Source organism: Streptomyces sp. NPDC055955 (genome assembly GCF_042270245.1).
Lineage (GTDB): Bacteria > Actinomycetota > Actinomycetes > Streptomycetales > Streptomycetaceae > Streptomyces.
Genome location: NZ_JBHJYS010000040.1, coordinates 1 through 57,671 on the forward strand (window position 1 = coordinate 1; position 57,671 = coordinate 57,671).

42 protein-coding genes, 3 tRNA genes and 1 pseudogene (1 of these 46 running past the window's edge) are annotated in these 57,671 nt (G+C 70.9%); 24 read left to right on the top strand and 22 right to left on the bottom strand.

From position 1 onward, the window contains the following. Nucleotides 1-146: 146 nt before the first annotated feature. The 3 genes from ACFC96_RS44245 to ACFC96_RS44255 all read right to left on the bottom strand — a co-directional run bounded on the left by ACFC96_RS44245 (nucleotide 147) and on the right by ACFC96_RS44255 (nucleotide 3,595). Entirely contained in the window at nucleotides 147-737 is a 591-nt protein-coding gene (locus ACFC96_RS44245; RefSeq protein WP_376265890.1) for a TetR family transcriptional regulator, read from the bottom strand. Nucleotides 738-761: 24 nt separating this feature from the next. Next, nucleotides 762-1,787, bottom strand: a complete 1,026-nt coding sequence (locus tag ACFC96_RS44250) for an aldo/keto reductase (protein WP_376265891.1) — start codon at nucleotides 1,785-1,787, stop codon at nucleotides 762-764. A gap of 365 nt (nucleotides 1,788-2,152) precedes the next feature. Further along, nucleotides 2,153-3,595 carry an MFS transporter gene (locus ACFC96_RS44255; protein ID WP_376618297.1) on the bottom strand — a complete coding sequence of 481 codons (1,443 nt, stop codon included), beginning with the start codon at nucleotides 3,593-3,595 and terminating at the stop codon, nucleotides 2,153-2,155. A 188-nt stretch (nucleotides 3,596-3,783) separates the two neighbouring features. On the opposite strand from ACFC96_RS44255, the gene ACFC96_RS44260 reads away from it, so the two are divergent. Next, nucleotides 3,784-4,698 (top strand): helix-turn-helix transcriptional regulator, encoded by a 915-nt coding sequence (locus ACFC96_RS44260; protein WP_376618342.1) that lies wholly within the window; start codon nucleotides 3,784-3,786, stop codon nucleotides 4,696-4,698. Between the two features lie 107 nt (nucleotides 4,699-4,805). On the opposite strand, the gene ACFC96_RS44265 is transcribed toward ACFC96_RS44260, so the two are convergent. Further along, nucleotides 4,806-6,287, bottom strand: coding sequence for an MFS transporter (locus ACFC96_RS44265; protein ID WP_376618299.1), 1,482 nt, complete (start codon nucleotides 6,285-6,287; stop codon nucleotides 4,806-4,808). A gap of 101 nt (nucleotides 6,288-6,388) precedes the next feature. Here ACFC96_RS44265 and dusB point away from each other — a divergent pair, with 101 nt between their 5' ends. Beyond that, a complete protein-coding gene (gene dusB / locus ACFC96_RS44270) occupies nucleotides 6,389-7,519 on the top strand; it encodes a tRNA dihydrouridine synthase DusB (RefSeq protein WP_326713104.1) in 1,131 nt (376 codons plus the stop codon). 163 nt (nucleotides 7,520-7,682) lie between these two features. Here the strand turns inward: dusB and ACFC96_RS44275 are convergent, their stop codons facing one another. Both ACFC96_RS44275 and ACFC96_RS44280 read right to left on the bottom strand, forming a co-directional pair. Next, on the bottom strand, nucleotides 7,683-9,647 hold the full coding sequence (locus ACFC96_RS44275; protein ID WP_376618301.1) for a glycogen debranching N-terminal domain-containing protein: 1,965 nt from the start codon (nucleotides 9,645-9,647) through the stop codon (nucleotides 7,683-7,685). Continuing rightward, nucleotides 9,644-11,110 carry a hypothetical protein gene (locus ACFC96_RS44280; RefSeq protein WP_376618303.1) on the bottom strand — a complete coding sequence of 489 codons (1,467 nt, stop codon included), beginning with the start codon at nucleotides 11,108-11,110 and terminating at the stop codon, nucleotides 9,644-9,646. The genes ACFC96_RS44275 and ACFC96_RS44280 overlap by 4 nt, the downstream gene beginning before the upstream one ends. A 108-nt stretch (nucleotides 11,111-11,218) precedes the next feature. Here ACFC96_RS44280 and ACFC96_RS44285 point away from each other — a divergent pair, with 108 nt between their 5' ends. The 4 genes from ACFC96_RS44285 (at nucleotide 11,219) to ACFC96_RS44300 (ending at nucleotide 19,179) form a co-directional block, all read left to right on the top strand. After that, nucleotides 11,219-12,463 (top strand): ROK family protein, encoded by a 1,245-nt coding sequence (locus ACFC96_RS44285; RefSeq protein WP_376265906.1) that lies wholly within the window; start codon nucleotides 11,219-11,221, stop codon nucleotides 12,461-12,463. A gap of 394 nt (nucleotides 12,464-12,857) precedes the next feature. Next, nucleotides 12,858-15,575 carry a pyruvate, phosphate dikinase gene (gene ppdK, locus ACFC96_RS44290; protein ID WP_376265909.1) on the top strand — a complete coding sequence of 906 codons (2,718 nt, stop codon included), beginning with the start codon at nucleotides 12,858-12,860 and terminating at the stop codon, nucleotides 15,573-15,575. Nucleotides 15,576-15,774: 199 nt separating this feature from the next. After that, nucleotides 15,775-18,159 (top strand): discoidin domain-containing protein, encoded by a 2,385-nt coding sequence (locus ACFC96_RS44295; protein ID WP_376618305.1) that lies wholly within the window; start codon nucleotides 15,775-15,777, stop codon nucleotides 18,157-18,159. Between the two features lie 105 nt (nucleotides 18,160-18,264). Continuing rightward, complete coding sequence (locus tag ACFC96_RS44300; protein ID WP_376618307.1) at nucleotides 18,265-19,179, top strand: oxidoreductase; 915 nt, start codon at nucleotides 18,265-18,267, stop codon at nucleotides 19,177-19,179. Nucleotides 19,180-19,233: 54 nt separating this feature from the next. Here ACFC96_RS44300 and ACFC96_RS44305 read toward each other — a convergent pair whose 3' ends face one another. Further along, complete coding sequence (locus ACFC96_RS44305) at nucleotides 19,234-19,791, bottom strand: hypothetical protein (protein WP_376265917.1); 558 nt, start codon at nucleotides 19,789-19,791, stop codon at nucleotides 19,234-19,236. Between the two features lie 212 nt (nucleotides 19,792-20,003). Between ACFC96_RS44305 and ACFC96_RS44310 the strand changes: the two genes are divergently transcribed. From ACFC96_RS44310 to ACFC96_RS44320, 3 genes are all read left to right on the top strand, one after another. Beyond that, nucleotides 20,004-21,251 (top strand): ABC transporter substrate-binding protein, encoded by a 1,248-nt coding sequence (locus tag ACFC96_RS44310; RefSeq protein ID WP_376618308.1) that lies wholly within the window; start codon nucleotides 20,004-20,006, stop codon nucleotides 21,249-21,251. 107 nt (nucleotides 21,252-21,358) lie between these two features. Continuing rightward, the gene (locus tag ACFC96_RS44315) at nucleotides 21,359-22,228 is read left to right on the top strand and encodes a carbohydrate ABC transporter permease (protein ID WP_376618344.1); all 870 of its coding nucleotides are present in this window, start codon (nucleotides 21,359-21,361) and stop codon (nucleotides 22,226-22,228) included. Further along, nucleotides 22,225-23,064, top strand: coding sequence for a carbohydrate ABC transporter permease (locus tag ACFC96_RS44320; protein ID WP_376265923.1), 840 nt, complete (start codon nucleotides 22,225-22,227; stop codon nucleotides 23,062-23,064). The genes ACFC96_RS44315 and ACFC96_RS44320 overlap by 4 nt, the downstream gene beginning before the upstream one ends. 159 nt (nucleotides 23,065-23,223) lie before the next feature. Here ACFC96_RS44320 and nirD read toward each other — a convergent pair whose 3' ends face one another. The 5 genes from nirD to ACFC96_RS44345 all read right to left on the bottom strand — a co-directional run bounded on the left by nirD (nucleotide 23,224) and on the right by ACFC96_RS44345 (nucleotide 28,745). Then, a complete protein-coding gene (gene nirD / locus ACFC96_RS44325) occupies nucleotides 23,224-23,586 on the bottom strand; it encodes a nitrite reductase small subunit NirD (RefSeq protein ID WP_376618310.1) in 363 nt (120 codons plus the stop codon). Further along, on the bottom strand, nucleotides 23,583-26,129 hold the full coding sequence (nirB, locus tag ACFC96_RS44330; protein WP_376618312.1) for a nitrite reductase large subunit NirB: 2,547 nt from the start codon (nucleotides 26,127-26,129) through the stop codon (nucleotides 23,583-23,585). Before nirB ends, nirD begins: the two co-directional genes overlap by 4 nt. Nucleotide 26,130: 1 nt before the next feature. Next, entirely contained in the window at nucleotides 26,131-27,354 is a 1,224-nt protein-coding gene (locus ACFC96_RS44335; RefSeq protein ID WP_376618314.1) for an NAD(P)/FAD-dependent oxidoreductase, read from the bottom strand. A 98-nt stretch (nucleotides 27,355-27,452) separates the two neighbouring features. Then, nucleotides 27,453-28,097: a class F sortase gene (locus ACFC96_RS44340; RefSeq protein ID WP_376618316.1), complete on the bottom strand. Its 645-nt coding sequence runs from the start codon at nucleotides 28,095-28,097 to the stop codon at nucleotides 27,453-27,455. 135 nt (nucleotides 28,098-28,232) lie between these two features. Further along, on the bottom strand, nucleotides 28,233-28,745 hold the full coding sequence (locus tag ACFC96_RS44345; protein ID WP_376265938.1) for a hypothetical protein: 513 nt from the start codon (nucleotides 28,743-28,745) through the stop codon (nucleotides 28,233-28,235). Between the two features lie 291 nt (nucleotides 28,746-29,036). On the opposite strand from ACFC96_RS44345, the gene ACFC96_RS44350 reads away from it, so the two are divergent. Next, entirely contained in the window at nucleotides 29,037-29,675 is a 639-nt protein-coding gene (locus tag ACFC96_RS44350) for an NADPH-dependent FMN reductase (protein WP_376618318.1), read from the top strand. Between the two features lie 65 nt (nucleotides 29,676-29,740). Here the strand turns inward: ACFC96_RS44350 and ACFC96_RS44355 are convergent, their stop codons facing one another. After that, nucleotides 29,741-31,381 carry a M4 family metallopeptidase gene (locus ACFC96_RS44355; RefSeq protein ID WP_376265944.1) on the bottom strand — a complete coding sequence of 547 codons (1,641 nt, stop codon included), beginning with the start codon at nucleotides 31,379-31,381 and terminating at the stop codon, nucleotides 29,741-29,743. 165 nt (nucleotides 31,382-31,546) lie between these two features. On the opposite strand from ACFC96_RS44355, the gene cutA reads away from it, so the two are divergent. Further along, nucleotides 31,547-31,873: a divalent-cation tolerance protein CutA gene (gene cutA, locus ACFC96_RS44360; RefSeq protein ID WP_376265947.1), complete on the top strand. Its 327-nt coding sequence runs from the start codon at nucleotides 31,547-31,549 to the stop codon at nucleotides 31,871-31,873. 126 nt (nucleotides 31,874-31,999) lie between these two features. Here the strand turns inward: cutA and ACFC96_RS44365 are convergent, their stop codons facing one another. The 3 genes from ACFC96_RS44365 to ACFC96_RS44375 form a co-directional block, all read right to left on the bottom strand. Then, on the bottom strand, nucleotides 32,000-32,551 hold the full coding sequence (locus tag ACFC96_RS44365; protein ID WP_376618320.1) for a DoxX family protein: 552 nt from the start codon (nucleotides 32,549-32,551) through the stop codon (nucleotides 32,000-32,002). 80 nt (nucleotides 32,552-32,631) lie between these two features. Beyond that, nucleotides 32,632-34,737, bottom strand: a complete 2,106-nt coding sequence (locus tag ACFC96_RS44370; RefSeq protein ID WP_376618322.1) for a molybdopterin oxidoreductase family protein — start codon at nucleotides 34,735-34,737, stop codon at nucleotides 32,632-32,634. Between the two features lie 637 nt (nucleotides 34,738-35,374). Beyond that, entirely contained in the window at nucleotides 35,375-35,989 is a 615-nt protein-coding gene (locus tag ACFC96_RS44375; protein WP_376618324.1) for a vancomycin high temperature exclusion protein, read from the bottom strand. A 239-nt stretch (nucleotides 35,990-36,228) separates the two neighbouring features. On the opposite strand from ACFC96_RS44375, the gene ACFC96_RS44380 reads away from it, so the two are divergent. Together ACFC96_RS44380 and ACFC96_RS44385 are read left to right on the top strand one after the other, a co-directional pair. Beyond that, entirely contained in the window at nucleotides 36,229-37,140 is a 912-nt protein-coding gene (locus ACFC96_RS44380; protein ID WP_376618326.1) for a sirohydrochlorin chelatase, read from the top strand. A 33-nt stretch (nucleotides 37,141-37,173) separates the two neighbouring features. Further along, on the top strand, nucleotides 37,174-38,562 hold the full coding sequence (locus ACFC96_RS44385; RefSeq protein WP_376618328.1) for a deoxyguanosinetriphosphate triphosphohydrolase: 1,389 nt from the start codon (nucleotides 37,174-37,176) through the stop codon (nucleotides 38,560-38,562). Here the strand turns inward: ACFC96_RS44385 and ACFC96_RS44390 are convergent. Next, entirely contained in the window at nucleotides 38,543-38,866 is a 324-nt protein-coding gene (locus ACFC96_RS44390; RefSeq protein ID WP_376618330.1) for a hypothetical protein, read from the bottom strand. The two genes, ACFC96_RS44385 and ACFC96_RS44390, sit on opposite strands and share 20 nt — an antisense overlap. A 109-nt stretch (nucleotides 38,867-38,975) precedes the next feature. Between ACFC96_RS44390 and ACFC96_RS44395 the strand changes: the two genes are divergently transcribed. From ACFC96_RS44395 to ACFC96_RS44405, 3 genes are all read left to right on the top strand, one after another. Continuing rightward, complete coding sequence (locus ACFC96_RS44395; RefSeq protein ID WP_376618332.1) at nucleotides 38,976-40,250, top strand: NAD(P)/FAD-dependent oxidoreductase; 1,275 nt, start codon at nucleotides 38,976-38,978, stop codon at nucleotides 40,248-40,250. 34 nt (nucleotides 40,251-40,284) lie between these two features. Continuing rightward, entirely contained in the window at nucleotides 40,285-42,183 is a 1,899-nt protein-coding gene (dnaG, locus tag ACFC96_RS44400; protein ID WP_376265969.1) for a DNA primase, read from the top strand. Nucleotides 42,184-42,346: 163 nt separating this feature from the next. Continuing rightward, the gene (locus ACFC96_RS44405; protein ID WP_376265972.1) at nucleotides 42,347-43,732 is read left to right on the top strand and encodes an RNA polymerase sigma factor; all 1,386 of its coding nucleotides are present in this window, start codon (nucleotides 42,347-42,349) and stop codon (nucleotides 43,730-43,732) included. Nucleotides 43,733-43,918: 186 nt separating this feature from the next. Here ACFC96_RS44405 and ACFC96_RS44410 read toward each other — a convergent pair whose 3' ends face one another. The 4 genes from ACFC96_RS44410 to ACFC96_RS44425 form a co-directional block, all read right to left on the bottom strand. Beyond that, a complete protein-coding gene (locus ACFC96_RS44410) occupies nucleotides 43,919-45,844 on the bottom strand; it encodes an ABC transporter ATP-binding protein (protein ID WP_376618334.1) in 1,926 nt (641 codons plus the stop codon). After that, entirely contained in the window at nucleotides 45,844-47,577 is a 1,734-nt protein-coding gene (locus ACFC96_RS44415) for an ABC transporter ATP-binding protein (protein WP_376618336.1), read from the bottom strand. The genes ACFC96_RS44410 and ACFC96_RS44415 overlap by 1 nt, the downstream gene beginning before the upstream one ends. Nucleotides 47,578-47,713: 136 nt before the next feature. Beyond that, entirely contained in the window at nucleotides 47,714-49,153 is a 1,440-nt protein-coding gene (locus ACFC96_RS44420; RefSeq protein WP_376618338.1) for an FGGY family carbohydrate kinase, read from the bottom strand. A gap of 84 nt (nucleotides 49,154-49,237) precedes the next feature. Then, complete coding sequence (locus ACFC96_RS44425) at nucleotides 49,238-49,546, bottom strand: YtxH domain-containing protein (protein ID WP_376265983.1); 309 nt, start codon at nucleotides 49,544-49,546, stop codon at nucleotides 49,238-49,240. 136 nt (nucleotides 49,547-49,682) lie between these two features. Here ACFC96_RS44425 and ACFC96_RS44430 point away from each other — a divergent pair. The 5 genes from ACFC96_RS44430 to ACFC96_RS44450 all read left to right on the top strand — a co-directional run bounded on the left by ACFC96_RS44430 (nucleotide 49,683) and on the right by ACFC96_RS44450 (nucleotide 51,779). Next, nucleotides 49,683-49,755, top strand: a tRNA-Asn gene (locus ACFC96_RS44430). Nucleotides 49,756-49,760: 5 nt separating this feature from the next. After that, nucleotides 49,761-49,833 (top strand) — tRNA-Asn (locus tag ACFC96_RS44435). A gap of 185 nt (nucleotides 49,834-50,018) precedes the next feature. Then, nucleotides 50,019-50,092: transfer RNA gene (locus tag ACFC96_RS44440), tRNA-Ile, on the top strand. A 471-nt stretch (nucleotides 50,093-50,563) separates the two neighbouring features. Next, nucleotides 50,564-50,899: a hypothetical protein gene (locus ACFC96_RS44445; protein WP_376618340.1), complete on the top strand. Its 336-nt coding sequence runs from the start codon at nucleotides 50,564-50,566 to the stop codon at nucleotides 50,897-50,899. A gap of 346 nt (nucleotides 50,900-51,245) precedes the next feature. After that, nucleotides 51,246-51,779, top strand: coding sequence for a hypothetical protein (locus tag ACFC96_RS44450; protein ID WP_376226363.1), 534 nt, complete (start codon nucleotides 51,246-51,248; stop codon nucleotides 51,777-51,779). Nucleotides 51,780-52,641: 862 nt separating this feature from the next. On the opposite strand, the pseudogene ACFC96_RS44455 reads toward ACFC96_RS44450, so the two are convergent. Next, nucleotides 52,642-53,483, bottom strand: a pseudogene (locus tag ACFC96_RS44455) (IS5 family transposase). 1,311 nt (nucleotides 53,484-54,794) lie between these two features. Here ACFC96_RS44455 and ACFC96_RS44460 point away from each other — a divergent pair. From ACFC96_RS44460 to ACFC96_RS44470, 3 genes are all read left to right on the top strand, one after another. Further along, nucleotides 54,795-55,367, top strand: coding sequence for a hypothetical protein (locus tag ACFC96_RS44460; RefSeq protein WP_340460481.1), 573 nt, complete (start codon nucleotides 54,795-54,797; stop codon nucleotides 55,365-55,367). Between the two features lie 606 nt (nucleotides 55,368-55,973). Then, on the top strand, nucleotides 55,974-56,897 hold the full coding sequence (locus ACFC96_RS44465) for a hypothetical protein (RefSeq protein ID WP_376265986.1): 924 nt from the start codon (nucleotides 55,974-55,976) through the stop codon (nucleotides 56,895-56,897). 725 nt (nucleotides 56,898-57,622) lie between these two features. Continuing rightward, nucleotides 57,623-57,671, top strand: the beginning of a protein-coding gene (locus tag ACFC96_RS44470) for a hypothetical protein (protein ID WP_376227317.1). It continues 164 nt past the right edge of the window; only the first 49 of its 213 coding nucleotides appear in the window; its start codon is at nucleotides 57,623-57,625; its stop codon lies beyond the right edge, outside the window.

Genomic DNA, 57,671 nt, shown 5'->3' on the forward strand with positions numbered 1-57,671 from the left:
GAAAACCCCCGTGACGGGATGAGAATCCTGTCACGGGGGTTTTCTGCGTTTAGGGGGCCGGTACCGGGCCGGCCCGTCCCGTTCGGGGTTCCGTTTTCCGGCCGGACCCCTTTCAGAGCCCGGCCGAATATTGCGCGGGAGTACGGTCAGGAGTTCAGGCCGCGGAGGACCAGATCCGTGAGCGCTCTGAACTCCTCGTCAATGCCGGCCTTCTCCCACTCACCCGCGTACGCCGGATCGTGGAAACGGTTCGTCGCGTCGAATACCGCGCGGGCCGTCAGGGCGGGGTCGGGGTGAGGAAGGCTGAACTGCCCCTTGGTGATGCCGTCTTGAATGATGTGGTCGAGCTGCATGATCAGCTCACCGACATGGAGTTCGACCACCCGGCTGTTCTCACTGATCAGTACCTGGTACGTGGCGAAGAGCTGCGGATCGTCGCCCGCCTTGCGGCGCTTGGCGGCGAACAGCGTCGCGAGCCATTGGCGCAACATGGCGGGTGCCGTCAGCGAGCCGTCTGTCATGAGCAGTTGGAGCTCGTTCGTGGTGCGGTCGAGCCAGCGCTTCGTGACCGCCTCGCGCAACTGTGCCTTCGTGCCGAAGTGCCGGTAGACGCTGCCGTGACTGACGCCGAGCGCGCGGGCCACGTCGACGACGTTCGCCTTGGCGGGGCCGTGCCGGCGCAGTACCTCCTCGGTCGCCTCGAGGATGCGCTCGGTGGTCAGGGTCTCGGTTGCCATGATGCCGACCGTACCGGGCGGTGATCAGCGCTCGCTGTCGAGGTGTGCCATCTGTGCCTCGGGATAGCGGTCACCCGCGGCGGCACCGGCCGGGATGGCCTCCTCGATCGCGGCCAGGTCCGCCGCGTCCAGGTTGATGTCGAGAGCGCCGAGTGCTTCCGTCAGCCGGTCCCTGCGACGGGCGCCGACCAGGGGCACGATGTCGTCGCCGCGGCTGAGCACCCAGGCGATGGCGACCTGCGCGACGCTGGCGCCCTTCTGTTCGGCGATCTTGCGCAGCGACTCGACGAGGTCGAGGTTGTGCTGGAGGTTCTCGCCCTGAAAGCGCGGGCTCATCCCGCGGAAGTCGTTGGCGGCGAGCTTGCGGTCCCGGCCGAAGTGTCCGGAGATCAGGCCGCGCGACAGGACCCCGTACGCCGTGATGCCGATGCCGAGCTCGCGGGTGACCGGCAGGATCGCGTCCTCGATGCCGCGGGAGATCAGGGAGTACTCGATCTGCAGATCGGAGATGGGGGCGGTGGCGGCGGCCCGCCGGATCGTGTCGGCGCCGACCTCGCTCAGACCGATGTGCCTGACGTGTCCCTTCTCGACGAGCTCGGCGATGGCGCCGATGGTCTCCTCGATCGGTACGCCGGGGTCGACACGGGCGATCCGGTATACGTCGATGTGGTCGACGCCGAGGCGCTGGAGCGAGTACGCGGCGAAGTTCTTCACTGCGGCAGGCCGGCCGTCGTAGCCGGACCAGCCGCCGTCCGGGTCTCGCAGAGCGCCGAACTTCACGCTGGTCAGCGCCTTCTCGCGGTGTGTGGTGGGTGCGGTGCGCAGGGCCTCCCCGATGAGCATCTCGTTGTGCCCCATCGCGTAGAAGTCCCCGGTGTCGAGCAGGGTGATGCCGGCGTCGAGGGCTGCGTGGATGGTGGCGATGGACTCGCCTCGGTCGGCCTCGCCGTAGAGCGCGGACATTCCCATGCAGCCGAGCCCGATGGCGGAGACCTCGGGACCGGTGGAGCCTAGAGGGCGGGGGTGGAGGGTGGGGGAGGTGGGGGACATCAGGCGCTCCTTAGGGCGGTGCCGCCAGTTGATGGTTCTGGGTCTCCCTGTCCACGATGACATGACAGCTGACAGATTTCAATATCTGTCAGCTGTCATCCGTCATCTGTTATCCGTCACCTGTCACCTGTCACCTGTCACTTGTTATCCGTCACCTGTCATGCGCGGGGTGGGAGCGAGTGTGCCGGTCCGTTTCGTTTGTTTCGTTTCCGGCCGGCCCATGGCTGGCTTCGTTCAGCCCCGGTCGCCCCGGTCGCCCCGGTCGCCCCGGTCGCCCCGGTCGCCCCGGTCGCCCCGGTCGCCCCGGTCGCCCCGGTCGCCCCGGTCGCCCCGGTCGTCGCGGGTGGTCCAGGTCGGTGCCGGGTTCAGCTCACCGTCCGTGGCAGTCTCAGGCTCAGTGCTGTTGTCAGGGCTATGCCCGCCAGTTGCACCAGCAGGGTGATCACCAGTGCGTCTCGCATGCCCAGGCTCGTGGACAGGGTGAGGAAGAGGGAGCCGAGTGTGGCTACGCCGAGGGCCAGGGCCGACTGCTGAGTGGTGATCATGACGCCGCTGCCCACTCCCGCCCGCGTCGCCGGTACCTCGGAGAGGATGAGCCGGAAGAGTATGGGGAGTTGGAGCGCCTGGCCCGCGCCCGCGAGTGCGGCGCCCGGCATCAGTTCGAGGACGCCCAGGTCGGGCCAGGTCCGCCAGGCGGTGAGGGCGATGAGGGCGACGCCGAGCCCCTGGATCATGCCTCCCGCGGTGACGATCCGGGTTCCGTACCGGGCGATGAGGCGCGGGCCCGCGAGGGATACGGCGAAGAAGACCGCGGCCATCGGTGCGAGAGCCAGGCCTGCCGGGACGGGGCCGAGGTGTTCGCCCCGTTGGAGCGCCACCGCGATCACGAACATGAAGCCGCTGAACCCGATGGAGAACGGCACGACCATGATCAGGCCGCGGCGCAGTGAGACGAGGGCGAAGAGGCTGGGTGGGACCAGCGGGGTGCGGCCGTGCCGGTCTGCCCGGCGTTCCACCTGGTAGAAGGCGTACGCGATGAAGGGGAAGGCCGCGAGCGAGAGCCATGTCCACAGGGGCCAGCCGGCGGCCCTCCCCTCGGTCAGCGGTGCGAGGAGCGTGAGCAGGGACGCGGCGAGGAGTACCGTGCCGGGGCCGTCGACCGGTTCGGGGCGCGGGGAGCGGGTCTCGGGGACGGCGCGGGCTGCCAGGAAGAGGCCGACGATGACGACGGGTACGTTCACCAGGAACACCGAGCGCCAGCCGGTCCCGAAGACGTCCGCTGCGACCAGGACGCCGCCCAGGATCTGGCCGACGACCATGGACAGGCCCGCCGTGGCCCCGTACAGGCCCATGGCCTTCGCGCGGCGCCGGCCCGTCGTCGTCGACTGGATGGTGGCGAGGACCTGCGGGAGCATCGCGGCCGATGCGGCGCCCTGCGCGACGCGCGCGGCCACGAGGGTCCAGGCGTCGGGGGCGAGGCCGCAGGCCAGCGAGGTCAGGCCGAAGGCGATCATGCCGCCGAGGAACAGCCTGCGCCGGCCGAAGAGGTCGCCGAGCCGTCCGCCGAGTACGAGCAGGACGGCGTACGCGAGTCCGTAGCCCGCGACGACGAGTTCGAGGAGTGCCTCGCCCGCGGCCAGGTCGTGGCCGATGGTGGGCAGGGCGACGTTGACGATGAAGAAGTCGATGAGGGGGAGCGCCGCGCCGACGAGCACGGTGAAGAGCCCGAGTCCGCCGAGTGCCGGTGGGGCCGTGGCGGTGCGGGCTGTGGTGGAGACAGAGAGGGAACGGGTCCCGGTTCCGGTCATGGGTACCAGCGTCGTCCGGTGCTCAGACTGGTACCAGAGTGTTCTTATCCTGGTAGAAGGACTACCTGGAAACAGGCTCAGTGGCGCGGCACGCTGGAGGCATGACCACGATGGCGCGGACGACGAAGACGACGAAGACGACTGCGGCACAGGCAAGGGCAAAGTCACAGGCACCGGCGGAGACCCTGATGCAGGGGCAGGGGCAGGGGCAGGGGCAGGGGCAGGGGCAGGCCGGTGGGGTTCCGCGTGAGTCGCCCAAGCGGGAGTCCGAGATCCGGCGGCATGAGCTCGCCGACTTCCTGCGCAGCCGCCGCGCCCGCATCACCCCCGAGCAGGTCGGGCTGCCGCGTGGCCGGCGCCGCCGTACCCCCGGGCTGCGGCGTGAGGAGATCGCGCAGCTGTCCGCGGTCGGGGTCACCTGGTACACGTGGCTCGAGCAGGCGCGGGACATTCAGGTGTCGGTGCAGGTCCTGGACGCGCTGGCCCGCACGCTGCTCCTCGACGCGAGTGAGCGCGCGCATCTCTTCCAGCTCGCGGGGGCCGTCGATCCGTCGCCCGCGGCGAGCTGCCAGACGGTCACGCCGGCGCTGCGGCTGATGCTGGAGAAGCTGGAGCCGCTGCCCGCGTGCATCCAGAACAGCCGGTACGACATCCTCGCGTACAACCGCACGTACGGGCGGCTGCTGTGCGACCTGGACACGGTGGCGCCCGAGGACCGTAACTGCATGGTGCTGATCTGCACGAACGAGCAGTGGCGGAAGTCGTTCGTGTTCCTGGAGGACACCATCCGTCTGATGGCGGCCAAGTTCCGCGGGTCGATGGCCGGTCATCTGGGCGAGCCCGCCTGGGAGTTGCTGCTCAAGCGGCTCGAGGACGAGTCGCCGGAGTTCCGTGAGGCGTGGCGGCTGCACGAGGTGGTGGGGACGCGCAGCAAGACGAAGTACTTCCGCAACGCGCACGTCGGGCCGCTGTCCCTGGTCCACACCGATCTGTGGCTCGGTCCGGACCAGGGTGCCCGTCTGGTGACGTACACGCCCGCCGACGAGGAGTCCCGGGAGCGACTCGACCGGCTCCAGGAGCTGGCGCTTGCCGTGGCCTCCTGAACGTTCCGGCTGTTCGGGGCAGCGGGCGGGCGCCAGGCCGGCCAGGAGTGCGGCGACGCCGCAGCCCACGAGGATCCTTCAGACCGCGTGGGCCGGCGGCGGCCGCTTCAGGAGCTGGCGCCCGCCGTGGCCTCCTGAATTTCCGGCTGTTCCAGGCAGAGGGCGGTGCGCTGGGCGGTGGCGCGTGCCCAGCGGCCGCTGGTGAGGAGGCCGACCAGGAGTACGGCGACGCCGCAGCCCACGATGATCCACCAGCCGCCGCGGCTCGCGTCGACGAACGTGGTCGCGTACGAGGACGTGCCGACGCCCGCTGCGACGCCCGACGCGATGCCCGAGGCGAGGACCGCGCCGATGACGGCGACGCCGAGGGTCTGGCCGATCTGCCGGCTGGTGGAGGCGACCGCGGCGGCGACGCCGGCCTGCGCGCGGGGCATGCCCGAGACGGCGGTGTTGGTGATGGGGGCGTTGACGAAGCCGAAGCCGAGGCCGAACAGGACGTAGCCGATGAAGCGGGTCACGTTCGACGTCTCCGCCTCGAACGCGGCGAACAGGACGCCGCTCGCCGTCATCGCGATGCCCGCGACGAGCAGTGGGACCCTGGGGCCGCGGCTGCCGACGATGCGGCCGGAGACCGGGGCGCACACCAGGGTCATGGCTGCCATCGGCAGCATCCACAGGCCGGCGTCGAGGGCGTCGAGGCCGCGTACGTTCTGCAGGTAGAGCGTCGACAGGAACAGGAAGCCGCCGAGCGAGGCGAACGCGCTGATCGCGATCACCGTGGCGCCGCTGAAGGGTGCCGAGCGGAAGAAGCGCAGGTCGATGAGGGGTTCGGTGCGGCGGGGCTCGTAGGCGATCAGACCGGCGAGTGCCGCGAGGGCGAGCAGCGTGAACGTACCGATGACCGGGGACGTCCAGCCCGCGGCGGGGGCCTCGATGATCGCGTAGGTGAGGGAGCCGAGGAGCGTCATGACGAGGAGCTGGCCGACCGGATCGGGGCGGCGCGGCTTGGGGGCGCGGGACTCGGGGACGTAGCGCATGGTCAGCAGGAGGGCGGCGAGGCCCACCGGCAGGTTGATCCAGAAGATGGAACGCCAGCCGACCGAGTCGACGAGGACGCCGCCCACGATGGGGCCGGCGGCCATGGAGATGCCGACGACGCCGCCCCAGACGCCGATGGCCCGGGCGCGTTCGCGGGGTTCGGTGAACGTGTTGGTGATGATCGACATGGCGACGGGGTTGAGCATCGAGCCGCCTACCGCCTGGACCATGCGGAACGCGATGAGGGACTCCAGGTTGGGCGCCACGGAACACAGCACCGAGCCCACGGTGAAGATCACCAGGCCGGCTTTGAATATCCGGCGGCGTCCGATCCGGTCGGCCGTCGAGCCCGCCAGCATCAGGAGCGAGGCGAGGACCAGCGTGTACGCGTCGATGGTCCACTGCATGCCGGAGACGCTCGCGCCGAACTCCTTCTGCATGCTCGGCAGCGCGACGTTCAGGACGGTGTTGTCGAGGCTGACGATCAACAGGCTCATGCAGCAGATCGCGAGGACGAGCATCCGCCGGCGGTGGGTCAGTGGAGGGGGCATGCAATCGACGGTAGCCCGACCGCGGGCGGGGCCGCCCGCCAGGTGGGGGACAATGGAGAACCGTCCCTGCCCGCCGCCCACGTTTTCGGAGAGCCCGCCCGATGTCCCAGCAGCTCACCATCGGTCCGCACCTCGTGCAGCCGCCCGTGGTCCTCGCGCCCATGGCCGGGATCACGAACGCGCCCTTCCGCACCCTGTGCCGGGAGTATTCCGGCGGCAAGGGTCTCTTCGTGAGCGAGATGATCACGACGCGGGCGCTGGTCGAGCGCAACGAGAAGACCATGCAGCTCATCCGTTTCGACGCGAGTGAGCAGCCCCGTTCGATCCAGCTGTACGGCGTCGATCCGGCGACGGTCGGTAAGGCCGTCCGGATGATCGCCGAAGAGGATCTCGCGGACCACATCGACCTGAACTTCGGCTGTCCGGTCCCGAAGGTGACGCGCAAGGGCGGTGGCTCCGCGCTCCCGTACAAGCGGAATCTGCTGCGGGCCATCCTGAAGGAGGCCGTCAGCGGGGCCGGGGACCTGCCGGTCACGATGAAGATGCGCAAGGGCATCGACGACGACCACATCACGTTCCTCGACGCGGGCCGGATCGCGGTCGAGGAGGGCGTCACGGCGATCGCCCTGCACGGGCGCACCGCCGCACAGCACTACGGCGGTACCGCCGACTGGGACGCCATCGCGCGTCTGAAGGAGCACGTCCCGGAGATCCCCGTTCTCGGCAACGGCGACATCTGGTGCGCCGACGACGCGATGCGGATGATGCGCGAGACCGGCTGCGACGGTGTCGTGGTGGGGCGTGGGTGTCTGGGCCGGCCGTGGCTCTTCGGGGATCTCGTCGCCGCCTTCGAGGGCACGGGCGCGCCCGCCGCGCCGGACCTGCGCAAGGTCGCCGAGGCGATGGTGCGGCACGCGGGGCTGCTCGGCGAGTGGATCGGCGACGAGGCACGCGGTGTCATCGACTTCCGTAAGCACGTGGCCTGGTACCTGAAGGGCTTCTCGGTCGGCTCCGAGATGCGCAAACGGCTCGCCGTGACGTCGTCGCTCGCCGAGCTGCGCGCGGGCCTCGACGAGCTGGACCTCGACCAGGCGTGGCCCGTGGGCGCGGACGGGCCTCGCGGCCGTACGTCCGGCAACAACCGCGTGGTGCTGCCGGACGGCTGGCTCAAGGACCCGTGGGACTGCGCGGGCGTCAGTGAGGACGCGGAGCTGGACACGTCCGGGGGGTGACCGGTCGCGGGGGAAGTTGATCTTCCCCGCTCCGTCTCGTTTCGCTCCTTCTCTTCCTGGGACCGGGGGCTCTGTTGCTGCCCCCCGGGCCATCGGAACTCCGGTCGCCCGCAGGCCCGCAGGTCCAAAGGTTCAAAGGTTCAAAGGCGCGACACCGAAGGACCTAAAAGACCGCCGTGAGCAGCGCGAGCGGCGCTGCCGCCGAGCGTGACTCGCGCTCGCACGCGTGCGGGTAGGGGACAGGCGTCGGGTACGCCTCCCGCGCGTACCCGGCGAGCACCTCGGGCAGCCGGTGGCCGGAGGCCGCGGCCGCCTCCACCAGTGCGTGCGCCACCGTCCGTGCCTCGTCGTGCAGCCCGTAGCGGGCGAGCCCGAGCGCGATCAGGGCGTTGTCGTGCGGCCACACCGAACCCCGGTGGTAGGAGAGCGGGTGGTACGCGGCCTGACCGGCAGCGAGCGTGCGCACCCCCCAGCCGGAGAAGAAGTCGGGCTCCAGGAGACGCCGGCCGACCGCCTCCCCGTACTCCTTGTCGAGCAGGCCCGACCACAGGAGGTGGCCCGCGTCGGACGCCAGCGCGTCGACGTGCCGCCCGTCGCCGTCCAGGGCGAGCGCCGGGAACGCGCGGTCCGCCATCCAGAAGTCCCGCTGGAAACGGTCCCGCAGATCGGTCGCCGCCTGCTCCAGGAGGTCCGCGTACACCGGGTCGTCCCAGGCCGTGCGGGCGAGCGCGGCGGTGCGGCGCAGGGCGTCGTAGGCGTAGCCCTGGGCGCCCGCCGCCGTCACGGGTCCTGTGGGGCGAGTGCCGTCGGCCGAACAGATGGCGCCCGGCGAGTCCTTCCAGTTCTGGTTGGCGAGGCCGCCGCGGTCGGCGCGGTAGACGAGGTAGCCGCGTGCGGTGAGGCCGCCGTGGTCGAGCATCCAGCTGACGGCGGCCCGGGCGTGCGGTTCGAGGCGGCGGGCCGTCGCCATGTCGCCGGTCCGCTCGGTGTACGCGCCGAGCAGGACGAGGAACAGGGGCGTCGCGTCGACCGAGCCGTAGTAGCGGGCGAACGGGACCTGTCCGAAGTGCGCCAGCTCGCCGTGCCGCACCTCGTGGACGATCTTGCCGGGCTGGGCGACGGCGTCCTCCGTGGACTCCGTGGCCTGCGTCGCGGCGAGCACCGGGAGTGTCGCGGCGGCCAGACCCGGCCGGTACGGGAGGGCGAACAGCGAGGTCAGGAGCGCGTCGCGGCCGAGCAGCGTGAGGAACCAGGGGACGCCCGCGCCCGGCACGCTCAGCCGCTCGCCGTCCGGGCCGGTGGCCGGCACCTGGAGCACGGCCAGGTCGGCCAGGCCCCTGGTGCACGCCGCGGCGAGAGCGGGCCAGGCGTCGGGAAGCGCGACGTCCCGCGTGAACTCCTCGGTGCGCGCGGCGAGTTCGGCCGCCGCGTCGGCGGGGGACGCGGGGACCGGGGTGGTGGGCGTGCCGTGCGGGCGGGCCGCGACGCGCAGGCTCAGGTCGGCCGTGCCGTGCCCGGCCAGTTCGAGGGCCCAGACGAGGCGGCGGGCGCCGGTGCCGGTCTCCTCGACGGCGTCGGGCGCGGGTTCGGCGGTCACCGTGGTCGACGAGCGCCACTCGCCCCGCCGGTAGCCGAAGCGGACGCCGTCCTCCAGCGCGGCCCGGGAGCGGACGGCGCCGGTCTTCGTGTAGGTGCGGTGGTCGGCGCGCAGCTCGAACTGGTCGCTGAAGTCGGCGTCGACGGTCAGCGCGAGCCGTACCGTCGTCGGCGCCGGGCGGTTGGAGACGACCCGCAGGGTTTCGACGAACGCGCTGTCCGCCACGGCCTGTTCGCGGAAGAGCGTGTACGCGGGCGGCTCCAGACGGCCGCCGCGCGGCACGAGCACACAGCGCACCACGCCCTCGCCGACGGTCCGCCCGGCTGTGTCCCCGCCCGGCGGTCCGGCGGGTGTGAGGACCTCGGGTGCGGCGCCGTCCGCGGTGAGCTGCCAGCGGCTGAGGTGCCGGCCGTCGCGCACGAACAGGCCGTCCGGCGAGCCGGACCCGCGTACGCCGCTGATGTCACCGCTCGGGCCGATCGCCGCGAACGTGGCTCCCCGCACGAGCAGTTGACGCTGTCGGTCCGTCATCCCCAGGTCCCTCCCTCGTGCCGCTCCTGCGGCTCCTGCAGCAGATCCAGGGCGAGCGCGGCGCTCCAGGCGAAGCCGCGCGCGCCGCAGCCGCGTCCCGTGTACGGATCCACGTACTCGGCGAAGGCCGTGTCGAGCGCGGTGCCGAGCAGCGCGGTGCGCAGGCGCTCGGCCTCCGCGTGCTCGCCGTGCAGGCGCAGGCCGCGCTCGATCAGCCAGTTCGTGTTGAACCAGGCCGGTCCGCGCCAGTAGCGGCGCGGGTCGAAGGCCGGTCCCGTCAGGTCGTAACTCGGTACGAGCCGCACCGCCGTGCCGAGGCCGAAGCGGGGGCCGCGGGCGGTGCGCAGCAGGCCGGAGGCCACGTGCCGGGGGAGCGTGGGCAGGATGAGCGGGATCAGGCCCGAGACGCCGTACTCCGGGATCAGGGCCGGGGGCGGTGTCTGCCTGGTGGTCGTCCGGGGCGTGTCGTGTCCTGGTGCGCGGGGTGTGGGGTGGCTGTCGGTCACGCGCAGGTCGCGGCAGAAGAACATGCCCGTCGCCGGGTCCCACAGGCGTTCGACCAGCGCTGCCGTGAGGCGTTCGGCGCGGTCGTGGCGGGCCGTGCCCGTGGCGCCGAGTTCGCAGGCGATGCGGGCGAGGGCGTGTTCGGAGGCGATCAGGAGGGCGTTGAAGGAGGGGTCCTCGACGGCGAACTCGCCCTGTCCGTCGGCGTATCGGCGGTCCCGGTAGTCCGTCGCGAGGCGTACGTACCGGCCGTAGTCGAGGTCGGTGGGCCGGTCGTCGGGCGCGCCGTGCTCCAGGTCGGCGCGGCGGAACGCGCGCGCGGGCGCCGGGGCGATCCGGTTCAGCGGGGCGTCCCAGCAGGGGCTGTTGTCCATGCCCTGCTCCCAGGGGTGGATCACCGCGGCGAGGCCGCCGCCGCCGAGGTCCCTGCGGTGCAGAAGATAGCGGTGCCAGGCCGCGAGCTTCGGATGGATGCGGGCAAGGAACGAGCGGGACCGGGACAGCCCGGGGTCGGCGCGGTGCACGAGCCACGCGGCCAGCGCGTGGACCGGCGGCTGCACGATGCCGGAGGTCTGCACGGCGCGCGGCGCGCCGGCCGCCCGGCCCGACGTGGAGGAGCGCCAGAAGTCGGGGCTGGGAAAGTAGGCGTCGAGAGGGACGGAGGGGTTGAACACGATGTGCGGCACCCGGCCGTCGCCCCACTGGGCGGCGAACAGCGTCTCCAGCTCCAACTGGGCCCGCAGGGGGGACACATGGCGCAATCCGACGGCGACGAACGCGGAGTCCCATGACCACTGGTGCGGATAGAGCGTGCGGGAGGGGACCGTGGATGCGCCCGTCCAGTTGGTCTCCAGGACGCGCGCGGCCCGCTCGTGCAGCGCGGCCCGCTCGCGCGGGGGAGCGGCGGCTACGGAGGCGCGGCTCGGCGCCGCACCGGTCCGCCGGGTCGTGCGGTCCACACCAACTCCCACGGTCTGTCAGTTAAGCCGTATCCAGCCTAGAGTTACGTCTACTTAACCAGCAAAACCCAATATGTAACGCGCAGTTGACGAACGCAAGGGGTGCGAATGGCCGGGGACCGGACGAGAGAGCGGCCGCGGAGCCAGGTGAGCGCCGGAGACCTGCTTCACCTCGTGCGCAGCGGCCGGGCGGTCACGCGCGGCGCGCTCCAGGAGGCCACCGGGCTCTCCAGGGCCACCGTCGGCCAGCGCCTCGACCGGCTCTTCCGGGCGGGCTGGCTGCGTGAGGGCGCGGGCGGTCCCGCAGGGTCTCCGACGGGCGGGCGGCCCTCCCTGCGCCTGGAGTTCGACGACGCCCACGCGGTCGTGCTCGCCGTCTCCCTCGACACCCGGCACGCGCGCGCCGCCGTCCTCACCCTCACCGGCGAGCTGCTCGCCGAGCGCTCGGGCGCCCTCTGCGTCGACGAGGGACCGGAGCGGGTGCTCGCCGCGCTCGGCGGCTGGTTCGCCGGGCTCCTGAAGGAGGCGGGCCGGAGCGCGGACGCGGTGTGCGGCATCGGGCTCGGGGTGCCGGGTCCCGTCGACACCGTCACGGGCCGCGTCGTGCAGCCGCCGATCATGCCGGGCTGGGACGGCTACGACATCAGGGGCCGCCTGGGCCGCGCCTTCGCCGAGCAGGCGGGCGGCGCGGGGGGATCGGCTGACGCGGCCGGTGTCCCGGTCCTCGTCGACAACGACGCCAATCTGATGGCCTACGGCGAGCAGCGCACCGGTCACCCGGACTGCGCGGCCTTCGCCCTCGTCAAGGTGTCCACCGGCATCGGCGCGGGCGTCGTCGTCGACGGCCGGATCTACCGGGGCGTCGACGGGGGAGCGGGCGACATAGGGCACATCCGGGTGCCCGAGGGCGCGGGCACCCTGTGCCGGTGCGGCTCGTACGGGTGCCTGGCCGCGGTGGCCAGCGGGCGCGCCCTTGCGCGGCGGCTCACGGAGGCCGGGGTGCCGGCGGAGTCGGGATCGGATGTGCGGGAGCTGCTCGCCGAGGGGCACCCCGAAGCGGTGCGCCTGGCACGGGAGGCCGGGCGGAGCGTGGGCGAGGTCCTGGCGACGGTGGTGACGCTGCTCAACCCGGGGGTCCTGATGATCGCGGGGGATCTGGCCGGAACTCCCTTCCTCACGGGCGTACGCGAACTGCTCTACCAGCGGGCCCTGCCGCGCTCCACCGCTCATCTGGACGTGGTCACCGCGCGGCTCGGTGAGCGCTCTGCCCTGGTCGGGGCGGGTGCGCTCGTCGTGGAGCACCTCTACGCGCCGGACCGGGCGGAGGAGCGGCTCGCGGCGCTCGGCCTGTGAACGCCCGTTTTCCGTCCGGATGCTGACATCGAAGGGCCCGGAAACGGCGTGATTCTCGCCACCCCTGATAGGGGTAGCGCTCAGATGAGCATGTTGAGGCCGGCTGTACATCTCTAAGGCATGGCACTGAGTGCCACCGCTCGATCATTTACGACTTGAACTCACATGAGTGTTGATCGCGCTCACCTGAGCGATATTCGGGGTCTACGGGGGTTGTGTGTTCAGGAAATGAACACAAGCCCTCGCGTGTCGCCGCTCCTTAGTTACTTTCGATCTAGCGGCGGACGGGTGGTTACGGCCGCATGACGCACAAGTGGACGTACCCAGATGCCTTCGATCTGGGTATGTTCCTCGCCGTCAGGGCAGCCACCGAGTCATCGAGGAGTCGAGACCCGTGTCGGAAAACAAAGATCCCCACGTAGTGAAGTTCGTTTACGACTTCACCGAGGGAAACAAGGACCTCAAGGACCTCCTGGGCGGGAAGGGCGCGAACCTCGCCGAGATGACCAATCTCGGTCTGCCGGTTCCTCCCGGGTTCGTCATCACCACGGAGGCCTGCAAGGTCTACCTCGACAGTGGCGATGAGCCGGTGGCACTGCGTGACGAGGTGAGTGCGCACCTCGACGCCCTCGAGCAGAAGATGGGCAAGAAGCTCGGCCAGGCCGACAACCCCCTTCTGGTGTCGGTCCGTTCGGGCGCGAAGTTCTCCATGCCCGGCATGATGGACACCGTCCTCAACATCGGACTCTCCGACAAGTCCGTCCTCGGCCTCGTCAAGCAGTCCGGCGACGAGCGGTTCGCCTGGGACTCCTACCGGCGCCTCATCCAGATGTTCGGCAAGACCGTCCTGGACGTCGACGGAGAGCTCTTCGAGGACGCCCTCGACAAGGCCAAGGCCGCCAAGAAGGTCACGGTCGACACCGACCTCGACGCCTCCGACCTCAAGAAGCTGGTCACCCGCTTCAAGAAGATCGTGAAGACCGAGGCCGGCCGGGACTTCCCGCAGGACCCGCGCGAGCAGATGGACCTCGCCATCCACGCGGTCTTCGACTCCTGGAACACCGACCGCGCCAAGCTCTACCGCCGCCAGGAGCGCATCCCCGGCAACCTCGGCACCGCGGTCAACATCTGTTCCATGGTCTTCGGCAACCTCGGCCCCGACTCCGGCACCGGCGTCGCCTTCACCCGCGACCCCGCCTCCGGCCACCAGGGCGTGTACGGCGACTACCTCCAGAACGCGCAGGGCGAGGACGTCGTCGCGGGTATCCGCAACACCGTGCCGCTCGCCGAGCTCGAGTCGATCGACAAGAAGTCGTACGACCAGCTCATGCAGATCATGGAGACGCTCGAGACCCACTACAGGGATCTCTGCGACATCGAGTTCACGATCGAGCGCGGCCAGCTGTGGATGCTGCAGACCCGCGTCGGCAAGCGCACCGCCGGTGCCGCCTTCCGCATCGCGACGCAGCTCGTCGACCAGGGCCTCATCGACGAGGCCGAGGCGCTCCAGCGCGTCACGGGCGCCCAGCTCGCGCAGCTGATGTTCCCGCGCTTCGACGAGAACGCGAAGGTCCAGAAGATCGGCCGCGGCATCGCCGCCTCGCCGGGCGCCGCGGTCGGCAAGGCCGTCTTCGACTCGTACACCGCCGTCAAGTGGTCGCGTTCGGGCGAGAAGGTCATCCTGATCCGCCGCGAGACCAACCCCGACGACCTCGACGGCATGATCGCCGCCGAGGGCATCCTCACCTCGCGCGGCGGCAAGACGTCGCACGCCGCCGTCGTCGCCCGCGGCATGGGCAAGACCTGTGTCTGCGGCGCCGAGGACCTCGAGGTCGACACCAAGCGCCGCCGGATGACGGTCGGCGGGCAGGTCATCGAGGAGGGCGACGTCGTCTCCATCGACGGCTCCACCGGCAAGGTCTACCTCGGTGAGGTGCCGGTCGTCCCGTCCCCGGTCGTCGAGTACTTCGAGGGCCGCATGCACGCCGGCGCCGACGACGCCGACGAGCTCGTCGGCGCCGTGCACCGGATCATGGCGTACGCGGACCGCGTCCGCCGGCTGCGGGTGCGCGCCAACGCGGACAACGCCGAGGACGCGCTGCGTGCCCGCCGCTTCGGCGCGCAGGGCATCGGCCTGTGCCGCACCGAGCACATGTTCCTCGGCGAGCGCCGCGAGATGGTCGAGCACCTGATCCTCGCCGACACGGACGCGGAGCGCGAGGAGGCCCTGAAGGAGCTCCTTCCGCTCCAGAAGAAGGACTTCGTCGAGCTGTTCGAGGCGATGGACGGGCTCCCGGTGACGGTGCGCCTGCTCGACCCGCCGCTGCACGAGTTCCTGCCCGACATCACCGAGCTGTCGGTGCGCGTCGCGCTCGCCGAGTCCCGCCAGGACTCCAACGAGAACGACCTGCGCCTGCTGCAGGCCGTGCACCGTCTGCACGAGCAGAACCCGATGCTGGGTCTGCGCGGTGTCCGTCTCGGCCTCGTGATCCCGGGCCTGTTCGCCATGCAGGTACGGGCCATCGCCGAGGCCGCCGCGGAGCGCAAGAACGCCAAGGGTGACCCGCGCGCCGAGATCATGATTCCGCTCGTCGGCACCGTCCAGGAGCTGGAGATCGTCCGCGAGGAGGCCGAGCAGGTCATCGCCGAGGTGCAGGAGCAGACCGGCGTCGAGCTGAAGCTGGCGCTCGGCACGATGATCGAGCTGCCGCGCGCCGCGCTGACGGCCGGCCAGATCGCCGAGGCCGCGGAGTTCTTCTCCTTCGGCACGAACGACCTGACGCAGACCGTCTGGGGCTTCTCCCGTGACGACGTGGAGGCCTCGTTCTTCACCGCGTACCTGGAGAAGGGCATCTTCGGGGTCTCGCCGTTCGAGACCATCGACAAGGACGGCGTCGGCAGCCTCGTGCGCAACGCCGTGGAGGCCGGCCGCGCCACGCGGCCCGACCTCAAGCTCGGCGTCTGCGGCGAGCACGGCGGTGACCCGGAGTCGGTCCACTTCTTCCACGAGGTCGGCCTGGACTACGTCTCCTGCTCGCCGTTCCGTATCCCGGTCGCCCGCCTCGAGGCCGGCCGCGCCGCGTCGACGTCGACGGGCAGCGACCACCGGTAGGAACCGGTCCGCAAGACTCCGGAGCCGTTGTCTGGGTGCCCGACCCTCACGAAAGGCAGCGGCTCCGGTGCACCGAAGGAGAGGGCGGTACCCCTTGTGCGGGGGGTGCCGCCCTTTCGTGTGCGTGGGGCCGCTCTTGGGGGTTCTGTGATGTCCGTTCCCTTGTGAGGCCCAGGAGGCAAGTGGTGTAGTCCACTTCATGCCTCCGAGTAACGGTACGACTTCACCGCGTCTGTCACGCCGCTCGTTCGTCACCGCCCTCGCGGTGACCTCGGCAGCCACCGCCCTGCCGATCGGGCTCGCTCCCGCCGACGCGCGGGCCGCCGGCAGGAGCGCGGTCAACGAGCGCCCCGTCGTCATCCCCGCCCTCCAGGCCTGGGCCGGATCCACGGGACGGTACCGCCTCGCAGCAGGCACACCGATCGTCGTGCAGACCGCCGATCCGGGTGGGCTCCTCCCGCTTGCCCGGCAGTTCGCCGACGAGATCGAAGAGGTCACCGGCATCAGGCCCGGCGCGCCCCGGGCCGACCACGGAGTGCGGGGCGGCCTGCGGCTCGTCCTCGACCCGGCCGACCGGCACGCGCCGGGCGGCGACCGGTACGCCGAGGAGGGCTACACCCTCGCCGTCACCGCATCCGCCGTCACGGTCACCGCGCCCACCCGCACCGGCCTCTACTACGGCACCCGCTCGGTCCTGCAGATCCTCCTGCGTTCCGACGGGCGCCGGGAACTGCCGACCGGCACCGCCCACGACTGGCCCGACTACCGGCTGCGCGGCTTCATGCTGGACGTGGGCCGCCGCTACTTCACCCCGGGCTTCGTCCGCGACCAGCTGCGCCTGATGGGCTGGTTCAAGCTCAACGACCTGCAGCTGCATCTGAACGACAACGAGATCAGCCCGGCCGGCGGCGACTGGTCCAAGGCCTACGACGCGTTCCGGCTGCGCAGCGAAAAGCCCGAATGGGCCGGGCTCGCCGCGTCCGACGGCTCGTACTCGCGGGAGGACTGGGACTCCTTCGAGGACACCGCGGCCGCCCACGCCGTCCAGCTCACCCCCGAGATCGACGCGCCCGCACACGCGCGCTCCTTCGTGCGCTTTTGCCCCGAACTCGGCCTGAAGGGCGGCAACTCCGACCATCTCGATCTGGCCAAGCCGGAGACGACGGCCTTCATGAAGAAGGTCTTCGACGAGTTCGCGCCCTGGTTCCGCAGCCCCGAGGTCCACTACGGCGCCGACGAGTACACCGGCCCCGAGGAGCAGTACCGCGGCTACTTCAACGCCATGGCCGCCCACCTGCGCACCCTCGGCAAACACCCCCGCGCCTGGGGCAGCCTGACCGAGATGGCGCCCTCCGGCACGTCCGGCTACGACCGTGACGTCACCATCCACAGCTGGAACAACGGCTGGTACGGCCCCAAGGCGGCCACGGCCGACGGCTACGAGATCGTCAACACGAACGACGGGCTCCTCTACATCGTCCCGTTCGCCACCTACTACCACCCGCTCGGCCTCGACGGCCCCTCCCTCTACGAGACCTGGGCCCCGCACGTCTTCCCCGGCGGCCAGAGCCTCCAGCCGCACGACCCGAAGCTGCGCGGCGCCATGTCCGCCGTGTGGAACGACCTCGTGCACGCCACGTACACCCAGCAGGCCGTGCACGGTCTGGTCGAGAAGACCTTCGGGACGCTCGCTCAGAAGATGTGGAGCGGGTCCGGAGCGGGCCTGAGCTACCGGGACTTCACCGCCGAGCTGCGGCGCGGGATCGCCGGACCCGGGCTCACCACCCTCACGCCCACCCTCGCCGAACCCGACCAGATCTCGCTGGACGCGCCGGCCACCGCCTCTTCCACGGCCGCGGGATCCCGCCCCGCGTACGCCACCGACGGCAGCCCCGTCACCCGGTGGACCAGCGGCCGCGAGCGCGCTCCCTGGCTGGCCGTCGACCTCGGGCGGAGCCGGCCCGTACAGCGTGTGCGCGTCGAGTGGGGGCAGGAACACGGCACCGCGTACGCGGTCGAGGTCTCCGACGACGGCGCCGCGTGGCGCACCGTCGCCGAGCGCACCGGCCGCGTCCGAGCCGGCTGGGACGAACTCGGCTTCCCGGCGACCACCGCCCGCCATGTACGCCTGCGCGGCCGGGAGCACGCGAGCGCGCGGTACTCGGTGTGGAGCCTCCAGGTGTACGACATCCCCGACCTGGCGCTGGGCCGCCCCACCACCGCGTCGTCCGCCGAGACGGCCACGCTCACCGCCCCCAACGCCACCGACGGGGACCCGGGCACCCGCTGGGCGTCGCAGTACACGGACGGCGAGTGGATCGAGGTCGATCTGGAACAGACGCGGACCGTGCGGCGGATCGTCCTCGACTGGGAGACGGCCGCCGGACGGGACTACGACCTCCAGGTCTCCGACGACGCCACGGGCTCGTCCTGGAGCACCGTCGTCGAGCGCCGCGGCCGCACCACGGCCGGCGTGGACACGGTCGACCTCGACGCCGTGGAGGCGCGGCGCGTACGGATGCTGGGCGTGAAGCGGCAGACGACGTACGGGTACTCGCTCTACCGGTTCGAAGTGCGGGGCTGAGCAGGGACGAAGGGGTACGGGGAAACAGGGGTGCGGGGTTCCGCATCTACTGGCCGGTAAGTACAGTCGGGCACCCCCGTACCCCCTCGTCCAGGGAGCACAGCCATGACCGGCTGGAACGCGAGCGACATCCCCGACCAGAGCGGCCGCACGGCCGTGGTCACCGGAGCCAACAGCGGCATCGGCTACATCACGGCACGCGAGCTGGCCCGCAAGGGCGCCCGCGTCGTCCTCGCCTGCCGCAGCGAGGCGCGGGGCACGGCGGCACTGGAGCGGCTGCGCGCCGAAGTGCCGCGCGCACAGGCCGAGTTCGGGCAGCTCGACCTGGGCGACCTGTCGTCCGTGCGGAAGTTCGCCGGGTCCCACGGCAGCGGCGAGCGGCTCGACCTGCTGATCAACAACGCGGGCGTGATGGCACTGCCCCAGGGGCGGACCGCCGACGGTTTCGAGACGCAGTTCGGCGTCAACCACCTCGGTCACTTCGCGCTGACCGGCCTGCTCCTGCCCCGGCTCCTCGACACACCCGGAGCCCGCGTCGTCAGCGTCTCCAGCGGCTTCCACGCCCTCGCCGACGTCGACATCGCGGACCTCAACAGCGAGCGCCGCTACCGGCGCTGGATCGCGTACGGCCGCTCCAAGACGGCGAACCTGCTGTTCATCCACGAGCTGGCGCGCAAGCTGGCGGCGCGCGGGTCCGAGGTCGTCGCGGCGTCCGCGCACCCCGGGTACGCCTCCACCAACCTTGCGACGCAGGGCGTGCGCATGGAGGGCCGCAAGGCCGTCGAGCGGGTCATCGAGCTGGGCAACCGGGTCATCGCCCAGTCCGCCGATGCCGGCGCGCTGCCCACGCTGTACGCGGCGACGGCTCCCGGGGTGCTCCCGGACTCGTTCACCGGCCCGTCCCTGATGATGTGGCGCGGGGCGCCCGCGAAGTCGTGGCGGGCCCGGCGGACCCTCGACGACGCGGCGGGGGAGCGGCTGTGGGCGGCGTCGGAACAGCTGACGGGCGTGACGCTCTAGAGCACGCTCCAGGGAGTACTTCAAGCCGCCGGACCGGCCGGTCAGGCCGACCGGCTAGTCGAGTTCGGAGGCCTCGAAGACCGCGCGGGCCGCGTCGCCGTCGATGCGGGCCGCGAGGCGGTCGATGACCGGGACACCGCAGCGGAGCAGTCCGCTCGCGCGGGCCCGCCCCGCGCCCGTCTCCAGGCGGTGCCACAGGACGGGGTTGTCGGTGAGCACCTGCGGGTCCAGCTCCACACGGCCGCCGAGCGCGTCGCGCAGCACGAGCCGCGGCGTCACCCCGTCGCTGTGGCGCACCGACGTCAGCAGGTCCGTGCAGACCCGCCGCGTGCCCCAGACGCCGCGCACGGCGAGCCAGCCCGGGCCCGCGCTGACCAGCGGCGGATGCAGCACGGCGTGCAGCAGCGCCGAGAGCCCCGCCCACAGCCCGACCCGCGCCGCGCTCAGTGTGCCGTTCGCCGTGTCGATCACCAGGATCAGGCAGAACAGAGCGAGCGCGCAGAACACCGCCGCCCGCAGATCGGCGGCCCACCGCCGGTCCCGCACCACCGCGTCCTGCGCGGCCGGCGCCGCCGCCCGCCCGCGGGATCCCGCCCTCGTATCGCGTCCCATGCAGCGCACCGTAAGCCCGTGCGGCGCCCCAGGTCAGCACTCTTGACGCGTCGCTGATCCGCCCGCCCCGGACGTTGACACCGTGCTGACGGGGAAGGCCGACATACGGCCGTAGTCCCTCTGTCGTAATCCCACCGCATGGTTGATCGTTGGGCCGTCAGAATCCGTGGACGCCGAAAGAAGCGGGCGTACGAACAGCAGGGGGACGATCGATGACCATCAGCCGCAGGGGACTGCTCGGGACCGGCGCCGCGCTGGGGCTGCTCACCGCGTGCGGCTCCAACACCGGCCGGGACGACGGGGGCTCGGGCGGCGGGCCGGAGCTTTCGCAGTGGTACCACCAGTACGGCGAGCAGGGCACCGAGAAGGCCGTGAAGAAGTACGCCGCCGCGTACGACAAGGCGCACGTCACCGTCCAGTGGCGGCCCGGCAACTACGACGAGCAGACCGCCGCCGCCCTCCTCACCGACTCGGGCCCCGATGTCTTCGAAGTCGACGGGCCCACTCTCGACCAGATCCAGGGCAAGCAGATCGCCGACCTCACCGGCCTGTTCGACGGGGTCAGGGACGACTTCAACCCGGCGGTCCTCGCGCCGAAGACGTACGACGGCAGGATCTGGGCGATCCCGCAGGTCATCGACATGCAGATGCTCTACTACCGCAAGAGCCTGCTCGCCGACGCGGGCGTCGAGCCGCCGAGGACGCTCGACGAGCTCGTGGACACCGCGAAGAAGCTCACCTCGAAGAAGACCAAGGGCCTCTTCCTCGGCAACGACGGCGGCGCGGGCGTCCTCGGCGGCACGCCCCTGTACGCGGCCGGCCTCGAACTCGTCACCGAGGACGGCGAGGTCGGCTTCGACGACCCGGCCGCCGCCCGCGCCCTCGGCAAGATCCACCAGCTGTACGCCGACAGATCACTGCTCCTGGGCGCGCCCTCCGACTGGTCCGACCCGTCGGCGTTCGTCCAGGGCCTGACCGCCATGCAGTGGTCGGGCCTGTGGGCGCTGCCCACCGTGCAGAAGGAACTCGGCGACGACTTCGGCGTGCTGCCCTTCCCGAAGGACGGCGCGGGCGAGCCGTCGGTGCCGGTCGGCGCGTACGGGGCGGCGGTCTCCACCCGGGGCAGGCACCAGCAGGCCGCGAAGGACTACCTCAAGTGGCTGTGGATCGACCGCACCGAGTACCAGGAGGACTTCGCCCTCTCGTACGGCTTCCACATCCCGGCCCGGATCTCGCTGGCGAAGAAGGCAGGGAAGCTCAGGAAGGGCGCGGCGGCCGACGCCGTCCGCTTCACGACCGACCACGGCTACGCCCAGCCCCTGCGCTGGACACCAGCGAGCCGGACCGCGTACCAGGACGCCCTCAGCCGCATCATCAAGGGCGGCGCGAGCCCGGACCGCGAGCTGAGGAAGGTCGTGCGGAAGGTGTCGGCCGAGCTCGACCGCGTGAAGAAGAAGTGAGCCTGCGGCAAGAGGGCCGCCTCCGGGCGATCCCTCGGCAGAGAGGCCGGCAGGGCGGCACGGCACGAAGGTGGGCCGGCGTCCAGAACCGCACCCTCTGGTTCTGGATCTTCGTCGGGCCCTTTCTCCTCGGCCTCGGCGTCTTCACGTACGTCCCGCTCGGCTGGAGCGTCTACCTCAGCTTCTTCGACGCCCACAACACCGTCACCCCGAGCGACTTCGTCGGTCTCGGCAACTACACGGCGATGCTGAAGAACGAGGCGTTCACCGACAGCCTGTGGACGTTCCTCGTCTTCTCGCTCTTCATCGTGCCCGCGACCTACGCGCTGTCGCTCGCCCTCGCCCTCATGGTGAACCGCCAGCGCCGCGCCCAGGCGTTCTTCCGCTCGGTCTTCTTCCTGCCCGCCGCCTGCAGTTACGTGGTGGCCGCCCTGATCTGGAAGATGTCGATCTTCAACGGGGTGCGGTTCGGGCTCGCCAACACCGTCCTCGGCTGGTTCGGCGTCGACCAGATCGCCTGGCTGTCGACGACCGACCCGCCCTGGTACTGGGCCGTCATCGTCACCGTACGGCTCTGGCTCCAGGCCGGCTTCTACATGGTGCTGTTCCTCGCGGGGCTCCAGCGCATCAGCCCCACCCTCTACGAGGCGGCGGCGGTCGACGGGGCGCGGCCCGGCTGGCAGGTCTTCCGGCACATCACGTTCCCGCAGTTGCGGGCCACCTCCGTGGCGGTCGTCCTGCTCCTCGTCATCAACGCCTTCCAGGCCTTCGACGAGTTCTACAACCTGCTCTCGGACGCCCGCGGCTATCCGCCGTACGCCAGGCCCCCGCTCGTCTACCTCTACTACACGGCGCTCGGCCAGGGGCAGAACCTCGGGCTCGGCAGCGCGGGCGCGGTGCTGCTCGCACTGATCATCGCGGTGGTGACGGTGGGTCAGGCCAAGTGGTTCGGCCTGGGCCGGAAGGAGGCGCAGTGAGGGACGACTCCCGGGTCAGGGCGGGCCGCGCCCTGCGCCTCGCCCTGCTGATCGCGCTCGCGCTCCTGTTCCTGATCCCCTTCTACCTCCTTGTGCGCAACGGGCTCTCCGCCGAGAGCGACATCACCTCGCCCGAGTGGACGTTCTTCCCGTCCTCGCTGCGCTGGGGGAACGTGAGCGAACTCTTCGGCGACACGTCCGTCCCCTACGCCCGCTCCCTGCTCAACTCCGCGCTCATCGCCGTCGCGACGACGCTCGGCACCCTCCTCCTCGCCTCGCTCGCCGGGTACGGCCTGGCCCGCATCCCGTACCGGCACGCGAACAAGGTCTTCTACGCGATCCTCGGCACCCTGATGGTCCCGGCCGCGGTCACCTTCGTGCCCAGCTTCGTGCTCGTCTCGTCGCTGGGCTGGATCTCGACACTGCGCGGACTGATCGTCCCGACCCTGTTCTCCGCGTTCGCCTGCTTCGTCTTCCGCCAGTATTTCCTCGGGTTTCCCGGGGAGCTGGAGGACGCGGCGCGCGTCGACGGGCTCGGCCACTGGCGTACGTACTGGCGGGTGGTCGTGCCCAACTCACGGCCCGTCTTCGCGGCCGTCGGCACGATCGTCTTCATCGGCGCGTGGAACTCCTTCCTGTGGCCCCTGGTCATCGGCCAGGACCGCGACGCATGGACCGTCCAGGTGGCTCTCTCGTCGTTCACCACGTCCCAAGTGGTGCGACTGCACGAGCTGTTCATCGCCGCGGCCGTGTCGATCGTGCCGCTGCTCGTGGTGTTCCTGTTCTTCCAGCGATGGATCGTGGCGGGGGTGGAGCGTTCGGGCATCGACGACTGACCCACCCCCGTCTCTCCGCGCGTCACGCCGAGGCGCCGCCGTCGATCACCAGGTCGGCGCCGGCCACGGACGCGGCGTCCTCGGACGCCCGGTACAGCACGGCGGCGGCCGCCTCGTCCACCGCCGCGACCCGGCCGAGCGGGACATCCTCGGAGTGGATCAGGCGACGCTCGGCGTGGTCTGCACGGCGTACGTGGCGACCGCGTGCGCCTCGTCGTCGAGGCATGCGCCGCTCTCCAGGTCGAAGCGCTGCTTGAGCAGCGGCGACGCGACGAACGGGCGGCCCTCGGCCGAGCCGATCAGGCCGCGCGAGAGGACGGCGGCGCCCGTGAACGGGTCGCGGTTGCCGACCGCGTAGAGGCGGCCCCCGCGGTCCAGGAACACGGCGGCCTGCCGGCCGTCGGGGAGCAGCGCCGCGACCCCGCGGCCCGGGGTCAGCCGGGACAGTTCACAGACCGTGAACCAGGCGTCCTCCAGCCGGAGTTGCACCATCACGGCGGTCTTCTCGGGAGCGACGGTCATGACGTCACCGATCCTTCCAGGGGGCGGGAGCCGATGGACAGCAGGGGCAGGTCGGGCTTGATCTGGTCGCGCTCCGGGACGAACCGCACCAGCGGGTCCGGCGCGTCGGGCGCGTTCACGAAGGACACGAAGCGCTCCAGGCGCTCCGGGTCGTTGATGGTGTCCGCCCACTCGTCGCGGTAGTGCGCGACGTGGTCGGCCATCAGGGCCTCCAGCTCGTCACAGAGGCCGAGGGAGTCGTGCACGACGACGTCCCGGACGTGGTCGAGGCCGCCCTCGATCCGCTCCAGCCAGCCCGCCGTCCGCTCCAGACGGTCGGCCGTGCGGATGTAGAACATCAGGAACCGGTCGATCAGCCGGATCAGCTCGGCGTCGGACAGGTCCTGCGCGAGGAGGTCCGCGTGGCGCGGGGTCGCGCCGCCGTTGCCGCCCACGTACAGGTTCCAGCCGTTGGCCGTGGCGATCACCCCGAAGTCCTTCGACTGGGCCTCCGCGCACTCGCGACCACAGCCCGACACCGCCGACTTCAGCTTGTGCGGCGCCCGCAGCCCCCGGTAGCGCAGCTCCAGGTCGATCGCCATGCGCACCGAGTCCTGGACGCCGTAGCGGCACCATGTCTGACCCACGCACGACTTCACCGTCCGCAGCGCCTTGCCGTACGCGTGGCCCGACTCGAAACCGGCGTCCACCAGCCGCGCCCAGATCAGCGGCAGTTGCTCGACCCGCGCGCCGAACAGGTCGATCCGCTGGCCCCCGGTGATCTTTGTGTAGAGGCCGAAGTCGCGCGCCACCTCACCGATCACGATCAGCTTCTCCGGGGTGACCTCACCGCCGGGGATGCGCGGCACGACCGAATAGGAGCCGTTCTTCTGGAGGTTGGCGAGGAAGTGGTCGTTCGTGTCCTGGAGCGCCGCCTGCTCGCCGTCGAGGACATGGCCCTCGGCGCCGATCGTCGGGGCGAGCGAGGCGATGATCGAGCCGACGGCCGGCTTGCACACCTCGCACCCCTCGCCGCCGCGCGCGCCGTCCCGCCCGTGCGCGTCGAGCAGCTCCGCGTACGACGCGATCCGCTTGACCCGGACGATCTCGTACAGCTCGGCGCGGGTGTGCGGGAAGCAGCCGCACAGGCCCTTGTCGCCGCTCTGCGGGAGGAGCCGGCCGATCAGCTTCACGCAACTGCCGCAGCCCGTTCCGGCCTTGGTGCACTTCTTCACCTCGGGCAGCGTGGCGTGCGCCTGGATCGCGTCCTTCGTGACGTTGTGGCAGGAGCAGATCACCGAGTCGCCGGGGAGCGCCTCCGGGCCGAGCGCCACCGGCGCCCCCGCACCGGCGGGCAGCACCAGCTGCTCGGGCGCCACGGGCGGCACCGAACCGGTCAGCGCGCGCAGCGTCCCGTACGCCTCCGCGTCCCCGACCAGGATCCCGCCGAGCAGCTCCCCCTCCGGGCCGACGACGAGCTTCTTGTACGTGCCCGAGCGTGAGTCCGAGTAGACGACGTCGAGGCAGCCGTCTGCCGTGCCGTGCGCGTCGCCGAACGACGCCACGTCCACGCCGAGCAGCTTCAGCTTCGTCGACAGATCGGCACCGGTGAACCGCCCGTCCTGCGAGGCGATCGAGGCGGCCACCGTCTGCGCCATCTCGTAGCCCGGCGCGACCAGGCCGTACACGCGGCCGTCCACGGCCTGCGCGCACTCGCCGATCGCGTAGACGGCCGGGTCGCTGGTGCGGCACCGCTCGTCGACGGTGATGCCGCCGCGCTCGCCGACCGTGAGCCCCATGTCGCGGGCGAGCCGGTCGCGCGGCCGGACGCCCGCCGAGAACACCACCAGGCCCGTCGCCAGCTCCGAGCCGTCCGACAGCTTCATGGCGCGCACCGCGCCGTCCTCGTCGCCGGTCAGGATCTCCTGCGTGCCGACGCCCGTGTGGACGCTCAGGCCCATGCCCGTGATGGTGCGCAGGAGGGCCGCGCCGCCGCCCTCGTCGACCTGCACCGGCATCAGGCGCGGCGCGAACTCCACGACGTGCGTGTCGAGGCCGAGACCGCGCAGGGCGCCGGCCGCCTCCAGGCCGAGCAGCCCGCCGCCCACCACCGCGCCGGTCGTGGCGCGCCGCTTCGCGTACTCCTCGATCGCGAGCAGGTCCTCGATCGTGCGGTACACGAAACAGCCCGTCGCGTCCTTGCCGGGCACGGGCGGCACGAACGGGTAGGAGCCGGTCGCGAGGACGAGGGTGTCGTACGTGACCTGGAGACCCGAGCGCGCCGTGACCGTCCGCGTCGGGCGGTCGATGTGCTCGGCCGGGTCCCCGAGGTACAGCTCGATGCCGTGCCGGGCGATGAAGGCGGCGTCCGTGAGGGAGAGCTCGTCCGGGGTGCGGCCGGAGAAGTACGAGGTGAGCTGGACCCGGTCGTAGGCGGGGCGCGGCTCCTCGCACAGCACGACGACGCGGTGCGTGTCCGTGAGACCGCGTTCGGCCAGGGCCTCCAGGAAGCGCTGGCCGACCATGCCGTGGCCGACGAGTACGAGTGTGGGCATGGTGGGCATCTCAGAGGCCTCCGTCGTGAGTGAGCAGGTGGAGCAGGGGTGCGCCGTCGTCGGGCAGCGGGTCGTCGGCCTCCCAGGCCCGGGCGAGCGCCCCGACCGTGCCGAGCTCGCCGACCAGGACCCCGCCGACGAGCCGGTCACCGCGGACGACGACCTTGCGGTACGTGCCGCGGGTGGCGTCGGCGAGCTGCACGACGTCGTCACCGGGCAGCGCCTCGGGCTCGCCGAACGCGGCGAGGTCGAGCGGCCCGGCCTCGTGCGGCAGGGTCAGCCGGGTGAGGGTGCGGGTGCCCGCGTAGGGGCGCCGCCGCCCGGACAGCAGGTTCTCGGCGAGCGCGTCGGCCTGTTCGACGGCCGGGGTCGCGAGCCCGTAGACGCGGCCCGCGTGCTGGGCGCAGTCCCCGATCGCGCGGACGCGGAGGTCCGACGTGCGCAGCTCGTCGTCGACGACGATCCCCTCGCGTACGTCGAGCCCGGCCGCCGCCGCGAGACCGGTCCGGGGGCGCACCCCGCACGCGAGGACCGTCAGATCCGTGCCGAGGACATAGCCGTCGGCGAGCTCGACGCGGCGGACCGCCCCGTCGACGACGCCCACGCCCCGTACCCGGCACTGCGTGTGCACCTCCACGCCGAGCGCGGTGAGGTGCTCGTGCACCAGGTGCGAGGACCGGGGGTCGAGCTGGCGCTCCATCAGGCGCTCGGACTGCTGTGTGAGCACCACCTGGGCGCCGCGAAGGGCGAGCGCACGCGCCGCGGACACTCCCAGGAGCCCGCCGCCGACGACGACGGCGCGCACACCGGGAGCCACCGCCCGCGACAGGGCCAGGCAGTCGTCCATGGTGCGGAAGGCGTGCACCCCGCCGGGAAGCTCCGCCGCGCCCGGCGCGAACAGGCCGCGCAGCGGCGGCAGGACCGGGTTCGATCCGGTGGCGAGCACGAGGGTGTCGTACGGGACGTCGGAGCCGTCCTCGCAGCGCACCACGCGCTCGGCGCGGTCGATGCGGACGGCGCGGGTCCGCAGGTGGGTCCCGGTGTGGCGGGGCAGCGCGATGACGTCGGCGCCGTAGCTGCCCGCGAGGACCTCGGCGAGCAGCACCCTGTTGTACGGGGCGTGCGTCTCCTCGCCGATGAGTACGGCGGCCGAGCCCAGGCGCCGGGCGAGCCGGGTACCGGCGAGGCCGGTGCCGATCACCACCACGTGCCCGGTGTCCGTCGAAAAGGTCATGCACAGCAGCCTGCGGGGCCGGTGTTACCCGGCCGCATCCCTCCCGTTTCCCACGGGGAACGCTGCGCTCAGCGCGCGAGGGGCGCCGGTGTGAGGGCTCAGCGGCTGCCTGTCAGATGCGCGAACACCACGACGTTGCCCCGGTAGCCGGTTTGTTTCGAGTAGCCGCCGCCACAGGTGATGACGCGCAGCTCGGGCCGGTCCGCGGCGCCGTACACCTTCTGGTCGGGGAAGGCGGCGGCGTCGTAGACCTCGACGGCGTCGACGGTGAACACGGCGACGGAGCCGTCGCGGCGGTCGACCTCGATGGTGCGGCCCTTGGCGAGAGCGCCCAGGTCGTAGAAGACGGCGGGACCGTCGGCGTTGTCGACGTGGCCGGCCACGACCGCCGTGCCGCGGACGCCGGGCGCGGTCCCGGCCTCGTACCAGCCCGCCAGGTTCTTCTCCCGCGGCGGCGGGACGTCAAGGCTGCCCTGCGGGGTCAGGCCGAGTCCCATGAGCGGTGCGTCCACCCGGATCGAGGGGATACGTATGCGGTCGGGCGGAGAGGGGGAGAGGGGGGCCGCGCCGGGCGGCTCGTGGGCGGTGCCGGGGTGCGCGGACGCGGCCTGCGCGGCGGACGGCTGCGGTGGTCCGTGCGTCTCGGTGCCCTGGTGAAGCAGCCAGGCGCCCATACACAGGGCGAGAGCGGTGACCGCGGCTATGAGTCCGCTGCGGACTCTTCGGCGGGGCGCCTGCGGCATCGGTTTCTCCAGGTCGAAAGCGGGTGGGGGTTCGCCTTCCTCCCCCGGCCGCGCGAGGGGGCGCGGCCGGGGGAGGAGAGGACAAGCGGTACCAGGGGGCCGGAGGGACAGCGGAGGTCGTCCGTCCGGCCCCCGTCAGATTCCTTCGCCTCTCGCCCGGCGATGCAGGAGCCAGGTACCGCCCGCGGCGGCGACGGCAAGCGCTGCCACTCCCGCCGCGGTCTTCACGGGGTCGGTGCCGAGCGCGCCGCCGACCCCTGTCTTCACATGGCCCTTCGGAGGGACCTGGTCCGAGGAGGAGGCGAGCGAGACGATCAGATCGCCCGTCACCTGCCCCCCGCCGGAGCACTTCGCGACGATCTCGTACGTGCCGGGCTGCGCCGACGGAGGCACCCGGAACCGCCCCTCGGCGTCCTTCGCGTGCGTGCCCGGGGCGAGCATGAAGGAGTCCGCGCCGACCGAGCTCGCGTCCCCGGCGGCGCTGCGGGACGCACCGCACGCGGTGGTGTTGACGGTGACCGTGGCGCCCGCGGTGGCGTTCGCCGGATACACCTCGAGGCCGCCCGAGCCGGCGTGCGCGGGCGCGGCGGTCAGTGCCGCGGCGGCCGCGGCGAGCGCGGCAGCGGACAGCAGGCGGGATGTGCGCATCGTGTCGTGCTCCTCCGAGGGGGCACGGCCCGCGGCACCCCCAAGTGCCGCTGCGTCGGTCACGCCCCTGCCCTACCGAGGTAAGTGGCACTCGCCTCGGAACGCCTCCTGATGCACCATCAGAAAACTGGTGAAAGGACGTCATCTGACACCCAGGCAGGAACATTCCAGCAGGTCACCGCTGTGCCGAAGAAAAGAACCCGCAGGGAGGGCCGGCGCCGGTGAACGGGTGACCGTACCCACGCGGCGCCCGCTTGACCTCAACCGGACTTCAGGTATGAGGCTTGCCGCATGAACACCACAGCCGCACCGTCCGCCGCCCCCGTTTCCGCCCCCACCGAGGCCCCCGAAGAGACCCCCGTCCGGGTCGCCGTCGTCATCGGCAGCAACCGCGAGGGCCGCTTCGGCCCCGTCGTCGCCGACTGGCTCGCGTCCCTGCTCGGGGAGCGCCCCGATTTCGCCGTCGACGTGATCGACGTGGCCGCCGTCGACCTGCCCACCGCGCTCTCCCATGACCCGTCCGCCGAGGTGCGCGCCCAGCTGGCCGAGGTCACCCCGAAGCTCGCCGCGGCCGACGCCTTCGTCGTCCTCACGCCCGAGTACAACCACTCCTACCCGGCATCCCTCAAGAACGTCATCGACTGGCACCACGCCGAATGGCAGGCCAAGCCCGTCGGCTTCGTCTCCTACGGCGGGATCTCCGGCGGCCTGCGCGCGGTCGAGCACCTGCGCACCGTCTTCGCCGAACTGCACGCGGTCACGGTCAGGGACACCGTCTCCTTCGCCCACGCGGGCAGCCACTTCGACGCGTCCGGCGCCCACCGCGACCCCGAGGCGCCGGCCGCCGCGGCGAAGTCGATGCTCGACCAGCTGGCGTGGTGGGCGAAGGCGCTGCGGGAGGCGAAGGAGGTGCGCCCGTACGGAAGTTGAGGCCGAACGGACGAGGGTCCCCGCGGCCGTCGGCGGCGGGGACCCTCGTTGACGCAGGTGCGATGTCAGCCCACGGACACGGCCGACCAGGTCGCCGCCACGGCGGCGTACTCGGCGCTGCCGGCCCCGTACAGGTCCTTCGCCGCGCTGAGCGTCGCCGTGCGGGCGCCCGCGTAGTTCGTCGAGGACGTCATGTAGACGGTCAGGGCCCGGTACCAGATCTTGCCGAGCTTGTCCTTGCCGATGCCGCTCAGCGTCGAGCCGTTGCACGTCGGGCTGTTGTGCTGGACACCGCCGATGACCTTCGGCCCGCTGCCCTCGGCGAGCAGGTACGCGAAGTGGTTGGCGACCCCGGACGAGTAGTGCACGTCGAGGTTGCCGACCGACGAGCTCCAGCAGTCCGCGGAGTTGCCGTCCTTGCTGGGCTTGTCCATGAAGCGCAGCGCCGGCTGACCGAAGCCGGGCTTCACGATCTTCTCGCCGATGAGCCAGTCGCCCGGGTCGGACGCGTTGTTCGCGTAGAACTCGACGAGCGTGCCGAAGATGTCGGACGTCGCCTCGTTCAGGCCGCCGGACTCGCCCGAGTAGGTGAGCCCCGCCGTCTTCGACGTGACACCGTGCGACATCTCGTGCCCGGCGACGTCGAGCGCCACGAGCGGCCCGAACGTCGAGCCGTCACCGTCGCCGTACGTCATGCAGAAGCAGGTGTCGTCCCAGAAGGCGTTGTTGTAGTTGCTGCCGTAGTGGACGCGGTTGTACGAGCCCTTGCCGTCGCCGCCGATGCCGTTGCGGCCGTGGACGTTCTTGTAGTAGTCCCACGTCGTGTCGGTCCCGTACTGGGCGTCCACGGCGGCCGACGAACGGTCGGCGTTCGCGCCGGTGCCCCAGTGGTTGTCGGCGTCGGTGAACACCACCGCGGGAGCGCGACTCCAGCAGATGCTCAGGATGCAGCCGTCGGTCTTGTTCTGCGCGTCACCCGAGTAGGTGCCGCCGCGCGTCGCGTCCTTGAGCTGGTACGTCGACCCCGACTGGGTCGTCTCCAGCGGCACCGTGCCCGAGTAGAGGGACTTCCCGTCGCCGGTCGCGGTCTCGATGCTGTCCCAGGCGTCGATCTGCTTGCCGGTGGTGGCGTCGGTGAGGACGACACGGGCGACCGGGTTGCCGAGCGAGTCCTTGCCGGCCGCGTCGGTGCGCCAGGCCAGCTTCGGCGCGCCGTGCAGCGCGTCCACGACGAGCGTGGGCCTGGCGACGACCTTGCGCAGGAGCTCGCCCGGGTTGGCGGCGCGCAGCGCGGCGGAGGCGAGGTCGGCGGCCTTCGGGGCGGGGAGCGCGGGCGTCACGCTCGGCACCGCGAGGTCGCCGCGGACCGCGCGGTTCGCCGAGCGGTAGCCGCCGTCGCGGTTCAGGTGGACGACGAAGTCGCCGCCGAGAACGGGGAGCTTGCGGAAGGTGCGGTCGTAGCGCACGTGCTGGGTGCCGTCCGGGTCGACGACGACGTCCCGCACGGAGGTGCCCTGAGCCGAGGTGAGCCCGAGGTCCCCGGCCACCGCGTGCAGTGCGGCCGCGGCGTTGCGGACGGCGTCGGCGCGGGTGGGCGGGGCGGTGTCGGCGCCCGCGGTGGGGGCGAGGGCGGCGGCCAGCAGGGTGGCGGCCGCCGTGGCTATGCCGGCGGTGGTGAGTCGCGATGTGGTCCGGGGAGGTCTCATCGGGCTCCTAGTGACGGTGCGCGGGCGCGCTGAGGGGGGTCACGCTGATGACGTCTCAGGTTTAAGGGTCCATGACATGTCATGTCCATAGCGCCTCTGTGGCGGAGCTGTGAATAGGTGTTCACGTGCAGAATCGGGAGCGCACGGCCCGCGAAAGGAACGGACATGAACGCACTGGCCCTGACGGTCCTCACCACGACCGACGACGAGACCAAGGCCCGCGCCCTGGCCGCGGGAGCGGTCGAAGCACGCCTGGCGGCCTGCGCGCAGATCGCGGGCCCGGTCACCTCGGTCTACCGCTGGCAGGGCAACACGGAGACCGCCCAGGAGTGGCAGGTGCTCCTCAAGACCACGGCCGGCGGCTACGAGGCCCTGGAGTCATGGCTGTTGGAGGCGCACGACTACGAGACGCCCGAGATCATCGCGACACCGGTGGTGCGGGGGAGCGCCGCGTACCTTGCGTGGATCGAGGGGGAGACGGGCGGAGTCTGAGCGCGGGAGTCGAACGGTGCGTGGCCGGAGTCGCGTGGACGCAGGGAAAGGTGACGGCCCGAGCGCTCCGGCGCCCGGGCCGTCACCGACTCACCGGTGCGCGACGTCACCGATGCGCGACCGACCTCACTTGCGCAACATCAGCGTGATCCCCGCCACGACCAGACCGAGGACCACGGCGGCGATCCCGTAGCCGAGACGGTGGGACCGAAGCCCCGGCAGGAAGCGGTCGACGGCGATGCGGCCGGGGCCGGTCAGCGCGAGCGCCACCGCGCCGAGGGCGATCAGGAGCTCGTACTCGATGCCCTGCGGCGCGAAGAATCCGCCGCCCCACTTCACGGCGATGGCGTTGACCAGGGTGCCGGCCACGGCCGCGGCGGCCAGCGGGGTGAGCAGGCCGAGCACGAGGCCGAGCCCGCCGAGCGTCTCGCTGAGCCCGGCGACAGCGGCGAACGCCTTCGGCGACGGGTAGCCGGAGGCGGCGAAGAACTGCCCGGTGCCGTCGATCCCGCCCCCGCCGAACCAGCCGAAGAGCTTCTGCGCGCCGTGCGCCGCCATGGTCAGGCCGAGGGCGAGGCGCAGTACGAGAAGACCGAGGTCATAGGCATGGGCGGGCGCGGCGGGGGTGGGGGTGCCGGGCGCGCGGAGCGGGCCGAGCTGGTTCGCGAGAGAGGTCACGTGGGGGTCTCCTGACGCGGAAATCGACATGCTTGAACTTTCAAGCTATGACCCCAAGCTAACCGCCCGGCCGTCATGTTTCAAACTTGAACCACATCGCCCGGGCGATCACCGGAGCCGGTGCCGGCCGCTTCGACCCGTACCGCGCACACCTTGAACTCCGGCATCCGGGACGTCGGATCGAGCGCGGGGTTGGTCAGGCTATTGGCGCGCCCGGCGCCTGGCCAGTGAAACGGCATGAACACCGTGTCGGGCCGGATGCCCGCGGTGATCCGGGCGGGCGCCTCGGCCCGCCCGCGCCGGGAGACGACGGCGACCGGCTCGCCCTCCGCCACCCCGATCCGCGCGGCGAGCCGCGGATGCAGCTCCACGAAGGGGCCGGGCGCGGCGGCGTTCAGCTCGGCCACGCGCCGGGTCTGCGCACCGGACTGGTACTGCGACACGACGCGCCCCGTCGTCAGATGGACCGGGAACTCGGCGTCCGGCTCCTCGGCGGCCGCACGATGCGAGACGGCCACGAACCGGGCCCGCCCGTCCTCGGTGGCGAACCGTTCCAGAAAGAGCCGGGGCGTCCCCGGATGTTCCTCGTCAGGACAGGGCCAGAACACCCCGTCCTCCTCGACGAGCCGCCGGTAGGAGATTCCCGCGTAATCAGCGGCTCCCCCCTCCGAGGCCCGCCGCAGCTCCTCGAAGACCTCCTCCGGATCAGCGGGGAACCCCTTCTCCACGCCCAGCCGCCCGGCCAGTTCACGCAGCACCTCCAGATCGCTCCTCACCCCTTCCGGAGGCGAGAGCGCCCGGCGCCGCAGCAGCACACGCCCCTCCAGACTGGTCACGGTCCCCGTCTCCTCGGCCCACTGGGTGACGGGAAGCACCACATCGGCAAGAGCGGCGGTCTCGGAAAGCACCACGTCGGCCACGGCCAGAAAGTCGAGCGACCGCAGCCTGCCCTCCACATGGGCGGCACGCGGAGCCGACACCACCGGATTCGACCCCATGACCAGCAGCGCCCGTACATCCCGCCCCAGCGCGTCGAGCAGCTCGTACGCGGAACGGCCGGGGCCGGGAAGGGAGTCGGGGTCCACGCCCCACACACCGGCCACATGCGCACGCGCCGCCGGGTCGGTCAGCTTGCGGTACCCGGGCAACTGGTCGGCCTTCTGCCCGTGCTCGCGCCCGCCCTGCCCGTTGCCCTGCCCGGTCAGGCACCCGTACCCGGAAAAGGGCCGCCCGGCGCGCCCGGTCGCCAGGCACAGGTTGATCCAGGCGCCCACGGTGTCGGTGCCCTTGGACTGCTGCTCGGGCCCGCGAGCGGTGAGCACCATGGCGGACTCGGGCTCGCAGAACATCCGCACGGCCTCGCGCAGTTGAGGCACGGCGACCCCGGTCACGCGCTCCACGTACTCGGGCCAGTGCGCCATCACGGTGGCCCGCGTGTCCTCCCAGCCCCGCGTCCGCGCGTGCACGAACTCCTCGTCGACCCGCCCCTCGGTCACCACCAGATGCAGCATCCCGAGGGCCAGGGCGAGATCGGTCCCGGGCCGGGGCGCGAGATGGAGGTCGGCGAGCTCGGCGGTGCGCGTACGGCGGGGGTCGATGACGACCAGCGTGCCGCCGTTCTCCCGCAGTTCGTTCAGATAGCGGACCGCGGGGGGCATGGTCTCGGCCATGTTCGACCCGACGAGGACCACGCATCCCGTACGCGGAATGTCCTCCAGGGGGAACGGCAGCCCGCGGTCGAGCCCGAACGCGGCGAGCTGCCCCGCGGCGGCGGACGACATGCAGAACCGACCGTTGTAGTCGATCTGGGAGGTCCCGAGCACGACCCGGGCGAACTTCCCGAGCCCGTACGCCTTCTCGTTGGTGAGCCCGCCCCCGCCGAAGACCCCGCACGCGTCCGGGCCATGAGCCGAACGCGTACGGGAAAGCCCCTCGGCGACCAGACCGAGCGCCTCGTCCCACGACGCCGGCTCCAGGGCGCCGCCCCTGCGGACCAGCGGCCCGGTCAGCCGCACGCCGGGGGCCAGCACGGCAGCGGCCGTACGCCCCTTGCCGCACAGGGCGCCCCGGTTGACGGGAAACCCGGCACGCTCCTCGACCCCGACAGCACCAGAGGCGGCAGGGACGAGATTCATCCCGCACTGGAGGGAGCAGTACGGGCAGTGGGTGGGCGTGACAGTGAGCATGGACCCACCTTGCGCGCACGCTGTTACGCGACAACCCACGCCCGATTACACGCAAGACACGACGCCCTCTTAACGCCACCGGCGTCCGGGTGAGAACAACGGCGGATCGGCCGCATGACGCCCGTGAGGGGCTGCCCGTACTGGTGGCGTGGTGAGAACAACGGCGGATCGGCCGCATGACGCCCGTGAGGGGCTGCCCGTACTGGCGGCGCGGTGAGAACAACGGCGGATCGGCCGCATGACGCCCGTGAGGGGCTGCCCGTACTGGCGGCGCGGTGAGAACAACGGCGGATCAGCCGCAAAACCGTCGCGAGGGGACGTGGGGGTGTGTCCGCCCGCAGCACGGAGGTGCAGGCGCCGGTCAAGACACACAGGGCGGAGGCGCCACGATGGCGAGGACGGACACACCCCCGCGGCCCCGCCCCACGTCACACGAGGCGAGGCGCCCGAAGCCCGCACCCTCAGAGCGACACCGAGCGAGACCGCACTCTCAGAGCGACGCCGCCCCCTCAGAGCAACGCTCAACGACGCCGCGTCCCCAGAGCGACGCCGAGCGGCGCCGCACCCTAGGAGCAACGCTCAACGACGCCGCGTCCCCAGAGCGACGCCGAGCGACGCCGCGCTCTCAGACCAACGCTCAGCGACGCCGCACCCTCAGAGCCTCCCGGACCCCGGGCTCCTTGTCCCCGAGGAACCGGGGATCGGGCCGGAACACGGCATCGACCACGGCCTTACCCGCCGCGAACACCTCGCGGGCCCCGCCGTAATACCAGGTCACGTCGTGCCGGTCGTCGACACCGACGCCGTACGACGAGACGCCCGCGGCCTCGCACAGGGCGACCGCACGCCGGATGTGGAATTCCTGGCTGATGAGTACGGCCCGGCCGACCCCGAAGATCTTCTTGGCCCGCACGCAGGAGTCCCAGGTGTCGAACCCGGCGTAGTCGCTGACGACAGCCTTGCCGGGCACCCCGTGCCGGGTCAGATAGGCACGCATCGCGTCGGGCTCGTCGTAGTCCTCGCGACTGTTGTCGCCCGTCACGAGAACCACCCGGATCCGCCCGTCACGGTAGAGCCGGGCCGCCGCGTCGAGCCGGTGGGCGAGATAGGGCGACGGCTCGCCCTCCCACAGCCCGGCCCCGAACACCACGGCGACATCGGTGCGGGGCGCATCGTCGACCGTACGCAGCCGGTCGCCGGTGACGACGAACAGCCATGTCGCCGGCAACAGCACCAGCACACACACGGCCATCGCACCCTGGACGAACCGCCGCCACCCCCGCCGCGTGCGCGGCAACCGGATCCGCACCACTGACCACCCCTGCTCGAAAACGTCGTCGCACGACTGGACGCACGTTTCCGCCGGCCGGTTCACCCGGCAAGCGGGGACCCCGACGCCTCACAGCCGCCCGAACACCCGGTGAGCCCAGGGGAAGCGACGCGTCACCGCCCCGCAACGACGCCGCAACCTCCCCCGGGCAGGATCGATTCATGACGGCGTCGAAACACCAGCGCGACGAGCCCACCGGCACGGCCCACCTCGACAGTACGGCGCAACTCATGACCAGGATCACCAGCCAGCTCGGCACCCAGCTCACCCACGTCCGGCTCGACGGCAGCCGCCGCACACCCCGGCAGGCACCACCCGCCCCGCCCACCCCACCGGCCCTGGTCGTCGTGGCGCACGGCAGCCGCGACCCGAGGGCGCTCGCCACGGTCCGGGCCCTGCTCGACAAGGTGCGCGAGGAACGCCCGGGGCTCCCCGTCCACCTCGGCCACATCGAGCTGAACGAACCGCTCCTGACCGACACCCTGGCGGGCCTGGCCCCCGGCCGGGCCGTCCTCGCCCCGCTGCTCCTGTCGCGCGGCTACCACGTCAAGCAGGACATCCCGGCGGCCCTGGCCACGGCCCCGCACCTGACGGCCCGCGTCGCCCCGCCGCTCGGCCCCCACCCGCTCCTGGTGGAAACGCTGTACGCCCGCCTGGTGGAGGCCGGCTGGGACCCGCGCCCCGACGCCCGCACGCGCAGGACCAGCGGCGTGGTCCTCGCGGCGGCGGGCTCCCGCGACCCCGACTCGGCCGTCGACACGGCCCGCACGGCCGCGCTCCTGGCCGAACGCCTGGGCGTCCCGGTCGTGCCCGCCTACGCGAGTGCCGCCGCCCCCACCGTCCCCGCCGCGCTGCGCGCCCTCGCCGTCAGGGGACGACACCGCGCCGCCGTCGCCGCGTACTTCACGGCGCCGGGCCGCTTCGCCACCCAGTGCGCGCAGGCCGCACCCTGGATAGCCGCCGCCCCGCTCGGCGCGCACGCGGCGATGGCCCGCCTGCTCCTGGACCGCTACGACGGGGCCCTCGCGTCCCCGTCGGCCGCCCCCATGCGGCGGCAACTCACGTCGGCCTGACCGTTTGTCACCGCATGCCCTTACTGTCAGTCCATGGAAGGCACGCACGAGACACCCGCAGCGAAACAGGAAACATCCACACCGAAGAACCCGACGGCCTCGACGGCCTCGACCGCCTCGACCGCTCCGACCCACGCCGTCGACCCGTCCGGCTATGACGCCGCCTCGGTGGAGCGCTGGGCACCCGAGCCCGACAAACGCCCCGGCCGCACCGCCTTCCAGCGCGACCGTGCCCGCGTCCTGCACTCCTCGGCGCTGCGCCGCCTCGCGGGCAAGACCCAGGTCGTCACCCCGGGCACGATGAACCGCGCCTGGGACGCCAGTCCCCGTACCCGGCTGACGCACTCCCTGGAATGCGCGCAGGTGGGCCGCGAGCTCGGCGCGGCACTCGGCTGCGACCCGGACCTCGTCGAGACGGCCTGCCTCTCGCACGACATGGGCCACCCGCCCTTCGGGCACAACGGCGAACAGGCGCTGAACGAGGTGGCGCAGGACTGCGGCGGCTTCGAGGGGAACGCGCAGTCGCTGCGCCTGCTGACGCGTATCGAACCCAAGCGCTTCGTCCACAGCGCCGACACGGACGAGCTGGTCAGCGTGGGACTGAACCTCACACGCGCCGCGCTCGACGCCGCGACGAAGTACCCGTGGCCCCGCGGCGGTCACCCCACCGACCCGGCCTCGCCCAAGTTCGGCGTGTACGAGGACGACCGCCCGGTGTTCGACTGGATCCGCAAGGAGTCACCCGCGCGCAGGACCTGTTTCGAGGCGCAGGTCATGGACTGGTCGGACGATGTCGCGTACTCGGTGCACGACCTGGAGGACGGGCTGCACGCCGGGCACCTCGACCCGAACATGCTGCACGCGGAGCCCGAGCGCCGTGACATCTACGCGGTCGCGATCGGCCGTTACGTACCGGGGGACACGGACCCCGAAGAACTCGCGGCGGCGCTCGACCGGCTCCTCGACCAGGAGTGGTGGCCGCACGGCTACGACGGCACGGCCGTCGCCCAGGCCCGCCTCAAGGACGCGACGAGCCAGCTCATCGGCCGCTTCTGCCTCGCCGCGGAGGGCGCCACCCGCGCCCGCCACGGCACGGGCCGCCTCACGCGCTACGAGGCCGAGCTGGTGGTGCCGCGCGAGGCCCGGTACGAATGCGCGGTCCTCAAGGCGGTCGCCGACCGGTACGTGATGCAGCGCCCGCAGCAGGAGCGGCTCCGCGCCGACCAGCGCGTCGTCGTGGCGGAGCTCGCCGAGGCGCTCACCCGCCGCGCGCCCGACGGCCTCGACCCGCAGTTCCGCGCCCTGTTCGACACGTCGGGCGACGACCGCGCCCGCAAGCGCGTGATCGTCGACCAGATCGCCTCCCTCACCGACGCCTCGGCCCGCGAGCTGCACGCGCGGCTCACCGGGCGCCGTTCATGAGGGTGTCGCCCAGGGGGGTGCGGCGGTGCACGTCGGTGTCGTCGCTCCGAGGCGAGTGGAGGAGACCCGCCGCTCGCGGGACCGCGGCGTGCCGGCCCGCGGCGGACGCGGTGAGCCGCAGCAGCCGTTCGAGGGCGTCGAGCGCCGGCGCCCGGGCCGGCCAGGTCGGTTGACGCACTGGCGGGGCCGCCGCGCCCCTGGTGCTCACCGCGAGGTCACCGTCAGGGCCTGCGGCGCGGACGCGGCCGTCCTCGGCTTCCACGACGGCGTCATCGGTGGTCGTCCTCGTCGCGAAACCGGCCATCACCACTGGGCGTGACGAAAAGATGCCCTGTTCGGGCCATGCCCCCTTCCCGCATCACGCTCCGTGCGGGACGCTCGCATTTGGCGCCATGGCAAAGAGGAGGCATCACGTGGTCGACGCGGATCAGACGTTCGTCATCGTCGGAGGCGGGCTCGCCGGAGCGAAAGCGGCCGAGACGCTGCGCTCCGAGGGTTTCAACGGCAGAGTGATCCTCATCGGGGACGAGGGAGATCATCCGTACGAACGCCCGCCCCTGTCCAAGGGCTATCTCCAGGGCAAGGAGGAACGGGACAGCGTCTTCGTCCACGAACCGGCCTGGTACGCACAGAACGACATCGAGCTGCACCTCGGCCAGACCGTCGTCGCGGTCGACCCGGCCGTGAAGAACGTGCGGCTCGGCGACGGCACGGTCGTCCACTACGACAAGCTGCTCCTGGTCACCGGCGCGGAGCCGCGCCGCATGGACATCCCGGGCACCGAGCTCGCCGGCGTGCACCACCTGCGCCGCATCGCCCACGCGGAGCGCCTCAGGGGTGTCCTCGCCTCCCTCGGCCGGGACAACGGCCACCTCGTGATCGCGGGCGCGGGCTGGATCGGCCTGGAGGTCGCCGCGGCGGCCCGCGAGTACGGCGCCGAGGTCACCGTCGTCGAGCCCGAGGCGACCCCGCTGCACGCGGTCCTCGGCCCCGAGATCGGCCAGATCTTCGCCGACCTGCACGCCGAGCACGGCGTCCGCTTCCACTTCGGGACCCGCCTCACCGGCATCACCGGCCAGGACGGCATGGTCCTCGCCGCCCTCACCGACGACGGCGACGAGCACCCGGCCCACGACGTGCTCGCCGCGATCGGCGCCGCCCCGCGCACCTCGCTCGCCGAATCCGCCGGGATCGAACTCGCCGACCGGTCGCACGGCGGCGGCATCGCCGTGGACGCCTCGCTGCGCACCTCCGACCCGGACATCTACGCGGCCGGTGACGTGGCGGCCGTGCAGCACCCCCTCTTCGGTACCCGGCTGCGCGTCGAGCACTGGGCCAACGCGCTCAACGGCGGCCCGGCCGCCGCGCGCGCCATGCTGGGCCAGGAGGTGACGTACGACCGTGTGCCGTACTTCTTCTCCGACCAGTACGACGTCGGCCTCGAGTACTTGGGCTGGGCGCCTCCGGGCTCGTACGACCAGGTCGTCATCCGCGGGGACGCGGGCAAGCGCCAGTTCATCGCGTTCTGGCTCAAGGACGGGCGGGTGCTCGCCGGGATGAACGTGAACGTGTGGGACGTCACGGAGACCATCCAGGCCCTGATCCGCAGCGGCGTCAGGCCCGGGGCGGACCGTCTGTCGGATCCGTCCGTCGCGCTCACGACGTTCCTCGAGGGGGAGGACGGGTGACGTGAGTGTCGGCGGGTCGCCGTAGAATCCTTGCGTGGCAGGCAGGATCAATGACGAGGACGTGAAGGCGGTCCGGGACGCGGTCCCGATCGACGCCGTGGTGTCCGAGTATCTGCAACTGCGCAACGCGGGCGGCGGGAACCTGAAGGGCCTGTGCCCCTTCCACGACGAGAAGTCGCCGTCCTTCCAGGTCAGCCCCAGCAAGGGCCTCTTCCATTGCTTCGGCTGCCAGGAGGGCGGCGACACCATCACGTTCGTGATGAAGGTCGACCACCTCTCCTTCTCCGAGGTCGTCGAGCGCCTCGCCGCGCAGGCGGGCATCACCCTGCGGTATGAGGAGGGCGGCTACAACCCCTCGCACCAGCGCGGTGAGCGCATCCGCCTGGTCGAGGCGCACAAGGTGGCCGCCCAGTTCTACGTGGACCAGCTGGAGAGCGCAGAGGCGGAGATCGGCCGCAAGTTCCTCGCCGAGCGCGGCTTCGACCAGGCCGCCGCCGCGCACTTCGGCGTCGGCTACAGCCCGGCCGGCTGGGACCACCTCACGCGTTTCCTGCGCGGCAAGGGCTTCACCGACAAGGAGCTCATCACCTCCGGGATCTCCCAGGAGGGCCGCCGCGGGCCCATCGACCGCTTCCGCGGCCGCCTCATGTGGCCCATCCGCGACATCGGCGGAGAGGTCGTCGGCTTCGGCGCCCGCCGCCTGCGCGAGGACGACAACGGCCCGAAGTACCTGAACACGCCCGAGACGCCGATCTACCGGAAGTCCCAGGTCCTCTACGGCATCGACCTCGCCAAGAAGGAGATCGCCAAGTCGAGCCGCGCGGTCGTCGTCGAGGGCTACACGGACGTCATGGCCTGCCACCTGGCCGGCATCACGACCGCCATCGCGACCTGCGGCACCGCCTTCGGCGGCGACCACATCAAGATCCTGCGCCGCCTCCTCATGGACAACGGCAGCGCCCGCGTGATCTTCACCTTCGACGGCGACGCGGCGGGCCAGAAGGCCGCCCTGCGCGCCTTCGAGGACGACCAGAAGTTCGCCGCCGAGACGTACATCGCCGTCGCCCCCGAGGGCATGGACCCCTGCGACCTGCGCCTGGCCAAGGGTGACGAGGCGGTCGCCGACCTCGTCGAACCCCGCACCCCCCTCTTCGAGTTCGCCCTGCGCCACATCGTCTCCCGCTACGACCTGGAGACCCCCGCGGGCCGCGCCGCCGCGCTCGACGAGGCGGCCCCCGTCGTCGCCCGGATCAAGAACAGCGGCGCGCAGCACGAGGTCGCCGTCCAGCTCGCCGGCATGCTCGGCATCCTCGACACCCAGTTCGTCGTCAAGCGCGTCTCGCAGCTCGCCCGCTGGGCCCGTGACCGCGGCGGCCGTGGCCCCGCCCCGGCCCGCCCGCAGCAGCCCTACGAGGCCGCGGCGACCCGCGCGTCCGCCGCGGGCCCCGCCCTCACCCTGCGCAACCCCGTGTACGCCACCGAGCGTGAGCTGCTCAAACTCGCCCTCCAGCGGCCCGAGTTGGTCTCCCCGGCCTTCGACGCGTACGGAGTGGACGAGTTCACCGCCGCCCCGTACGCCGCGGTGCGTGAGGCGATCATCGAGGCGGGCGGCGCCGACCTCGGCACCCAGGACCCGCAGGCATATCTCGTACGGGTACGGGAGGCGGCACCCGACGACGCGGTGCGCGCCATGGTCACCGAGCTCGCCGTCGAGGCCATCCTGCGCAGATCCGTCGACGAGGTCTACGCGGGCCAGCAGCTCGTCGCCGTGCGCCGCCGCGCCGTCGACCGGCGCATCCGGGACGTGCAGGGCTCCCTGACCCGTCTGGGCACGCACAGCGACCCGGCACGCCTGTCCGCCGTCCAGGAGGAGCTGATGGTCCTCCAGCGCTACGACAGGGCACTGCAGGACCTCGGCGCGCAGGCGCTCTGACCGCCGCGCCCCCGAAGGCCCGGGGCGTGGTCCGCCCGGCCGGTTTCGTCCCGTCCTGCCGGGGCAGGCGTCGTGCACGGTAACCGAGCGGTCACGCACCGGACTCAAAAAGTCACCGCACGCCCCTCGTGGCAGCGTTGTGTCGTACAGCACACTGGGTCCGGTGCCTGAGTCCTCGGAGCGCGGCCGGAACCCCGACAACGGGTCCGACACCCCCGCGGTTCCGCCCAACGCGTACGGGACGGACAGCGGTGTGGCCGCCGTCGCCGATCCCGGTGTACCCCTGCCGCACGCCTCAGCAGCGATCACCTTGGAGGTCGCCCCCGTGCAGACCCAGACCCTCAGCCAGACCGGTGCCGCGCGTCAGAGCGCCCAGGGCACCCCCGCGCCGGACATGGACGCGGAGGCGCTCCCGGCCGTCCCCCAGCAGCGGGGACCGGAGAACCATCCGGACTCCGACCCGCCCGGCGATCCCGCCGGCGTGCCACAACCGGCCGACACGGTCGAGCTGCCCGAGCCGGAGTCGGATCCGGATCCACGGGAAGCCGGCCCCCGCCCGCCCGTCGCGCTCCTCCTCGACACCGTGGACGCCGAGACCCCCGAGCCCCCGCCCTCGCGCGGCCGCACGGACACCGGCGGCCCCTCATCGGACCTGTTCCGCCAGTACCTGCGTGAGATCGGACGGATCCCGCTGCTCACAGCCGCCGAGGAGGTCGACCTGGCCCGCAAGGTCGAGGCCGGTCTCTTCGCCGAGGAGAAGCTGACGAGCACCCCTGACCCGGACTCCCAGCTCGCCATCGACCTCGACAGGCTCGTCGTGATGGGCCGGATGGCCAAGCGCCGCCTCATCGAGGCCAACCTGCGCCTCGTCGTCTCGGTCGCCAAGCGCTACGTGGGCCGCGGTCTGACCATGCTGGACCTGGTCCAGGAGGGAAACCTCGGCCTGATCAGGGCGGTCGAGAAGTTCGACTACGCCCGCGGCTACAAGTTCTCGACGTACGCGACCTGGTGGATCCGGCAGGCCATGTCACGCGCCCTCGCCGACCAGGCCCGCACGATCCGCGTCCCGGTGCACGTGGTCGAGCTGATCAACCGGGTCGTGCGCGTCCAGCGCCGCATGCTCCAGGAACGCGGGTACGAACCCACGCCCGAAGAGGTCGCCGCCCACCTCGAACTGCCGCCCGAGCGGGTGAGTGAAGTCCTGCGCCTGGCCCAGGAACCGGTGTCCCTGCACGCACCGGTGGGCGAGGAGGACGACGTCGCGCTGGGCGACCTGATCGAGGACGGCGACGCGACGTCCCCCGTCGAGTCGGCCGCGTTCCTCCTCCTGCGCGAACACCTGGAGGCGGTCCTCTCCACCCTCGGCGAGCGCGAACGCAAGGTGGTCCAGCTCCGTTACGGCCTGGCGGACGGCCGCCCCCGCACACTGGAGGAGATCGGCCGCATATTCGGGGTGACCCGAGAGCGCATCCGCCAGATCGAGTCCAAGACCCTGAACAAACTCAGGGACCACGCTTTCGCGGACCAGCTGAGGGGCTACTTGGACTGAGGGCCCCCGCAGGGGGCGCGGGAAACGACGCGCCCAGCCCCCACGCCCCGCAGACGAATCCTCAGGGGCGCGGGGAACGGAAACACGCCACGAACGCCCCGCAGACGAACCTTCAGGGGCGCGGGGAACTGTGCAACGCAGCCACGGACGACCCGCACGCACAGCTCCCCGCGAACCCTTGTGGCGCTACTCCACCTCCACCACGGCCTGCGCGAACTGAGCCTCGTACAGCCGCTCGTACGCCCCACCCGCGGCGCGCAGCGCATCGTGGGTGCCCTGCTCCACGATGTCGCCGTTCTCCATCACCAGGATGGTGTCGGCGTCGCGGATCGTGGACAGCCGGTGGGCGATGACGAAGCTGGTCCGCCCGTGGGCGAGCCGCGCCATCGCCTTCTGGATGAGCACCTCGGTACGGGTGTCGACGGAGCTCGTCGCCTCGTCGAGGACGAGTATCACCGGGTCCGAAAGGAACGCGCGCGCGATGGTGATGAGCTGCTTCTCACCGGCGCTGACCCCCGCCCCCTCGTCGTCGATCACGGTGTCGTAGCCCTCGGGCAGCGTCCGGATGAACCGGTCGGCGTGGGCGGCCCGCGCCGCCTCCTCGATCTGGTCCCGGGTGACGTCCTTGGCCGCCCCGTACGCGATGTTGTCCGCGATCGTGCCGCCGAACAGCCACGTGTCCTGGAGCACCATGCCGATCCCGGAACGGAGTTCGTCGCGCGACATCTTGGCCACGTCGACCCCGTCGAGGGTGATACGCCCGCCGGTGACCTCGTAGAAGCGGAGCAGCAGATTGACCAGCGTCGTCTTGCCGGCGCCCGTCGGGCCGACGATGGCGACGGTGTGACCCGGCTCCACGGCGAGCGACAGGTCCTCGATCAGCGGCTTGTCCTGCTCGTAGCGGAAGGACACGTTCTCGAACTCGACGAGCCCGCGCAGCAGATCGGGCTTCTCGCCCGGCACCGGCTCGGCCTCCTGCTCGTCCGCGTCGAGCAGTTCGAAGATCCGCTCGGCCGAGGCGACGCCCGACTGCACCAGGTTCGCCATCGAGGCAACCTGCGTCAGCGGCATGGAGAACTGCCGCGAGTACTGGATGAACGCCTGGACGTCACCGATCGACAGCGAACCCGAGGCGACCCGCAGACCACCCACCACGGCGACCAGCACATAGTTCAGGTTCGAGACGAAGAACATCAGCGGCTGCATCATCCCGCTGTTGAACTGGGCCTTGAACCCGGCCTCGTACAGCGCGTCGTTCTGCTCGGCGAACGCCTTCGCCGACTCCTCCTGACGCCCGAAGACCTTCACCAGGTTGTGGCCGGTGTACATCTCCTCGATGTGCGCGTTCAGCTTGCCGGTGGTCTTCCACTGCTGCACGAACTGCGGCTGCGACCGCTTGCCGACCCGCGTCGCGATCAGGAACGACAGCGGCACCGTCACCAGCGCCACCAGCGCGAGCAGCGGCGAGATCCAGAACATCATCACCAGCACGCCGATGATGGTGAGCAGCGAGTTGATGAGCTGGCCCATCGTCTGCTGGAGCGTCTGCCCGATGTTGTCGATGTCGTTCGTGGCGCGGCTGAGGACCTCACCGCGTTGCCGCTTGTCGAAGTACGACAGCGGAAGGCGCGACAGCTTCGCCTGGATGTCCTCGCGCATCCGGAAGACGGTCTTGTTCAGCGCCCGGTTGGACAGCCGCGTCGCCACGGCCATCAGCAGACCGGCCCCCAGGAACGTGCACAGGGCGAGCCCGAGCACGGAGCCCACGGCCCCGAAGTCGATGCCCTGACCGGGCGTGAAGTCGATCCCGGAGAGCATGTCGGCGACCCCGGAGTCACCCTTGGCCCGCATCCCCTCGATGACCTGCGTCTTGCTGCTCCCGGTGGGCATCTGACGCCCGATGATGCCCGCGAAGACCAGGTCGGTCGCCCGGCCCAGGATCTTCGGGCCCAGTACCGACAGGCCCACACTCAGGACGACGCACGCGACCATCGCGTACATCGTCGTCTTCTCGGGCTTGAACTGCCTGATGAGCCGCTTGCCCGAGCCCTTGAAGTCCATCGAACGCTGGTCGGGGCCCCCGGCCATCATCCGCCCGCCTGGCCCCGCCATCAGGCCGCCTCCGCTTCCGTCAGCTGGGAGAGAACGATCTCCCGGTACGTCTCATTGCCGTCCATCAGCTCGCGATGGGTGCCCGTGCCCACGACATGGCCTTCGTCGAGGACCACGATGCGGTCCGCGTCGCGGATGGTGGAGACCCGCTGGGCCACGATCACCACGGTCGCCTCGGAGGTCTCATGACCCAGCGCCGCGCGCAGCGCGGCGTCCGTCGCGTAGTCGAGCGCGGAGAACGAGTCGTCGAAGAGATAGATCTCGGGCCGCTGCACCAGCGTCCGCGCGATCGCGAGCCGCTGGCGCTGACCGCCGGACACGTTGGTGCCGCCCTGCGAGATCGGGGAGTCGAGCCCGTTCTCCAGTTTCTCCACGAAGTCCTTGGCCTGCGCCACTTCCAGGGCGTGCCACAGCTCTTCGTCGGTCGCGTCCGGATTGCCGTAGCGCAGATTCGTGGCGACCGTCCCTGCGAAGAGGTACGGCTTCTGCGGCACGAGCCCGACGGTCCTGGCGAGCAGCGCGGGGTCGATGGTGCGCACGTCGACGCCGTTCACCAGGACCTCGCCGTCCGTCGCGTCGAACAGGCGCGGCACCAGGCCGAGAAGGGTGGACTTGCCGCTGCCGGTCGAGCCGATGACGGCGGTCGTCTCGCCCGGGCGCGCGGTGACCTGGATGGCCTTGAGCACCGGCTCCTCGGCGCCGGGGTAGCGGAAGCCCGCGTCCCGGATCTCCAGGTGGCCGTGGCCGCGCAGCTCCCGCACCGGCGAGGACGGCGGCACGACGCTGGACTCGGTGGAGAGGACCTCCTGGATGCGCTCGGCGCAGACCTCGGCGCGCGGCACCATCATGAACATGAAGGTGGCCATCATGACGCTCATCACGATCTGCATCAGATAGGCGAGGAACGCGGTGAGCGCGCCGATCTGCATGCCGCCGCTGTCGATGCGGTGCGCGCCGAACCAGACGACGGCGATCGAGGAGATGTTCACCACGGTCATGACGATCGGGAACATCAGCGCGAGGAGCTTGCCGGTGCCGAGGGAGACCTCGGTCAGATCGGCGTTGGCCTCGCGGAAGCGCTCCTTCTCGTAGCCGTCGCGCACGAACGCGCGGATGACGCGGTTGCCGGTGATCTGCTCCCGCAGCACCCGGTTCACCGTGTCGAGCCGCACCTGCATGGTGCGGAAGAGCGGCCGCAGCCGGCGCACGATCAGACTGACGCTGATCCCGAGGACCGGGACCACGGCGAGCAACACGCCCGACAGGGGCACGTCCTGGCCCAGCGCCATGACGATGCCGCCGACGCACATGATCGGCGCAGACACCATCAGCGTGAACGTCATGAGCGTGAGCATCTGGACCTGCTGCACGTCGTTCGTCGTGCGGGTGATCAGCGACGGAGCCCCGAACTGGCCCATCTCGCGCGCCGAGAAGGACTGCACGCGGTCGAACACGGAGGCCCGGACGTCCCGTCCGAGCGCGGACGCGGTGCGGGCGCCGTAGAACACGGCGCCGATGTTGCAGACCATCTGGACCACGGTGATCGCGATCATGATGGCGCCGAAGGTCAGGATGTAGCCCGTGTCCCCCTTCACGACACCGTTGTCAATGATGTCCGCGTTGAGGGTGGGCAGATAGAGCGAGGCGCAGGTCTGCAGGAACTGCAGCAGCACCAGCACGCCGATGGGTTTCTTGTACGGACCGAGGTAGGTCCGCAGGAGTCGTATGAGCACGCTCGGTCTCTCGAAGTCGGCCGTCATGAGGGGTCAGTGGTGCACGACCCCCATCGTCCGACACTCCACCCGCGTTACTTCAACCGATTTAGCCAAGAGCCCGCCAAGAAAACCCACGTGGAGCGGGATGAAACGGTCAGGCCACCACGGAATCGAAGGCTCCGGGGTGCGTCTGTTCCCGTACGGCGGTGAACTGCTGCCGCACAGCCTGCCCGACGGGCAGCTCCTCGCCCGGCTCCAGAACCTGCGCCGCCGCGCCCTGCCACTGCGGCAGCTGCCCGTTCAGCGCCCACGCGGCCTGCCGCGCCGCACCGAGCGCCGCGTAGTCCGCGGGCTGCGGCACCACCACCTGCGTCCCGAACAGCATCGGCGCCGCGACCTGCACCGCAGGCAGCTCGGCCGCCGCCCCGAGCAGGAAGATCCGCCGCACCTCGACCCCCCGCGCGCGCAGTACGTCCATGGCGTCCCCGAGCCCGCACAACATGCCCTCGAACGCGGCCCGCGCGAGATGCTCCGGCTTCATCGACTCCCGCCGCAGCCCGCTCAGGGTGCCCGCGGTGTGCGGCAGATTCGGCGTCTTCTCGCCCTCCAGATACGGCAGCATGACCAGGCCGTGCGACCCGGGAGTCGACTTCAGCGCCAGATCGGACAGCTCCTCGATCCCGGAGAGCCCGAGCATGTCGGCCGTACCGCGAAGGGTCCGCACCGCATTGAGTGTGTGGACGACGGGCAGATGCATGCCGGTCGCGTCGGCGAGCGAGGTGATCATCCCGGACGGGTCGGCCAGCGCCTCGTGGTGCACCGCCATGACCGAACCCGACGCGCCGAGCGACACCACGGCGTCGCCCTGGCGCACCCCGAGCCCGAACGCCGCGGCCATCGTCTCGCCCGTACCGGCCGAGATGATCAGCCCCTCCGGAGTGGTGCCCGCCGCGTCCCCCGGTCCCAGCACCTCCGGCAGCATCGCCTGGTGTCCGAGCGCCAGCTCGACCAGGTCGGGACGGTACGAGCCGCTCGCCGCCGACCAGTAGCCGGTGCCCGAGGCCCCGCCCCGGTCGGTGGTCCGCCGCGAGGGCCGGCCGAGGAGCTGCCACACCAGCCAGTCGTGGGCCTGGAGCACGAGCGCGACCCGCTGGGCGGCCTCCGGCTCGTTCCTCGCCAGCCAGCGCAGCTTCGTCACCGGATGCATGGCCTGCGGCACACACCCGACGGCCTGCGCCCACGCCTCACGCCCGCCGAGCCGGTCGATGAGATCCGCGGCCGCGACCTGTGTCCGTTTGTCGCCCCCGGGCATCGCGGGCCGCACGGTGTTGCCCTGCGCGTCGAGCGGGACCAGCGCGTTCTGCTGCGCGGAGACCCCGATCGCCTGCACGCCTTCGAGCAGCCCGCCGCCCGCGGCCTCGCCGAGCGAAAGGAGCCACGCCTGTGGATCGACATCGGCGGGGCGGCCACCGCCCTCGCCGGATTCGAGCGGGTGCGGCGCATAGCCCTGCTTGAGCACGGCACCGGAGTCCGCGTCACAGACCACGATCCGAGTGAAATCGGGCGAACTGTCCAGCCCGGCGACTATCCCCATGAGTGAATTCTGCCGCACTCCGCCCCGGCCCCGTCCCGCGGGCCGGGGCCGGGGCGAAGACCCGCTTTCGCCCGGGCCGGGGGCTCAGGTGTTGCTGGTGCCCCAGTCGTCCTCGAAGCCGTCGCCGCCCTGGCCGCGCTCCCGCAGCGAGCGCACCCGGCCGGCCACCGATTCGGGGACCCGGTTCTCGACCTTCTCGCTCACCGAGTGCAGCGCCTTGCCCGCGATCTGGCGCGTCTGCTGGGCCGCCGACTCCGCCGTGTTCCGGACGGCAGGGTTCTGCGTGAACTCGCGGGCGGACTTCTTCAGCTGCTCGTACCGCTCGCGTCCGGCCCGGGTCCCGAGCACGTACCCGAGGGCCAGACCGGCGACGAATGTGAGCCGGTAGCGCATGGCTGCCACCCTTCCCTTGTGATCACCGGGGGAACCGATTGGCGGAGCACCCCCCTGCTTGCGCTAATGTATGTGTCGCAGCGAGCGCACGCCCCCTGGCGAGTGCCAAGGTAGGTGCGTTCGGTGCACGAGACATTCCCCTGTAGCTCAATTGGCAGAGCAGCCGGCTGTTAACCGGCAGGTTACTGGTTCGAGTCCAGTCGGGGGAGCTCGATCTCCTGTAGCTCAATTGGCAGAGCAGCCGGCTGTTAACCGGCAGGTTACTGGTTCGAGTCCAGTCGGGAGAGCTGACGGACAAGACTCCCGGGAAACCCCGGGGGTCTTTTCGTGTCGTCTTCTTCGCCAGGTGGAACCGTAGAAGGGCATGTGGAGTCCTCTACCCCGAGCAAGGCCGACCATCCGGAGCAGGAGATCGTATGAGCGGCTATGCTGCGGCAGACGGCGCGCACACATGTACGCGCCACGCCGAAACGGGGCGGTAGCTCAGCCGGTTAGAGCAGCGGACTCATAATCCGTCGGCCGTGGGTTCGAGTCCCACCCGCCCCACCTCAGCAAAAACGATGTGGCCAGGGGAAACGCCACATCTCACGGTAGCGCGACGGGGGCGTTCGCCATGCGAACGCCACACCGTTGAGCCGCACGCTCTCCTTCATGGCTTCGATCGAGACAAACCCCAGGAAGACCGCAGACCCCTCATGCGCAGTCGTTCGGCGTAGTGGCGGCTCCCGGACGGGCGACCGGTGCAGCGAGGCGTTCGACGACGAGGCGCAGGCGGAGCGCCTTCGCGACCTCGTCGATGGTCACGGACGGCAGCGGCCCCCCGGGGTGGGTCAAGGGACGGTCGCCAACCCGCATGACCTGCTCCACAGCATCGCGCTGTCGGCTGTCTGCTGTTGATGCTGATCCGGCCCTGCGTGCCTCCCATCCGTGCGCGCACACGAGACTGCCCGAAGCCGGCGGCACCGAGGACGACGAGGTCTTTCTGGAGCCCGAGGAGTACGCGCTGCTGAAGCGCAGGTGCGCGTCGACGCGGTCGACATCATTGACGGCTTCGGGGGGGGCACTGGCCTGAGGCGGGGTGAGGTGACCGCGCCGCGACCGCGGGACTTCTTGGTCTTGGGGCACACCGAGGGCGTGGCACTCGGCGTCGTCCACGCCCACCGGTGGAAGCCTGCCTTTGACGCCGACGCCGACGCCGACGCCGACGCCGACGCCGCTGCCGGTCTGACGAAGCGTCCGAGAATCCACGGCCTCCGCCATGCCTACAACGAACCCTCGCCCATGACAGGGATGCGGGCACGCCTCCGTCTGGCCTCAAAAGCGTCTGACCGTTCGAGGCCATGGAGGGCTTGAGTGACGACAACACGGATGACCTCTGCCCGTGAAGCGCTCGTGGACGACAGGTCAGGGCCGTGGGCAACGGCGCGCCACGCGGAAGCTACGACACGGGCGCCAGGAAATTTCAGCAGCTGACGGCGAGTCGCCGGACAGGGCTCGCAAGGCGTCAACTGCTCAGCAAATAAAGGCAATTGAGACTCGACGAGCACGCCGTAACCGACGGGCGCCTCCGCCGAATGCGGCCACAAGGCTTAATTTTCGGATTTTCAGCACGTCCGATAAGTGACGAATGGTGTGATTTCTGTATCTTCTTTCACAGAGCGGCTGTCCGGCCGATCTCTCCGAGAAGGAAGAAACTGACATGAGCAAGCGTTCTATTGCTGTCACCGCGGCCATCGCGGGCGCTGCAGCTCTTGCCGCCACCGGCATCAACTACGCCGCTGCTGCCGGCACGGAGGCAGCCCCGGCTGCTGCTCCGGCTGTTCGTCAGGCGGCTGCTCCCGCGGCGGCGCCCCTCGGTGGCGACTCTGGCCAGGGCAAGGAGAAGGAAGGCAACCACCACTACTACAAGGGTCGGATCCAGTTCAACGAGCGTTCCTACTCGGCCGAGACGGACGGCTGCATCACCGTGGTGAGCGGTCTGGGTGCGCGCAGCTTCAACGTCCGCAACGACAGCTGGAAGACCGTTGAGGTCTTCCGCGGTGCGACCTGCGACAACGGGGCTCCCGTGGCCACGGTCGGACCGTGGAGCAGCAGCACCAGCGTTGAGACCCACAGGGTCCGCGGCGGCGTGTTCGTCAAGAACGGTGTTGTGGCCAGCTTCCGTGTGGTCCACGACTTCCGTGGCGGCAAGGGCGGTGGCTACGGCGGTGGCGACCGCGGCGGCAACTGGTAATACCTGCCGCCGGAATGGTTGATGCCCCGGCCCGTCGGAATCGGGCCGGGGCAGTCAACCAGCCTAACCCAGCCGGGCACGCCGCGCCCGAAATGGCTTAATGCTTGCACGGATCGCCTCGCGCTCCGTGCCCGTATGGAGGTCATTTCGGGCGCTTCCCGGGCCGCGCCGCGCTTCATCGAAGACGCGTCGAGGCAGTGCCGGTTCGCGGCACGGTCTCGAGATGGGCTCGTGGGCGGTCCCGGACCTTTGCCTGCCCGGAGTCGGATCTCCCGTCGCAGACCCGACCGGGCAGTTTCGTTGGGATCACCGCTTCGGTGACACTCTCGATGGAGAGTGCGCTCTGAGGCTGAGCCCGTACTGTCGCAGCGAAGCCGGATGTTTCGCAGATTCACCCGGTGCGCTACGACGTCACGCTCGTGCGAGTTCAGCCGGGACAGACGCTTCATCAGACGCTCGACCACCTCGGCGCCGGCTTCGATCCCGATGTGGAGAGCTGCCCAACTTCGACTTTCCGGCGAGCGGTGCTGAGTGGGATCGCATCCTGGACCGAGTCTCGCGCGAGATCGGATCTGTCGCGTCTGAGCAGTACCTGTACTGCCTGATCCTTGAGGCGGTGGGGCCGCCGGGGCACGTGCGGCTCGACCACTGCGGGGACGCGGCACCATCGAGGTGACGTACCACCACCCGGGGCCGGCAGCGTCGGCCCGTGATGCGCTTGGCCTATCGCATCGCTCGCGCCGTTGAGGAAGAGAGTGCTTGACCGGCCATGACTTTGAAGTGGACCGGCTCGTCCGGACCGGTGACTCGGTCAAAGCTGCCGTCAGGATGAGCGGCATCTCCGGTTGAGCGCAGCATCACCTCACCTGGCGGACCAGAGGAAGACGCCTGCAATGTGGGGCCCGGCCGGGCGGATCGTGGCTGTCTTCTCGTGGCGGGTGGCGATGCCCCGCCATTGCTTCAGCCGGTTGATGCACCGTTCGACGGTGGTGCGCTGCTGGTACGCCTCGCGGTCGAAGGCAGGTGACCTGCACCCTGGCTGCCGCGACGCAGTCCCTGGCCACGCTGATCCGCCGGTCCCGGGATCACCGTCCGGATGCCGCGTTTGCGCAGGTGATCGCGGATCGCGCGGGAAGAGTACGCCTTGTCGGCCAGGATCATGTCCGGTCTTGTGCGAAGCCGCCCCTGTTGCCGGGGCACGTGTAGGCGGCTCATGGCGTCGGTGAAGACGGGCGCATCACCAGCCTGTCCGGCGGTGAGAACGAATGCCAGTGGTCGGAGCGGCCGTCGGCGACGAGGTGGATCTTCGTGGTCGGTCCGCCGCGGGATCGGCCGATGGCGTGGGCGTCGGGTTCGTCGACCGGGGCCCTTTTTTGCGTGCCCCGGCCGAATGCTGGTGAGCGCGCACGATGGGGGAGTCCACCGAGACGGCCCGGTCGAGGCCGCCGTCGGCGTCGGCCTGAGCCATCAGCGCAGTGAGGACCCGCTCCCAGGTGCTGTCCATGGCACACATGCACAACCGGGCGTAGCCCCTGGGCAGTTGCCGCACCTCTCCGTCAGGTGAACGCACTGAACCCCGGTCCGGAACTTGCAGGCGAGCGCGTCGATCACCTCCCGGTGGTCACGACACAGGCCACTTCGCTTCGGTGTCCGGTCCGGGGGCAACGGCTCGATCCGCGCCCTCTGAGCATCAGTCGACGACACGCCGGACGACCGATCGGATGATCTGAACGAAACCGCCGAGGCCGAGTGGGTGGCGGACATGCTGTGGATCCAGGCCGAACGCCCCTCGTGGGCGGCGGGCTGCGACTCGGTTCGGCCGCACCGGGTGTCAGATGGGGTGTTCGTGACCGTGTCGCCGACCCACCGCTTGCCGTCGTCACACCCGCCCCGTCAAGGGTTTCCGATGCAGGAACGTTTTGACCTGCGACACACCGGAGCGTCCGCCGTTCGGTGGATGTGATGACCCGTCAGGTAGGCCGCAGGTCGGCCCGCTGTCGGCCCGAGCGGCCGGCGATCAAGCCGTTGGGTGCAGCTTTCGTCGCCCGGCTCGGGGGAGGCCCCCGATCTGGTCGAGCGGGTCATCAATGACGATGGCGCCCGGCGCCTCAGGGGGAGGGCTGGGGCTTGAGGCCTTGGACGGACCGTTGCCTCCTCGGGGTTGGCGCGGGGGGCGTTCATGGGCGCGCCAGGCTGGTGCGTACTCGGCGATCTGATCGATTCGCTTCGCCCCTTCCGGTCCTTCAGTTCGTTCGGTCCTTTCCCGCTGTCGGTCGCGTCGGCCCACGCGTCGGCTGCCTGCTTCGCCGCGGCTTCCCGGCGGTCGCCCCCGTAGCGGGTTCGCCGCCGAGTGCTGCGCCTGCCCGGACGGGGCTTCGAGCGCGCGCCACGGAGGGTGTCCGAAGAACGGCGGATCGGACGAGGCGGCGTTCTCCCTCATCAGGAAGGGGGGCGCCGTCGACGTTGGCATCGGGGACGGCGTGTCGCGAACAGGGTCGGTCTACGTGGCGACGTCCGTGACCGTAGAAGACGCCCGGTGCACCCTTGGCGCTCTGGATGCCCTGGGGGATCTCGGGCTGCGACGGGCGCAACGCCGGTGACCGCGGCGACGGGGCGAGGGCCAGGTGCCGGCTCGGCGTGTCGTCGAGCTGAAGGGACCCCGGACGAGGCTGCCGCCCTCGAGCACGGTCTCTGTGGCGTCGGCGAGCCCCGCCCCGACCGGCAGGAGCCGCGAGTGACGGCGCGCCACGCGGAAGCTGCGACACGGCATCAGAAGTTTGAGCGGCTGTCAGCGAGTCGCTGGGCGTGGCTTACGAGGCATCAACTGCCGTGTGAATAAGGGCAATTGCTGGCCGATGTGGATGCTGCTGCCGACTGCCGTCTGCGCGGACATACGGCCACAAGGCTTAATTTTCGGATTTTCAGCACGTCCGATAAGTGACGAATGGTGTGATTTCTGTATCTTCATTTACAGAGCGGCTGTCCGGCCGATCTCTCCGAAAGGAAGAAACTGACATGAGCAAGCGTTCCATCGCTGTCACCGCGGCCATCGCGGGCGCGGCAGCCCTTGCCGCGACCGGCATCAACTACGCCGCTGCTGCCGGCACGGAGGCGGCCCCGGCTGCCGCTCCGGCTGTTCGTCAGGCGGCTGCTCCCGTGGCTGCTCCCGCGGCGGCGCCCCTCGGTGGCGACTCCGGCCAGGGCAAGGAGAAGGAAGACAACTACAACAAGGGGGGCGGCTACCGGCACGAGGGTCGGATCCAGATCAACGAGCGGTCTTACTCGGCCGGCTCGGACGGCTGCATCACCATCGTCAGCGGTCTGGGTGCGAACAGCTTCAACGTCCGCAACGACAGCTGGAAGACGGTTGAGGTCTTCCGCGGTGCGACCTGCGACAACGGGGCTCCCGTTGCCACGGTCGGACCGTGGAGCACCAGCAACAGCGTCTCGCCCCACAGGGTCCGCGGCGGCGTCTTCGTCAAGCACGGCGTCGTAGGCAGCTTCCGTGTGGTCCACGACTTCCGTGGCGGCAAGGGCGGTGGCTACGGTGGCGGCTACGACGGTGGCGACCGTGGCGGCAACTGGTAATACCTGCTGCCGGAATAGTTGAGGCCCCGGCCCGTCGGAATCGGGCCGGGGCGATCAACGAAAGTTTAACCCAGCCGGGCACGCCGCGCCCGAGATGGCTTAATGCTGGTGCGGACCACCTCACGTCCGTGCACGCATGAGGGTGATTTCGGGCGCTCCCCTGGGCATGTCGCGCTTCGTCGAAGGCGCGTCGAGGTATGTCCAGTTCTTCCGGCTCGGTCGAGGTCTGAACACAGGGCCTCGATCGAGCCGGCCGAATCGGGATGCCTCACAAGGGTCCGGCCGCTGGAAGGCTTCGTATCGTTCCTGCGACTTGCTCGCCGGAAACGTGCAGATTCTTCAGGCAGTCGTAGGCGCGGGCGTATGTCCGCACTTACGTGCGAATCCTTGGAAAGTCAACTGTCAAAGTCGCGTCGGCTGCCGTCGGTCATGTCGCACATTCCGTATACGGACGGGGGTATACGAAACGGCGTCATGGCCGACCAGCCGAATACCGCAGTGAGTGGGATTGCCGACCGTGCACGGGCTGAGCGTTCGCCAGGCCGTGAACCGCCTTGCTCCGTCGATCCGTGCCGCCGAATCCGCCCCTTTGGACTCGAGGGATGCATGAAAATGCCGCAGAGCTCGCTCAGTAAACCGAAGAATCCGGCCGACGCAGCGATCTCGCAAAGACTTGAAGAGACCATCGAAAGCTCCGAGTACTGGGCACGGAGGATGCCCCGCGAAGCCATCCGCCTGGTGCGTAAGGAGCGCCTCTACGGCGTCGCCGCGGGATGTGTCAGTCTCCTCACCGGCCTTCTGGCCTGGCCTCTGGTCGCCGAGTCCTCGATGCTCACGGCGCAGGTCCTCATCTCCGGGCTGTCGGGCCTGGCGGCGCTGGCCATCGCCGCCCCCTACGCGAGCGGCCTGAGCGACCGCGGCGAGGACTCCATCAAGCTGGGCAGTGCGTACGGGGAAATGCATCGCGAACTCCTGCGCGGCAGGGAGCGGATCCACGAGGGATTCGAGAACGACACGCCTCAACTGCCGGGTTTCTACCAGCAGTTCGACTACATCGAAGAGCGCAGGGACTCGCTCGGAATTCGCCCCATTCCCTCAAGGGTGAGCGCATCCGGTGCTCCGGTGGCCGGCGAGTTCGGGCGGCGAGAGCAGGCCGTGCCGATCGCACCGAGAAGGCATTCGAGGAGTTCCGCACCCGCGGCACCGGTGAGCAGTGCGCGTACGGTCGTCGTGGATCAGGACGCGGTCGCCACGCTCATCTACCTCGTGGCGCATCAGTTGACGTCACAGAACCAGGCGTCGACAGCGGAATTCGATCGTCGCCCGTCTTCGCCCCGGCCCGGGATCTGCGAGCAGGGTTCGACAGGGCGCCTCGAACAGCATTGGCAGCCCGCCTTGCCGTTCGACACCTCACGAGGTTCGGACTCGGGAGAGCGTGACGAAAACCGCCTCACGGCAACCTCTCAGGCGCTTCTGTCGAAGTTGTCCGGTCCGGCGGGGCCCTTGCGGCGATTCAGCAGCCGTTCATGACGGTGTGTCCGGGCGCGAATGGCAAGTCGTGCGGGGCCGGCCGAATGGCTGCCCTCACCTCGGCGTGATCTCTGATGTCCGTCGTCGCACGGCAGGCCGAACCTGATCACTCGGTTCGGCAACCGGCGCACACGGAGGCGGCCTTCGTGCCGGGTATGTGCTCCGACCAGGGTGCACACGTCCAGCACGAAGGCCGCGGGGACGTGTCCGCCGCGGCACGACGCGCGGCAGGATCCGTTGGCATCCCCGCCCGGGTCCGCCGCGCCTTTCGGTACATCCGACCCACGGCCGGCTCCACGGCCCAGGGACTGAAACTGTTCCCCCCGGCTTGGAGCGGAACCGGCAAGGCCCGAGCATCGAGGGGGCGCGGTCAGCCGATCGGCTGAGCGGAAGTGCCCGGCGAGCTCTTGCGTCCGTCACAGGCAGGGGCTCGGCCCGGCTGATCCGAGCGGTGCACAAGAGGATGGGTGAGCCGCCAGGCGACGAGGTGGTCCCAGGAGCCGTACCCGTGGGCGAACCCGCTTGGTGGGCACGGTGCATGGGGGAGTGCGGCCGGGACCTCCGGACGCCGCCGCAGTCGGCCGGGTCCCGGCCGGGCCGGTCCCCGACACCGGTCGCGGCGCGGCCTCGCGTCACGGTCGAGGTGTCCCGTCACGCGGACGGCGCAACGATCCCGCCGGAGCCCCCGCGCGCGGGATCGGCCGGTCCGTAGCACCGTTCGCCGTATGGACTCCACTCCGATCGTCGTGCACCCGCCCACCCCCACCGGCGGCC

What these genes read in the sequence shown, in the direction of transcription:
- ACFC96_RS44245 (WP_376265890.1), bottom strand. Translation starts at nt 737, where the DNA reads ATGGCAACCGAGACCCTGACCACCGAGCGCATCCTCGAGGCGACCGAG.
- ACFC96_RS44250 (WP_376265891.1), bottom strand. Translation starts at nt 1,787, where the DNA reads ATGTCCCCCACCTCCCCCACCCTCCACCCCCGCCCTCTAGGCTCCACC.
- ACFC96_RS44255 (WP_376618297.1), bottom strand. Translation starts at nt 3,595, where the DNA reads ATGACCGGAACCGGGACCCGTTCCCTCTCTGTCTCCACCACAGCCCGC.
- ACFC96_RS44260 (WP_376618342.1), top strand. Translation starts at nt 3,784, where the DNA reads ATGCAGGGGCAGGGGCAGGGGCAGGGGCAGGGGCAGGGGCAGGCCGGT.
- ACFC96_RS44265 (WP_376618299.1), bottom strand. Translation starts at nt 6,287, where the DNA reads ATGCCCCCTCCACTGACCCACCGCCGGCGGATGCTCGTCCTCGCGATC.
- dusB (WP_326713104.1), top strand. Translation starts at nt 6,389, where the DNA reads ATGTCCCAGCAGCTCACCATCGGTCCGCACCTCGTGCAGCCGCCCGTG.
- ACFC96_RS44275 (WP_376618301.1), bottom strand. Translation starts at nt 9,647, where the DNA reads ATGACGGACCGACAGCGTCAACTGCTCGTGCGGGGAGCCACGTTCGCG.
- ACFC96_RS44285 (WP_376265906.1), top strand. Translation starts at nt 11,219, where the DNA reads ATGGCCGGGGACCGGACGAGAGAGCGGCCGCGGAGCCAGGTGAGCGCC.
- ACFC96_RS44295 (WP_376618305.1), top strand. Translation starts at nt 15,775, where the DNA reads ATGCCTCCGAGTAACGGTACGACTTCACCGCGTCTGTCACGCCGCTCG.
- ACFC96_RS44300 (WP_376618307.1), top strand. Translation starts at nt 18,265, where the DNA reads ATGACCGGCTGGAACGCGAGCGACATCCCCGACCAGAGCGGCCGCACG.
- ACFC96_RS44305 (WP_376265917.1), bottom strand. Translation starts at nt 19,791, where the DNA reads ATGGGACGCGATACGAGGGCGGGATCCCGCGGGCGGGCGGCGGCGCCG.
- ACFC96_RS44310 (WP_376618308.1), top strand. Translation starts at nt 20,004, where the DNA reads ATGACCATCAGCCGCAGGGGACTGCTCGGGACCGGCGCCGCGCTGGGG.
- nirD (WP_376618310.1), bottom strand. Translation starts at nt 23,586, where the DNA reads ATGACCGTCGCTCCCGAGAAGACCGCCGTGATGGTGCAACTCCGGCTG.
- nirB (WP_376618312.1), bottom strand. Translation starts at nt 26,129, where the DNA reads ATGCCCACCATGCCCACACTCGTACTCGTCGGCCACGGCATGGTCGGC.
- ACFC96_RS44335 (WP_376618314.1), bottom strand. Translation starts at nt 27,354, where the DNA reads ATGACCTTTTCGACGGACACCGGGCACGTGGTGGTGATCGGCACCGGC.
- ACFC96_RS44340 (WP_376618316.1), bottom strand. Translation starts at nt 28,097, where the DNA reads ATGCCGCAGGCGCCCCGCCGAAGAGTCCGCAGCGGACTCATAGCCGCG.
- ACFC96_RS44345 (WP_376265938.1), bottom strand. Translation starts at nt 28,745, where the DNA reads ATGCGCACATCCCGCCTGCTGTCCGCTGCCGCGCTCGCCGCGGCCGCC.
- ACFC96_RS44350 (WP_376618318.1), top strand. Translation starts at nt 29,037, where the DNA reads ATGAACACCACAGCCGCACCGTCCGCCGCCCCCGTTTCCGCCCCCACC.
- ACFC96_RS44355 (WP_376265944.1), bottom strand. Translation starts at nt 31,381, where the DNA reads ATGAGACCTCCCCGGACCACATCGCGACTCACCACCGCCGGCATAGCC.
- cutA (WP_376265947.1), top strand. Translation starts at nt 31,547, where the DNA reads ATGAACGCACTGGCCCTGACGGTCCTCACCACGACCGACGACGAGACC.
- ACFC96_RS44370 (WP_376618322.1), bottom strand. Translation starts at nt 34,737, where the DNA reads ATGCTCACTGTCACGCCCACCCACTGCCCGTACTGCTCCCTCCAGTGC.
- ACFC96_RS44375 (WP_376618324.1), bottom strand. Translation starts at nt 35,989, where the DNA reads ATGGCCGTGTGTGTGCTGGTGCTGTTGCCGGCGACATGGCTGTTCGTC.
- ACFC96_RS44380 (WP_376618326.1), top strand. Translation starts at nt 36,229, where the DNA reads ATGACGGCGTCGAAACACCAGCGCGACGAGCCCACCGGCACGGCCCAC.
- ACFC96_RS44385 (WP_376618328.1), top strand. Translation starts at nt 37,174, where the DNA reads ATGGAAGGCACGCACGAGACACCCGCAGCGAAACAGGAAACATCCACA.
- ACFC96_RS44390 (WP_376618330.1), bottom strand. Translation starts at nt 38,866, where the DNA reads ATGGCCGGTTTCGCGACGAGGACGACCACCGATGACGCCGTCGTGGAA.
- ACFC96_RS44410 (WP_376618334.1), bottom strand. Translation starts at nt 45,844, where the DNA reads ATGGCGGGGCCAGGCGGGCGGATGATGGCCGGGGGCCCCGACCAGCGT.
- ACFC96_RS44420 (WP_376618338.1), bottom strand. Translation starts at nt 49,153, where the DNA reads ATGGGGATAGTCGCCGGGCTGGACAGTTCGCCCGATTTCACTCGGATC.
- ACFC96_RS44425 (WP_376265983.1), bottom strand. Translation starts at nt 49,546, where the DNA reads ATGCGCTACCGGCTCACATTCGTCGCCGGTCTGGCCCTCGGGTACGTG.
- ACFC96_RS44450 (WP_376226363.1), top strand. Translation starts at nt 51,246, where the DNA reads ATGAGCAAGCGTTCTATTGCTGTCACCGCGGCCATCGCGGGCGCTGCA.
- ACFC96_RS44460 (WP_340460481.1), top strand. Translation starts at nt 54,795, where the DNA reads ATGAGCAAGCGTTCCATCGCTGTCACCGCGGCCATCGCGGGCGCGGCA.
- ACFC96_RS44465 (WP_376265986.1), top strand. Translation starts at nt 55,974, where the DNA reads ATGAAAATGCCGCAGAGCTCGCTCAGTAAACCGAAGAATCCGGCCGAC.